Source organism: Heyndrickxia camelliae, from assembly GCF_002844575.1.
Lineage (GTDB): Bacteria > Bacillota > Bacilli > Bacillales > Bacillaceae_C > Margalitia > Margalitia camelliae.
In genome coordinates this window covers 115,343-173,013 of the sequence record NZ_PIQO01000005.1, presented here as the reverse complement: position 1 = coordinate 173,013, position 57,671 = coordinate 115,343, and the positions used below count along the sequence as shown (strand labels likewise).

Here is a 57,671-nt window from a genome sequence, read left to right as displayed (position 1 = left end):
TAATGGGTTAAAAGTACTTCCCACCTTAATTCGAGAAGGTTTAATACCTGAAAGAACAGGTTTTACGTTATCGCGAACAGTAATTATACGAGAAACCACTGCTTTATTTCCGGTATGATCCTTGACTGAATATGTAAGAGTGTATTTACCGGTTTTCTTTGTATTAACGGACCCAGACACTTTAATGTATTTTGTTAGTATCCCATCTACGCTATCTTTCGCAGTAACTCCAGATAAAGCATTGAATCTTGAGCCTATATTTATTGTTTTGCTGGTAGCTCCGGATATTTTAGGCTTCACAGTGTCTTTCTTAACCGTGATATATCGTTTGATCGTTGTTTTATTCTTCGCCTTGTCACTTACCGTATAGACCAGTTTATAAACCCCTGTTTTCTTGAGATTAACAGAACCAGAGACTTTGATGTATCTAGTGAGATTTCCATCTTTGTTGTCTTTTGCGGTTACACCCGATAACTTACTAAAAGAATGGCCTAAATAAACTATTTTACTACTGGCACCATAAATCGTAGGTTTGGTATGATCTGTAGATGCCTGTGTCATAACTGGCATCGACAAACTCCCCATTACTAAGCACGCTAATAATAATCCACTTCTAAGCTTTGATTTCATATACTCTCCCCTTAATTTGTATTTATTTTTAAATTATACCAAATATATCTATATAACGGACTACAAATAACAAAAAAATCACTCGACATTATCAGGAGGATAGTCCGATTTATAATCCAAAATACCTTAATGTTCTGAACTAATTAAATGAATGGCGAGCAAATTTTAGGAGAGTAATTACCGTTTACTATACCTACATCTTCTTGTAATTGGATTTGAAGTGGTTGGGGATTGAATCTCTAAGTTGGATTGAGATAACTTTACTAATCATACCAAGTATTTAAAACTTGATTTTACTGCTCATAATCAAAAGTGGCATCAGCTTTAAATAAAATGTGGATTAACTTTGTTGGATTCAATAAGTAGGGATTAAAATAAAAAAGGGTAAGGAGTTACCTCAAACTAATGGGTCTGGGTAGTATAATATACTCAGTTTCCTATTCATTTTCTATCGAACCTTAATAAATCTCAAACAGCCTTGTTGTTTCACTAAACTGCCGCAGTCGTATTATTAGGTTATCGAGAATGTTGAATATTTTTGGATGACCTTATTTATTTTGGTCAAATTATATAAGTAGCCAGGGTAGAACGTAATTGACTGTTGGGCTTCGACCCTACCTGTAGACACATGATTCAGGCTGGTTGGGACTCAGGTCTCGTAAACAAGTGAAGCTTTGATACTGCATGAAGGATTAGGGGTACTGGCAAATTCACAATTTTATGCAGGAGCATATAAAAAAACTCCTTCTAACTAATGAAAAATGCCTATTTAACAGAACAAACACCTTTGAAAATTTAATCTTTTTATTCCTAATAATTGAGTTATTAAAATTAAAGTGGGCACCTTTACTTGGTGCCCACAACCAGATATTAATATTGAAATTCTTCTTTTAATAACCCCAATACAACGGTATCATAATACTTTCCGTCTGCATAGGAATTGTTCCGCAATCGCCCTTCTATGACAAACCCGCATTTTTGATAAGAACGGATTGCACGCTCGTTTCCACTCCAAGTATCAAGCTGCACACGATTCAAATTCATGGTTTGAAATAAATAATGGATAAGCGTCTTCAGTGCATCTGATCCATATCCGTTGTTCCAATATTCTTTATTTCCAATTCCCATCCCAATCGTACAACGCCGTGAGACAATATTTATTTCACGATAAACAATAAAACCAATATGCTTTGAATTTTCCCCACGGGTGTAAATAGAAAATTCCCCTTTTTCACGTTTATCAAGTTTTTTAATTTCCTTTTCGTAAGCAGACTCAATCTGATCCAAGGAGACATGACTATAGTGAAATAAGTCAGCACCTGCTGCCATTTTTGCAAACTCTTCATCGTTTCGCCATTCGTATGATCTTTTATAATCTTCTAGCGACACAGGCCGTAGTTCAACTTTTACTCCAGTTATCAAAGGTGTGATCCCATCCTCTCAATTGTTTTTCATAAGTCTTATAGCCACAATCAATAAAATGATTTGTATGTGCCATACATATCACACCCTTCCTCTTATAGTCTGAAAATTAGTATATCATAAAAATAATGAAGATTAATAAGCTATTTTGATTTTTTAGAAAAAGATAATGATTCTTAATAACAACTGTTCAACTATACTGCCCTTTTCTTCAATACGAAAAGAGCATCCCCTTAAATACAATTCTGCACCATCTTTTTTTAAACAGTCTTAATCGTCTTATCATCACTTGTCATTCCAAGAAAATTAATAATTAGTATATAAAACGGATAGATTATCAAGCCACCTATCGCTGTAAAACCAATAACAGAATTAGGGGAATCTCCACCATAAGTTATTGGAAATAAGGAAGCGAATACATAAATAAATAGAACAAAATAGGGTACCCAAAGGATGACTGTCCAAAAGTTTGTCTTTCTTTCGCCCAACCACTTTTTTGTTAAGAAAACGAGTAGTATTGTACCTCCTACAATTTCAACAATTAAGGTTTCACCATAACATATTTACCGTACCAACTTCCCAATTTGTTAGTCTACTTATTCTATACACATTTAACACGAGTTCAAGAGGAACAAATACCATAATAGCCTATAGAATACTAAATACATTTAACTTCAAGAAATATTTCATAAATAAGCCCCTAATAATTTATTTCTTACTATATTTTTTGCCCCTTTAGTCCAAGAGGAAAATAGTCACCATTGGCATCTCAATATCTTTTTAGCATTTTAATAACAGTGTTATAAAACAACTATTCTTTAAAGATAAAACCAATAGAGTTGTCTTTTCCACCATACCATTTATCAGCTATTTCGGCTTTGGTTAAAGTAAATAAATCTTTTACAATATTCCAGTCCGTTTTATTTTCCGAGCCATTCTCAAAACTTAACAATGTTTCTTGTAAAGTATCGTTTTTTTGATAAAGTGCAGTCATTAATTACTGTATAAGAATCCTTCTTAATTTTTGTTGATCCAATTCTCCTATTTTCATGTTTATTCCTCAGTTCTTCAATATTCTTTCTTCAAAGGGCGGGATAGTTCCTTTTTTAGGAAAGTTATTCTTCCACTAACCTACCCCTTTAGCCGATAAAAAAGGACTGCCGCAGCACTCCTTCTTAATTCAAGCATCCCGTAAATTACATAAGGAAACACTCTTTATTCTTCTTTTATGAAGGTATTCACCAAAAGAAACATCCCACCTGATGATAGAATAAATCCGAATAATAAAACAGCCATTGACTTAATATAAACTTGCCAATTTTGTAATGATTCACTTTTAACCCTATACTGTTCTAATATCTGACTCGGATAATTGATATTAAAACTTTCCAACATAATCAAAAATCCAACTAAAAGAAATCCTATACCTATCCATAACGCTCTTTTATTTTTCAATATCGTGCCTCCTCCAATAATGTATATCTTTAAAATTATTCTAAATTTATATTTAGATTCCTATTTTAGATAACAATAACCCATTCAACAAACCGTTAGCTGCAAAACAAAATTATAAACGAACTGCTAAGGTAATCGTTGTTTTTGCCAACTAACGCATCCTACTTCAATAAAAAAGAGAAACCGTTATTCATAAATGGTCCATTAGGTTACATCCACAAAAACCATTATGAATACAATAAAACCAAACATTGATACCATTTTAAAGACTTCGTCGTGTTTAATATAGAAATATCCCCAAAGTGTTGAATCAATATTATAACTTGAACATGGTATGTTTTTAATGTTTGTCCAGAATAACCTTGAATTTGTTTATCCGCTCTATATAAGCCCCTACTCTTTTATAGGACAATATGATCTTTTTTTATTAGAAATATACTAAATTAATAGCAATATCTATTAATTTAAGTACAATACATTACAAATAACTGTCCCTTTAACACAAAAAGAAAGGCTGATTAACTTTTGTTGAAAAGGTTATTTATTATAAATTCTTTAAACATGAGATTAATAATTTTCCGTACCTTTCCATGTCTTTTATATAGTCAAAGTTTTCACATAAGCTATTATACATCCTAACAGCAACTGTGTTTAATTGAGGAATAACTGTACATGAACAGCCAGATGCCCCCAGTATTTGGTATGAACCTTCTGGTAAATGTGAACTCAATTCATTATAATCACAGGAAACCTCGTTATTTTTCACCCACCAAAAAAATCCAAATTTAGGTAAATGTTTAGGTAAAGTTTCAGGGCTTTGGATCGTAGTAACAAAATCAAAAATTTCTTTAGGGAGTATTTGTTTTCCGTCACATAATCCCTTGTTTAAATGCAGATTACCCCACATTGCCAATTCTCTAGCATTTACATATAAATTTCTTTCATTCCCGATATTTGAACCTAGTCTAAAAGTTGGATAGCTTTTAGGTGCATGTATATCACACACTAGCGTTTTTTTTCCTTCAGTAACCCATTCTGTATGTGTCCAATTTAAAGGATGAAACACTCTTTCTGTAAGCACTTCATTTACTGTCCTTCCAGTAACATTGAATAAAATTTTTGCTAATAAATCTGGCTTTTTCCCTTCAATATCTGTTCCTGCATTAAATACACGTTCCACTTTATTATTATTTTTCATTTTTAAACCCGTACATCGTGTTAATAAATGTCTAATAGTTGTTTCCCCAAGAATTTCTTTATCATATTCAAATAAATAATTGCTGATTTTATGATCAAGTTTTAAATAGCCTTCATACAATGCTATTGCTATTGCTAATCCAATATAAGTCACTCTTGTTGAGTAAACGTTAAACTGGGAAGCTATATCAATTTTTCTTGCTCCCTTTTCAAAATGATGCGTGCCTGAATACCATTCATGTACTATGCGGTTATCTTTCATAATTACCAAAGCAGAACCTGATGCATGCATTTCTCGTTTTATCTTTTCTGTATATAATGTGATATCTGTAAAAACACTTTTATTTAATGTTAAATTCATCTCCACACCCGCCTTTTTATTTCATAGCAAGTTTTAAATACGCTTCGCTAATCCCCCTTCCTAAACATTCTTCAAAATAATTCAAATTCCTTTATTCCACTAGCCTGCCTCTTTTGTAAAAAACTAAAATCATCGTAGCAATCTATCTTCTTAAAGTATTGAATCCTATAGTTTAAGTAAATCTTTCGTGTGGTAGCATACAAAAAAGACACCTTCCTACTAAAGAAAAGCGCCAGATTGTTGAAAAAAAATTATTTATGTCATGATTCACTGCTAGTTTGATAGTAAAGCAAAATATTTTTATGAAAGGGGATCTAGATAAAAGAAAGTTAATCAGATTCCTAAATAATGATTTCAAGTATGAAAATAGAAAGAACTGTTTGCCAAGGGTATCCAACCACTTAGGAGTGCACCACCGTCAGAATGGTTACCTGCAACAAGGTCACCTCTGTGTTGCGTAATGATTCTCTTTGAAATCGTCATTCCCAGCCCAGCTCCCCCAGTTAAACGATTTCTCGATGCTTCCCCACGATATAATGGTTCAAAAACTCGTTGAAGTTCATCTAAAGAAAAACCCCTACCTGTATCTTTAATGGTAAAGGTCACATTGTTGCCATTCTTATAGCATTCTACAAAAATCTCCCCATGGCAGGGAGTATGTCTGACCGCATTATCCAATAAATTGTTCATGGCACGCTCCAATAAGTGCGAATCCCCAAGGACTACACACTTCTCACCAAATCGGTGCATAATGATCGATACATGTTTCTGGTGAGCTAGTGGACTAACGCTGTCGATCGACCTCTGTAAAACAATGGAAAGGTCTACCGTATTTTCTTTGAATTCCATCTCCAATAATTCTGTCTTTGTAAATGTGAAAAGGTCCTCAACCAGTCGGTCCAATTGTGCAGATTTTTCCTTACAAACCTGCAGATACTTTGCTTTTTTTTCAGGTGAATCAGCAATACCTTGCTCTAAACCTTCCAAATAGCCCCGCAAAGCAAATAATGGTGTCCGTAAATCATGCGCAACTGCAGCAATCACAAATCTCCGTTCATCTTCCAATTCTACCTGTTTCTGATAAGATTTTTTCAAACTATCTACCATCACATGAAAACCTTTATGGACTTCAGCAATCTCTGAAATCTTTGAGGAAGGTAACTGGATATCCAAATCTCCTTCTGCAATCTGCCTAGCACTTGCGCTCATTTTCTCCAGAGGAATGAGAATATATCTTCGCATTGTATAGGCAACAATCAAAAAGGCCAATAGTAGACCACTAATTACTGCAATAATTTGAGTCATTTTTGAATTGGGTTGAATGCCGAGATTGAACGATTTTGTTTCAAGAAAATGCGCTCCCACATAAAATATCCATGGAAAAATCAGGATAATAAATAAGCAGAGAATGGTGAACTTACGAATACGAATGGTTTTCATTTTATTCTCCTTTGAAACGATAGCCTATACCCCATACGTTAACGATAAATTGAGGATCATTCGGATCAGCCTCAATTTTCTCCCTTAGTCGACTTAAATGGACACGAATTGTATGTTTGTCACCAATTCCTTCCCAAAATTTATTAAGTAATTGGTCGTAAGAAAATACATATTTAGGATGTTTTGCAAACAATTGCAGCAAATCATACTCTTTAGGTGTGAGTGAGATGGGCTGCCCATCCACAAAAACTTCTCGTGTCGACAAATCCAATGAGAGCCTTCCATAATTCAAGACCTTCCTATTCCATTCTTGCTGAGAACTGGAGCGCCGTAATACAGCCTTCACTCTTGCAACAATCTCACCCGGTGAAGCGGTTTTGACTATATAATCGTCTCCTCCAAGTGCTAAGCCGCGAATCTTATCTACATCATCACTTAAAGCACTCAAAAACAGAATCGGTACGCTGCTTTTCATACGAATCTGCCGACATAACTCAAAACCATTTTGTCCCGGCATCATTACATCAAGGACAATGCAATCAATGGTATTTTGTTCTAGGACGGCAAATGCCTGAGTAGTGTTATTAGCAGTTTTCACATAAAATCCTTCATTCTCTAAGAAATCCCTCAATAGTTCAACAATGCTTTTATCATCGTCAACAACTAAAATCGTCTGCTCTTCCTTCATGATTATCCCACCTTTCCTCAATGAACTCTCTCTATATATCAACCTAACAAATGAAAGTTGATTTTAGTTTATCATTTTTTTAATAAAGATAAAGTTTTCTAATGGATTGGGATTATTTTGTGATTGTTTTATACATTCATTTGAGACATTCAAAGGATATTCTTTCATTGTGGAACAATTAGCAGGCTTCACGCCATATTCAACTACTTTAAAGGAGGAATTACCAATGGATCACACTTTCTCATTCTTTCCGTTTGGCGCATTATTTTGCCTTACACTATTTTGTTTTGTAGCTGTCCGCATATTCTCCATACGCTATCGTTATAAAGATAACAGGCAAATGGACCTTCTTAAAGACCTAGTAATCAAGGGGGAACTGACCGAGACGGAATATCAGAGACTGATAAATCTGCTTACAAAATAAAGATACAAATGGTCTTAATTTATTTTCACGGAGGAAATATGTATGCATATCCAAATTGTGTTGTTTGATGGATTTGATTTATTAGACGCCATTGCACCTTATGAAGTGTTTACTGCTGCAGCGATGTACTTAAACGAGGAAGTAACCGTTAAACTTGTATCTGCTGAAGGCAAGCGTTTGGTAACAAGTGGTGTAAATCATTTAGAAGTTCAAGCAAGTGATAAACTTGATTTAAACCGTAAAGGAATCATTCTTATTCCGGGAGCATCGGGTTTTATTCATGATAATGGACCAGATTCGGTGCCTGTGAAATTACAACAAGCAACAGAAACAGAATTAAGTCATTTGTTAAAAGAAGCTATAATGAAGCCAGATATTTTGCTAACCACAGTTTGCGGTGGTTCTTGCATATTAGCTATGGGTGGTTTATTAGAAGGACGGCATGCCGTTACCCATCATATGGGAATGGAACTTTTAAGTGCCACAGGTGCTATTCCTGTTAACGCAAGAGTCGTTGACGATGGTAATCTCATCACTGGAGGGGGCGTGACATCGGGGATAGATGTCGCCCTTTACTTAGTTGAACGAGAGTTAGGTCCTCAAATTGCACATGCTGTTGAGCAATTATTTGAACACGAACGAAGGGGGACGATTTGGAAGGCTGAAGGAAATGTACCCAAAGAAAGTAAACATGAAAATCCAGTTGAAGCGACAATACAACCTTGCACTATTCAATCAAATGAAATATGGGGTTTTCTAGGAAAATGGGATACTACCATTTCCACCCCTATAGGAAAGCTTTCTGTATTAATAGATTTATCTACTAATGATGGACAAATAGTCGGAACCGCAAAGCAAGGAGAAGAGATTGTTCCTTTAGACAACCCTTCCCTTGAAGGGAAACAATTAAAATGGTCCATGACAATAACGAAGCCCATGCGTCTTACTTTAAAGTTTAGCGTTTCGATAGATGGAAACCAAATGGTTGGTGAAGCGAAGGCTGGTATGCTTCCCTCTTCAAAATTAATTGGACATCGTATTACTTAAAAGGAATTCTAGCAGGCATTATGCAATAGTTCCTTTTATGATTTCAGAAGGATGGATGAATTTTGGTTATTCATCTATCTTTCAATCTTATGGGCAGGGATTGCAATCGTGCTGTTTGTCCTGATTGGCGGCATGATTGAAACGATGTATAGAAATCTAAAAAGATTATTCTATGAAAGTACCTTAATAACAAACTAGTAGAAAATGTATCAATGTTAAATTGGTATAGCTGGGTTACCTTTCTTTTCATCATGACTGCTGTTTTTATTATGACTAAAGGAGGAAAAGCTAATGAAAAAATTCATTCGAATTGCTATTTTAATTATCCCAATCCTATGGGTATTTCATACTCTTTCAAAGAATTTTATGGTCGATCCTACTTTTGAAAAATTTATTTCTAGAAAGGATCTAATTCTGACAAATAAATCCCTATGGATAGTAATGATTCGTATTCATATTTTGCTGGCTATTATTGCACTTCTCACAGGTCCATTAGGTATGATAAAAAGAATACGCATAAAATCTATCAAGTTTCACCGCTGGAATGGCCGATTATATGCTCTGTCTATCATAATAAATTTCATTCCCGGTGTTTATGTCTCTTTCTTTGCAACAGGGGGATGGCCAAGTACAATCGGTTTTCTAATTTTAAATACATTATGGCTCGGCACAACTATCCTAGGATTTTGGTATATCAAGAGAGAAAAAGTAATCCTACACAGTCAATGGATCATTCGAAGTTTCTTTCTTTCCTTTGCGAATATGACTATATATATAATCGTAGCCATTACTCATAATGCAATGAACTTCCCCTCTGGAAATGCCTATACGATAGCAGTATGGTTATGTTGGATTATTAATCTTTTTATTGCAGAGATAACAATTAGACAAAACATTCTTATAGGAAGGAAATAATTGCAAAAGTTAAATCATATGTTAAACTACATCATTCTAGTCAAAGCTTGAATATTCATCCCCCATAGTGTTTTCTAACATCGACAAAAGGATCCTAAATTAATAATGAGACGGTCAACTAACGAAGCATTTTTATTTTCATATTTTATCTATATCTTGCCTTTTGGGCTAAAATAAGGACCACACCAACCTGTTTCGTGTGTTATTACAAAAGTCCAACGAAATTGTTTGTCCACAATGTACATATCTATATTGGTTTCATCAGTTAAATCATCGGTGTTAAACATCGCTGCATTTTCAAGAAGTAATGCGTAATCAGAATGTTGAAAGAAAACATAGCATTTATTTTTCCTTACATTGTTAAAAGCCTCTGCAGCTTTTTCACCTTCAATACAATCCTTCTTTTTATAACTGAAAAGATGCTACAGATAGCCACCAAAACCACCATTATCTAATAAATAGCTTATTTTTCCTTATCGCTTAGATGAATGGCGAAATTATTTTCCCATTCATTTCGTAAATACGTTCCCCACTTCGGTATTTCGATTACCTTAATGTTTTTATTTTTAAGTGTATCTACTATATCCATTTAGCTATTTACTAGCTTCATGTAAATTCCCTGAGTTATTAGGACACCTAAACTACAGAGTAACAATGACCATTTTCACTCTGTTAGTTGGTACGCTAATGCTTGCTATTTCGTCTGTCGTTAAAGTGAATAAAACTTTTACAAAATTCCATTCCAATTTATTTTCCGAATCAATATCAAAACTTAATATTGTTTCCTGTAAAGTCCTGTTTTTTGATAAAGTGCAGTCATTGAGGCTTGTATAGAACTCTTCCTATTTGTTGTTGATTCAATTCTCCTAGTTTCATATTTATCCCTCATTTCTTTAAAAGGTAGGAAAATGGTTCATCCACTACACTGCCCCTGTATAAATATTGACACCTCTAGGTGAGTAATTCTTTTATGTTTGCAAGAAATCCTTTTTGCACTAAATTGCCCCGTTTGTTCAATAAGAAAAGCCGCCAAATTGGCAGCTGGATTTTAAACTCTTTGCCCCCTTTAGATTAAGTGTATTTCATCACAAACTTATCATAATTTAAATTTTTTTATAAAGGAAATGCGGCCAGTTTGTAACATTAAATAAAAAAGCTACTATGATAGTAGCAATTATTACGTATTAATAAATGGTTGGAACCATTCCTCCATCCATACGGATTGGAGATCCCTTAAATGCGGATGCATATGGACTGCATAAGAATACAGCTAGTCTGCCTATTTCCAAAGGTTTAATAAATCGCTGAATTTCAGATTGAGGTAGATTTTTCATCATAAAATGTCTTTCTTTTTCTGAAAAAGACATTTTATCATTATTATAAATTCCCTCAATAATTTGTTGTACATTTTCCGAAAGCGTAGGTCCAGGCATAATCGTATTGATTGTAACTTCGCTTCCTTTTGTTAATTTAGATAAGCTTTTGGACAATGATAAAAGCATGGATTTTGTCATACAATACTGAGGCATCTGCCCAGAAGGCATTACTGCTTCTTCACTTGCAATAAAGATAATGCGGCCATCATTATTCCCCAACATTTTCGTTAAATAATATTTGGACAATCCATTAGCAGCTAATACATTAGTACGGAAGTATTTCTCCCATATTTCATCAGTAATATCTTCATACTGCATAATTTCATATATTCCTATGTTGTTCACTAATATATCAACCCTGGGGAATTTTTTAAATAATGCCTCTCTTTGTTGGGCATCAGTGATATCAGCTGTAGCATTCTGGGGAGAAGTTGCTGGGAAAGTTGATTTAATTTCCTTTACTGTTCGTTCTACCTCTCCATAATTACGTCCATTTATAAGGACGTTCACTCCTTCTTTGGCTAGTTCTATAGCAATTGCCTTACCTATTCCTCTAGTGGAACCTGTTACTAACGCTGTTTTATTGTTTAATCCCATTTCCATCCTATTACTTCTCCTTTACGTTTCATCAAATTAAACGGTTTCAGTTTATTGAATTTATATTTACATATTCAGCACGCCAATTTAACGGGGTAATACCTTCCCAACCACGAAAAGCTCGATAGAACGAGCTCTGATCTTTATACCCTACTAGAAAGGCCACTTCTTTAATATCTAAATAAAGATTGGACAAGTACTCTCTTGCCAGTTCATGGCGGGCTTCTTTCAACAACTGTTTGAAGCTAGTTTGTTCGTCATTCAGTCGGCGCTGTAAGGTACGTTCGCTCATTCGCAATTCACTTGCTACATTTTGTATTTCTACTCGATCTCCTGTTAAACTGCGTTTCAATATCCACTTAACTATCTCAGTCATAGAGTGACGACGTCGCTGTTCGTCCAACGTTTGGTTGAGTATGGGGGTTAATATGTCCAGTAATTCCGCATTGTAAGAAACAAATGGGCGATCCAAATCTTCTCTATGCAATGTCAATCTGTTGCATTTTTCACCAATTTGGATAGGACAACCAAAGTAATCTTCCATTCCTTGTACTGGATTCATGGTATGTTTAAACTCTACTAAACTCGCTTTTAAAGGCACACCCGTACCACGTCTCCCAAGCTCCAGTAAAAATGCAAGCGTAGTTCCAACAAGCAAAGGTGGACCTGGTTGATCAGTATCCGACCACTCCACTTCGATGATACAACTTCCGCCTTCCTCCACAATGCGAATATTTTCAGGAGGACACATTTCTTTATACCGAGCCATTCTATTTAGAGCATCCCGGTAGTCACGAGCATGGTAAGCTGCCAGTACAGATGGTGGATAATGAGATGGTTCAAATACTTTCGGAAGCTTAATTATCGCCGCTTCCATATTACCGACAAGATCAGAAAATGCTTGCCATATTGCGAAATATTGCTCAGTAGTAACAACAGATTCAGTGATTACCGTAAGTGGCAATTTCGCTTTCCTAGCTACAGCTTGAGCCGTAACTCCAAGTTGATACAGTCCTGCCCAAAATCCATCCGGTATTTTAATACGAGGATGTTCAGTCATATATTACACCTCTCATCTATTAACACATGAACGTTTTCAAAATAAACGCAGATAAATTTGCTAACGGAACAGTTATTTCATTTTACTTATATAATCCGCTTCTGTAACTAGCATAAAACGACAATACACTAGCAATAGACGTCAAATAATGAATGAGCTACTAGTATTCAGGCTAACCTTCATTAGAATCTCTTGAATTTGAGCCCTTTCATTATTATTTATTTAAAATTATTTAACAACTAATTTATTTTGTATCAAAGTCCATACAACTGCATTAGCTACTCTAACTTTAGCCCAATAAAAAAAGACTTTCCCCCTTCACTGATAAATTTTCACCATATATAAAATCAATATTTTTATTAAACAAGTCTGCCCCATGAAAATAAGTACTATTTTCATATACAATATTCACCGTTTCAAGTTGGTTAGATGATTAGAACTAGACACTCTGACTTCCCAGGCATATAGATGACCCACTCCTTATGGTTTAATTACAAGTATTTTATCATCCTTGTTCCATTATCCTGCCCTGTTAGCCGAATAAAAAAAGCCACCGAAATGGCGGCTGGATTTTAAACTGCACCCTTTAGTTCAATTAGAATAAAAATTACTTACTTTTTTCTTTATTATCAAAGGCATTTACAATAATGAATAATAATAAAACGGCAACAGTTTCTGTTTTCAATGGTATTGTAATGCTATTCATAGCTTCATCTACCATATGCAATGCTAACCAGGTAAATGTGCAATCTATTAACATTCGTGTAAAAAATGATTTGTATTTTCCCGATACATATTGGGATAACAATGTGATTAAAGTAATAGAAATTAAATCCACTACACCGCCATAAAGAAACAACAACAATATAAAATTTATAAGAGAGTATGGGGATGTACATCGTACTCCGAATAAATTAAAAAAGCCTACAAATCCAAAAAATATACTCCCAATAACGCTTTTTCAAATAAACCCAAATTTCGAAATCGATTTTTTTACGGTTCATTACTTAGTTACATTTCCTTTTTCATTAACTTAAAAATTAATAGCATATTAAGTCCCAACGTTATAATACACATACTTATACTTTTCTGCCCCATTTGTTCATGCATTCCTTATTCAGTAATGCACCAGTTTGTTGTAGAAGCAAAAAACTTAACCTTCATTTATCACACCATATCTTCTGTTGTCCCCCATCCAATTGCTTACATCGCGCCATTTAACTTTTTTAGATGCGATCCAAGTAACTTCATCATCGTGGCTAATTGGTTTCCAATCATAGGCATCTGCCCAATAGAAATTACCATCTTGTAATAAGAGGATAGCATCTAAGATAATTGAATCGTAATTTTCGGGACTTGGATTTAAATGAAAATGTGTTACTCCTTCGAATAACAATTCTATTGCGGATGGATTATTGAACTGTCTCTGAAAAAGCATTCGTATATTGGTATCAAGTCCTAATCCAACTCCCATAGACAGGTCTTTGTCAACAAAACTTTCAGTCCACATCAATAACTCTTTTAAACAGCTATCGTGAAAGTTACCAAACATTTTAAGTAGCTTATTAATATCTTCATTTCCTTTAATTTCAATCCATTCCATATTAGCACCTACTAAAAACTGATTATTTCTTAAGAATTAAATAAGTTTCAGAATCAAAACTCCTTTACTGTAATAAAAGTCGTCTTATTTTAGACAAATCCTTCTTCAACAAAGCTGCCACGTTAGTCGAAAAAGCCACCAAATAGGCAGCTGGCTCTTTAACTATTTACCTTTAATTTAAGTCTATTAATTCACATAAAATAATTTGAAAACCTACATTCAATGTAGAAATGTTGCTCCATTTTTTGTATAAGGAAATAAGAAACATGCTTATGAATTAATACCTGTGTTATCAAACTAATTATTTAAAGCCATATTTACTGATTCAATAGCGTGAATAAACGTTGTATCGAACAAAGGAGCATCTGAGTCTTCTGGTTTTACTAACAATCCAATTTCTGTACAGCCTAATACTATTCCTTCGGCTCCATTATCAATTAAATTCTTAATAACTTTTTTGTAATACTCCCTTGATGATTGTTGAATGTTTCCTAAACACAATTCTTCAAATATAACTTTATTTATTATTTCTCGTTCAGAATGATTTGGTATTAACACCCTTATACCGTTTGACTCTAATCGAGATTTATAAAACTCTTGCTCCATAGTATACTTAGTACCTAATAATCCTACCGTACTAATGTTTGATTTTTTAATTTGATTTGCTGTTGCTTCAGCTATATGTAAAATGGGGATGTCTATTTTTTCTTCAACATATTCAATTACTTTATGCATTGTATTTGTACAGATAACAATAAAGTCTGCTCCACCTTTTTCTAATGAAAGAGCAACATCACCTAAATGTTTACCAGCTTTTTCCCACTCGCCCTCAGCTTGATAGCGCTCAATCATTTCAAAATCAACACTATATAACAAGCATTTTGCTGAATGTAAACCACCCAATCTATTTTTTACTTCTTCATTAATAATTCGATAATACTCAGCTGAAGATTCCCAGCTCATTCCTCCAATTAATCCAATTGTCTGCATAAAAATCCCCCATAACTATATCTATTTCGATACATTATATATAAAGTTTATTTATATTATTAATTAGCTTTTTCAACTAAAATGCCTCTTTTGTTGAGGAAAAAATAGGATTTCCCTGCAACCACATTGTTCAATACACAAGCTCCAGTTACGTTAATAACAGACTTCCCCACCAGGCAATGTAAACACGTCAAATCCATCGTCCCCTCGTAATGCCCATCCCTCAAAATAAGAACTAGCGTGAAACAATTCAAGTGATAGATTATCTTCAAATTCCATCACAAATAATAACTCTCGATAATAAGAAATGTTTACTATTTTCTTAGAGAGGAGTAGTTCCTTCACATTGTTATAAGAGAATTGTTTTGGTGCAGAAATACAATCCGTTTCACCTAATAAAATTTCATCACCTTTACGAATTCTCCAATAAGAGACCCATTTTGAAAAATAATTCCCAAAGGAACTTTTTCTTCAGTGTTTACATTTATTACAGCTTGATTGATGAAATAACTATAATCAATTTTATTTAAATTCCCATCTGACCAACTCCTGAAAAAACATTTCTTAGTTTAATAATTCCACAATGAGATATGCAATTCCTTCATGAACTACACGCCCGTTTAGTCGAATAAAAAAAAGCGACCAAATTGGTAGCAGGATTTCTAACTCCTGCTACCGTTACTTTAATATAGGTTACGTTTTATTTAGTTAAATTGAAGAGTTTATCCTCGTTAGCTTCTATCAACTGATTTACTTCATATATAGCATAATAACCATCTTTAATAAATGGGTTACTCTTCTAGACTAGTTGCTTCTTCAATGGTATTACAAAGTAATATTTGTATAGCCTTGTCATTATCCTTAAAAGGCCCATAAATAAATAGTTTTGACTCTTTTTTTATCTTTTGCCAGCAAAATCGCTACAAATTTCCCCATAAACCCCTTTTAGTTTTTGATAATATTAAGAATATTAAATCCATTTTGTGTTACACCTAACTATAAGCAAGAAAATTCTTTAACTAATCTGTCTCTTTAGTGCAATGACAGCTTTGAACTTTAACTCTTACTTCTTTTGGTTAAATACAATCTTTCAAAACTTATCTTATCTTTTCTTTTGTTTTAGTAATACTGCCCAGTAGTGATAGACACCTTATCACTGTTCTTCTCTAATATGGCATGCTCCGTTATATGGAGTATCGACTCTCCTTCTACCAACTAACATTAATAGTAACGATCCTATTAATAAAACAGTGAAACTTTGAAGTACAAAGGTATAATTGGTACTGATACCTAATATCCTACTTGACATAGTTGGTCCAAAAGACATTCCTAAAAAATTTATAAGATTGTATATTCCCAACCCCATTGAAGTTTTGTCTTGCTCTACATGAAGTGGTATTTCTTGGTTTATAATCACAGTTAATGTGCTATAGCATGAATAAATCAAAAAAAGACCTAAAGTTGCAATTATAATGGAAGTCATGCCGAAAAATGAGAGGGTACAAAAACTAATTAATTGAATCACTATTGATATAAACATTAACTTTTCATTGCTCATAGAACTAGCTAATTTTCTTATCAGTAAGCTGAATAAAAATGAAATTATAGAACCCATACAAATGATAAAACCTATCCGTACAGATGATAAATGAAATGCTCTATTCATCAATGAAGGATATAAAAACAAAATAGCAACCATGGCAGCATTATTAATAAAGCTAATCAAGAGTAACTTATTAAAAGAAAAATATTTCAAAACTGAAGGATCAATAAATAAAACTTTTCTTTTCTTTTTACTATGCAAACCCAACAAAAAAAGAGAAATTATAGTTAGAAAAAGTAGAAGGCTATTTAGTTTTACACCTAAGATGAATGATGTAACAAATATGACTAAATAGAACAAACCTAGAATATCAAAAGGCTCGGTTATCCTCTCTTTGCTGGCATATCCGGAGGGAAGTAGAGTGTAAATACCAAAAACCGTTAGTAACGTCAGACTTGTTAATAAAAATAAAGAGTGCCATCCCCATGTTAAAGAAAGTATCCCACCAACTAAGAATCCTAAGCCAGAACCTAGTGATAGACACCCTCCTATCAAGGCAAGGGCGAAATTACGCATAGATACTGGAATAAATTGATTGGCTGTAATCATGGAAAGAGCAATAAATGAGCTACCACCTATTGCTTGGATAATACGAGCTGACAATACCAAAATATAACTATTGAAGAAATATCCTATTAAAGAACCTAAAGTAAACATTATGACTCCAAATAGCAATAGATTTTTAATTTGGAAATAAGAAGCTAGCTTGCTGTATGTTACCGATCCAAATGTTATGACCAAAGTGTATGAAATAACTATCCAACTTATAGCAGAACTTGTAACATTCAAGTCTTTAGCCATGTCTTCTAGTGTTACGTTAAATAATATTGAATTCATTACACCTGCCAATACGATTAAACATAATGTTGCTATAAGCTTATTCATCTTGTTTTTCATATAAATCACCTTATTTTTATAGTCATAAAACTTTAGAACTATTAGCGAGAAAAATAGGCTACTTTATAACGTAGCCAAAAATCCGGGTAAATATTGATTAAAAGTCTCCTTATTTAAAGAAACATATTTCGTTACCCCTTCTCTTTCGATATGCACCAGATTTGCTTCGGCTAAAATTTTCAAATGATAAGAACCATTTGATTTGCTTATTTCTAACCTCCTTCCAATATCCGAGCAACGTGGGCGATTTTCATGATGAGATAATATACGGATGATGTTAATTCTTTTTTCATCTGCTAACGCATTAAAAATTTTGATCCTTTGGTTATCACTCAATTGTTCTAAAGTCATAAAACTATTGTAAAAATAAACAAATATATTGTCAATACCTAAAATAATTTTATTATGAAGATAAATTTTCTGTGCTATTTCAAATAAAATATAATAAGAATGAATTGCTGTTACAATAAATCTCTCTATAAAAACATAGATTCCATCATTTTTAATTCCATTAACTATTCTTTTACGTTTCCAGTTATTTTATTTTAGATTTGTATTGATGCAGAGTGAAAATATTTTAAAAATACTTATTAAATCTAAACTTCCCCGTTAGTCGAATAAAAAAAGCCACCAAATTGGCAACTGGATTCTTGCACCTTTTAGTTGAACAAAATTTATATATTTTAATGTACAGTTATTAACTGCATTACAATAATGAATCAAAACCTTGAATATTTTAAAAAGATGAACAAATTACAATATAAGGCAAGAAATTATGTTAATATTTTGTCATATATTGAATAATTTCATGTGAGATTTTTACCAAAAAACTAAATTCGATGGAATATAAGGCATGGATAAATTAACTTTAAGGTTTGCTAGATTATCTTGCTATAAAATATAAGGAGGGGCGTTCCACAACAGGTTTATTTATGAAGCTGGTTGAAGAAGTTGGTGAGGTAGCTAAAGTGTTGAATAAAATAGAAGAATAGCGGAATTTCCTCATTAGAAAAAGAATTAGCAGACTTCATACATTATTCTGTTGCAATAGCAAGTATAAATAATACTGACTTATCTAAAGTGATTTTGGAAAAAGACATGATGGCTGCTATTAAATACAAACAATCCCCTAATTTAGAAGAGTTCCTAAAGAGGCAACTACTTAATACTATGTCCTAAACCTGTCCTGTTAGTAAAAGAAGAAAAACACCACCATTCAGCAGCTCAGTACTCTTTTTTGAAGGAGATGCAAAAAACAAGAATCAGTTTAAAATCCGGATTACTGGAAACAATATAAATTCATTAAACTAAAATATAATGACTACATATATTTATATAGAAAAACTAGGAGGTTAAAACAATGAAGATTAGGTTAGATTGGAATAGTAAAATGGCATTTTCGAGTATAACACCCTCCGGTCATGAAATAAAAATGGATGCTGCCGAAGAAGTTGGAGGATCAAATAATGGAGCGCGGCCAACTGAATTACTCCTTAACGCAGTAGCAGGCTGTACAGGAATTGATATTATCTCTATTTTGACAAAAATGCGATTGAACCCTACTAAATTTTACATGGATGTGGAAGGTCAGCGAGCAGACGATCACCCAAAAAAATTCACAGAAATTCACATTCACTATTCATTAGAAGGAGACCTTCCCGAAGAGAAGGTGGTTCGTGCCATTCAGCTTTCAGTAGATAAATATTGTTCAGTAGCCCATTCATTAAGTGCAACTATTCGTGTAAGTTACTCCATTAATGGCACAGAAACAAAATCCATTTAAATCGTTAGGAAAGAATATGCACTCCTGTATTTAGGAATGACAACGCCTATAATTAACGTTTGAGAAGTATTTTAAGCACAGCTTTTCATTATGGTTATCATTTATTTAAATAGCCTCCTGGTAGTTATGTTTGTGCCCTTTTTGCCGCCAAGCTAGGTCACTCTTATCTTACCAAGGGGCTTTTTTATACTCAAACCGCATATTTTTTCATTCCAGGAATAGCTGCCCGATAATTAAACAAGAAAAAGAGACGCAGTTGCGACCCTTTTCATCGTTATTCAAAGGGAATATGCTTATACATCCAAATTATTAATAATAGCTAATATTTGATGATCCGTCCATTTGCCATTAATCTTTAGATTTTCTTTCGCTATACCTTCTTTTTTAAACCCTACTTTTTCTAATACACGAATAGATGCTATATTGTCAGGCATAGCTCCCGCCTCAATTCTATGTAGCTTTAATTCTTTAAAAGCAAAGTCTACGACAAGTTGAAGAGCTTCTGTTGTATAGCCCTTTCCATTATACTCTTTATCTAAAGTAAATCCTGTATAACAGCTTTGTAGATCTCCCCTAGCAATTTGAGTTAATGAAATATCTCCGATAAGTTTATCATTTGCTTTCAAAAAAATTCCAAAAGCATATAATTGCCCTTCATCTGACTTTTTTAATGCCCGTTCAATGCGTACTTTTTGATGTTCTTCTGTATAAAAGTCTTCTGGGAGCAATGGGCTAACTTGTTGAAAAAATTCTCGATTTCTAATATGTAAGTTAGCTAATTCGCTGGCGTCCGAAGTTTTAAAAAATCGAAGATAAATTTGTTGACCTACTAGCTTCATAAAATCCCTCCAAAATCTTTTAATGCCATTTTATTCATCTAGCAAAAGTATGATGTATACTCCATTCAAGTAGAATTTGGTAGCACACAAAAGGTTATCTATTTTTACTAGCCCCCCACTATACTTCATAAAGGAAAGAGCGAGCATCTTTTGTTACATCAATGCACCTGTTAAATAATATTTGCATTTTTACCTACACAAAAATTTTTTACAGCAAATAATGTCAGTTCCATGAGTCTATTTTACTCTTTGAAACAATGGATGATTTTCCTCAAATTGAATTAGATCCCCTAGGTTTCCGTATAAATCCTTAAATACTGCAACAATACCATAGGGTTGTTCCTTTGGTTCTCTAATAAATTCTATCCCTTTTTCCAGCATATCATTATAGTCTCGCCAATAATCATTTGTTCCAAGGAATAGAAAAACTCGGCCCCCTGCTTGATTTCCAATAAAGGATTCACCTGGCTCTCGGATTAGTTTCCTATTTTTCTAGCAGTAAGGAGAGTCGGTACAACGAATAATACAAGGATAAATCTAACTTTCGATTTATACTCTTATGCAGATCGATGACGTATTTTAAATATGATCCACGCTATAAAACTCGATGGTAGGTAAGCAGACTTCCTTGCATATTGAAGGTTAACTGCTGCTCTTTAAAGACATGCCATCCACGATTTCTTCATTTGATTGTTGGGTCCTTATCCTCTTCTCATGCATCTCTTTTATATAATGGTATTGTAAAGGAATCATAGCAAGGAAAAATAAAACCAAAGCTGAAATAAAAGCTATCACAGCTAGATCCATTAACTTTTCCTCCTTAAAGAGTTATTAGTATGCATACGGTTGAAAATGCGATTGGATTCAATAATTCGGCAGATTTTATGCATTTATAGTTAAAGCCAAACTGTCCACCACAGAAGGACAATTTGCTGATTTGTCCATTTGTGGTGCCAGGCACCACATGGTATAATGGTTGTAAGCGCTGTAGTTTGTTGTGTTTATTTTTGCTTTTGTTGAGGAAGGTGTAGGTCAGCGTGGATCAGCAAACGGTGTTATCGATTATGGAGGTTATTCGTGATTTAGTTCCAAAATATACATCCATTGCCGTAACAAATAATCAGCAATATATTTATTATCAGCCTAGTAATCAAATTGATTTAAAAATTAAGCCTGGTGATCGGGTTCGTGAGGGAACGGCATCCCATAAAGCTTTATCCTTCCACCAAAAAGTTTCTGATTACATTGAGAAGGATGTCCTGGGGATACCATATTTCGGCATGTCTGTACCAATATTAGATGGTGAAAAGGTTAGGGGCTGTATAACCGCCATTTTGCCGAAGAAACCTCTCGAATTTCCAACTTCCTTTTTAACAATAAAAGCTAATGATCGTTGGTATCCTGTTTCCTTTAAAAACGTAATGTTCTTAGAGGCCTTGAGCCGAAAAACCAATGTTCACACAGAAATGATGGTCGGGGTGCATAAGCTAAACTTAACAGAGTTAGAGTTTTATCTCCCTAGTGATATGTTTATTAGATGTCACAGATCTTACATTATCAATATCCATTACATAGCCGAGATTCATCCTGAATCACATTCAACCTTTTTACTTTTAATGAAGGATGGAACAAGAATACCTGTTAGTCAAACGTACTCGAGTCAATTTCGTAAGATTCTTCATTTCTGATAGAAAAGCGAAAAAGCGCCTTGCTCATCGGCATACGGGTTTCATAGTCTTCGACTGAGATAAAGGAAACCGCATTGAGGTAGTTCGCGAGCTAATGTTGAATTAACGTAGGGAGGAGTCGGCCGATAGGCGTTGGAGCTAGACAGTGTCTATACTTGTTTATATTTTTTGTCTTCAAAGAACTTATATTTTCTTATTTCTTAAAAAAACAGTTTGTATCATTATATGCAAACTGTTTTTATTTTTCCCCATATCTGCCTTATGTTAAAAATATTCTGCTTTAAACAAAAATAAAGCCTTTTCATACCAAAACTAATGAATCCTTGTTCATTCATTGATAAAATTTTTAAAAAGCGAACAAAGGGTGACCGTAAATGGAAATAAATATTTCAAAATATATTAGAGATTCTCGTTTAGTTGACCGTGTGGTTACTGCTAGTGAGGCAGCTTCTTGGATAAAAGACGGAATGACATTAGGTTTAAGCGGATTTACACGAGCTGGTGACGCCAAGGCTGTTCCGACCGCCTTAATTGAACGAGCAAAAGCTGAACCACTACAGGTAAATATTTATACTGGCGCATCCTTGGGATCAGATATTGATAAATTAATGGCAGAGGCCGGTATGGTATATAAACGCATTCCCTTTCAAGCAGACAGTTCGATGCGTAAAAGTATCAATCAAGGCGAAACGCTTTTTGTTGATCAGCATTTATCCCATATGGCAGAATCTATTCGTGCTGATGTCCTTGGTCCTATTGATTTCGCCATTGTAGAAGCAATTGCTATTAGTACAGATGGGATGATTATTCCCACCACTTCTGTTGGCAATTCTTCTATCTTTGTCGAAAAAGCAAAGCAAGTTATTATCGAGATTAATACTGCCCAACCACAAGGTTTAGAAGGACTTCATGACATTTATGAAACAGGAAAGCAAGGAGAACGAAATCCAATTCCTTTATCAAAAGTCAGTGATAGAATTGGTACGTTAGGAATTCCTGTAGATACTGACAAGATTTTTGGAATCGTTTTCACTCATCAGATTGATTCTGCTTCCACCATTGTTCAACCCGATGAAGAAACCCAAACAATGGCTAACCATTTAATCTCATTTTTAAGAAAAGAGGTTGAAGCAGGCAGATTGACGAATAAACTCGCTCCGTTACAATCAGGAATTGGTTCTGTGGCAAACGCCGTATTGCATGGACTTATCGAATCAGAGTTTACAGATTTAGAGGTATATTCAGAGGTTTTACAGGATGCGGTCTTTGACTTGATTGATGCTGGTAAAGTAAGTTTTGCATCATGCTGTTCGATTACTTTATCTGATGACAAAATGAAACAGGTCTATTCAAATTTAGAAAAATATAGAGATAAGCTCCTGTTAAGACCGCAGGAGATTTCCAATCATCCTGAAATCATCCGTCGATTAGGATTAATATCCATCAACACTGCTTTGGAAGTAGATATCTATGGAAATATTAATTCCACACATGTTAGCGGCACTCATATGATGAACGGAATCGGCGGCTCAGGTGACTTTGCTCGGAATGCCCGACTAGCCATTTTTGTAACGAAATCGGTAGCGAAAAACGGAAACATTTCAAGCATCGTCCCTTTTGTTGCTCATGTAGATCATACTGAACATGATGTGGATGTAATTGTTACTGAACAAGGATATGTCGATTTAAGAGGATTGGCTCCTATGGAACGAGTTCCGCTTATTATCGAAAACTGCGCACACCCGTTATATCGAGATCAGCTTTGGGAGTATTATAATGAAGCAAAAACTAGGGGCGGACAAACTCCGCATGTCTTAGAAAAAGCATTCTCATGGCATATTCATTATAAAAAGAACGGAACCATGCTCGAAAAAGCACCAGAAATATTTTAATAGATAAAGCCTGCTATTCGTGGCAGGTTTTTTAAATTTGTGCTTGCAGACTCTTCTCTTTATCGATAAAAAATGGAGGGATTTTCTGATATTTGCGGAAAGTGAGATCCTAATCGAGGTCATTTGATAAGAACAACGGATTTCCTGTCCGCCAACTGTTTCATTCAAAGTTAAATCCTTAACAGACATAACTTCCAGCCCCACCACATTGTCCACAGATACACTGGCCCTGATGTTAGAGGAAGAACTATATAGGCGGACTGAAAAAAGCAGCAAGTGAATACAATTCCTGCAAAGCCCCAAATACCACTATATAATCCAGCCCTTTGGAACCAAAGGGAAAAGGTTCCCTTCCCATTCCATCCATATAGCGCTACCCCCAGCCAACCGAAAGCAACGGCAAAATACCCTGCTAAAAGCCCAAAGGAAAAATTAGCTTCCCAAACCTTTTTCAACATAACCTGACTGCTATTACTAATTTCTTTGCCTAGCATTGGCAGCAGTGTCAGTTCAGTAGAAAGGATTATGATCCACATACCTAATGAAATATAAAACATAGCCGCGCCAGTTTTTCCTGCCTTTTTTCCGAAAGAAGAACTGCTTCCGGCTAATCCCCCTAACCATAAGAACATACCTAACAGCATTAGAATATGATCAAACATCCATAGATCTGAATGTTTAAATTTATGATAGGCTTCCTCCCCAGCGAATGGGTCAACCAGAATAGGATGCAGAATGGTTCCAATCAATATGAAAACCCCACCGATGATAATCATGAACCCAAGTAATCGATTTCCAAGCATCTAACATCTTCCTTTTTCGCGTAAGATTTTATTATCAGCCTATCCGAAAGGGTCAATTCATATAATTAGAAAGACTTCGTTTTCCATATCCCTGCACGACCATTAAAAACACACCATAATATATTACACGCACAGTTAAAAATAGAAAGACAGGTGTTTATCCCATTGAAACCATCCCCGGTGTATGTTTCACCATATCTCAATTTACAAAAGTCAGCGATGTCCTTCGAAGAGGTCTTTCAGCATATTTTAGAATTCATGCAGTCAAATCCGAAAGGGAAATTCAAATTAATGGTGGGTACTGACTCACAGGTCCATAAATCCCATACTATTTTTATTTCAGGAATTGTCATACAGCAAGAAGGTAACGGGGTTTGGGCTTGCATCAAAAAGGTTCTGATCCCCAGAAAAATGACTCATTTGCACGAACGTATTTCCTATGAATTATCGCTAACAGAGGAAATTGTATCGTTATTTACTGAGGAACGGAAAAACAAACTAATCAATGTCGTCCTTCCCCATGTTTATGAAGGATCTGCCTTTTCCATGGAGGGCCATATCGATATTGGAGCTGGTAAACGTAACAAAACAAGCGAGTTTGTAAAGGAAATGGTAGCTAGAATGGAGTCCATGGGCGTAGAGCCAAAGATTAAGCCCAATGCCTTTGTAGCTTCTAGTTATGCAAATCGTTATACAAAATAGGTACTTTTTTATAAAGGCTGTCGCCAAGATTGTTGTCTTTTTCAATAATTGTATAACCCTTGAAATGGATAGAATTTGCGCTCTTTTCTACATTCCGTTTTCATTTAATGCAGAAAATTACGGTAAAAATCCTACTGCCGATTTTTACTCATATGTAAATAGCAACAGGTTAAAATCGGCTTTTGGATATTATACAAAGTTTAAGAAAAGAGCCTTTATAAAAATAAATACCTACATACATAAGTCTTTTCTTCAAGTCATAAAATTCTTTTAAAATAATTGAAAATTAAGCACCTTCCCATATTTCCACATTCCATTGACATTTCGCCTTTCGTTTTTAATAATGCTAGAGTAATAGATTACTTATGAGGAGTCTTTTTATATGCAAACTACAGCAAAAATCATTAGCCCTAATTTTGATCCGTGGGAAGCTTACATGGATGTAAAAGAACATGGGAAAATGACATTATCCAATATTGAGTTCACCACTACCACTCTTTGTAACATGCGTTGCGAACATTGTGCGGTCGGTTATACTTTGCAGCCAAAGGATCCTAATGCTTTGCCATTAGATCTACTCATACAGAGATTAGAGGAAATCCCTCATTTGCGAGCAATGAGCATTACCGGCGGAGAACCAATGTTTTCAAAGAAATCGATTGAAAATTATGTATTTCCTTTATTGCAATACGCACACGAAAGAGGTGTTCGTACGCAAATCAATTCCAACTTAACACTTGATACAGAACGATATTTAAAAATTGCTCCCTACTTAGATGTTTTACATATTTCACACAATTGGGGAACGCCTGATGAATTCATCGACATAGGTTTTGCAAATGCGCTGCGTAAACCAACTCGCGAAAACCGCAGAAAATTATTCGACCGTATGATAGAGAACAGCAGAATTTTAGCTGAAGAAGGCGTCATGGTCTCCGCTGAAACTATGTTGAATAAAAGAACACTTCCTTATTTGGAGCATATCCACCATCAAGTAGTTGAGGAAATGAAATGCGCAAGACATGAGATCCACCCAATGTACCCAAGTGATTTCGCTGAAAACCTTGAAGTTCTCACTTTAGCGGAAATACGGGCGGCCATTCATCATTTATTGGATATTCGGTCTGAGGATGTCTGGATGCTGTTTGGCACACTGCCATTTTATCCATGCAGTCCGAACGAGGAAGACCTAAAGCTCCTGCAAAGATTATATAAGAGTAAAAATGTGACCGTACGCAATGATCCGGATGGTCGTTCCCGATTAAACGTAAATATCTTTAGCGGGGATGTTATCGTCACTGATTTTGGCGATACCCCACCTCTTGGCAATATTCAGGATGATACACTTCCAAGCATGTTTGAAAAATGGATGGAACAACCAATTGCGAGGGCTTTGAACTGTCATTGTCCTTCTGTTCAATGTCTAGGTCCTAATATTCTAGTCAAAAACAAATACTATCCTGATACTGATTTCTCCACTAGGAAGTCAAGAATCTAAATAAGGCAGCCTTGTTGGCTGCCTATTCCTTTTAAAACTTTCTTATAATGAATGTGTCTGCAAGCAGTTCCCAATTCTGCGGAAACGGATAACCCAGCACCCAATAGCTCACACCTCTTAATCTATAGTTTTTGACGAGATTGAACTTTGCTTCTGCGCTTCTAGCATCCTCAAACCATACTTCATGTGTACGCCCCTGATTATCAGTGTATCGAAAATAAGGGGACTGCGCTTCTTCATCATAGTGGATTTCAGCATTATGCTGGACAGCACGCCTAATAGCCTCCTGCATATCAAATGTCTCCGCTTCCTGACCTTGGACATGCGGCAACAGCCAATCACGCGCATAAATTTGAAATCCCATAAAAATTTTATTTGGTGGAATTACAGAAACAGCATAATCAATAACACGTTTTATTTCATGAAGCGGTGAAATTGCCTGTGGCGGCCCCTTGCGATATCCCCATTCATACGTCATTAAGACCACAAAATCGAGGAGTCGCCCGTGAACAGGATAGTCATGCGCTTCCACTAGCAGCCCCTTTTGATTGGCACTCGTTTTTGGGGCTAAGGATGAAGATACTAAAAAGCCTTCACGATGGAGACGATCGACTGCTCTTTCTAAAAAATGATTATAATGTTCCCGATCGTCTGGTGAAACATTTTCAAAATCGATATTAAGACCCCGGTAACCTTTATTTTTCATCGTATTGATCACATTTGTTAGTAATGTTTCCACTAGGGTTGGATTGGATAATATCGTATGTGCAAGCTCAGTCCCCGCTTCTGTCGGAGAAAAATTGGTAATGCACATAATCGGGATAACCATGTTCGATTGTGCCGCCTGAATGGTTGGATTATCGTCAAGCGACTCAAGGGTACCATCCTCTTTCATTCTATACGCAAATGGACTTACAAAGGACAAATTATGGGCAACATCTCGAACTATTTGTCCTCCGGCTTGCCCATATATATTGGTAAATCCATTTACATCGATAACTGTTTTTGACCTTTGTGGGATTCTTAGTGTCATTCCTGGTTGAACTCCAGAGGGACTGGACATTCTATTGGTCTGCAAAATTGCTTGAACGGTAGTTCCATACCTCCCTGCAATGTCATTTATGTTTTCATGTTCCGCTACACGATGAAAGATTATTGGTATTGTTAACCTTTGTCCTTGAAAAATATTGGTTGGATTTGTTAAATGGTTAATTTGAGTAATTTCGTTGACGGTGATTCCAAATTTAGCCGCAATCGTTCCAATTGTATCGCCAGGTTGGACCCGATATTGAATATATGGATTCGGAATCAGAAGCGCTTGACCGATCACTAGATGATTTGGATTTTCCAGACCATTTACTCTGATGATGCGACCTGCACTAACACCATATTGCTGGGAAAGTCTCCATATTGAATCCCCGCTTTTTATCACATGGATTATCATATCCTATCCTCCTTCCCTTCCTCAAGACAACCTGTATCTTTAAAATTCGCCTTCAAAAGGTGTGAAAGGAATATTTAGTCGATTCTCCACAGTGCGGAGCCGTTGATTTATTCGTTGTAAACGACGTCTTAGCTGGTCTATTTCCCTATCTTGGAGATTATTTTCTCTTTCAAGCTGAGCAACTCTTCTTTGAAGCTGTTGCCATTGAGGTAATTGCAACAATTGAGATAATTGTTGTTGTCTTATGGAGTCCTCATAAGGATTAAATGTGGATGGATAATAATAATTGTCATAAGTATACATTAGGCATCTCTCCCATTAGTCTATTCCCTTATTAATTATGAATGGTTCATGCCTTATGCAACGGCGGTTGCCTAATAAATCAACAAAAAGTCATAAAAAAGGACCAAATCAGATGCGATTTGGTCCGCTAATGGGAGACGAGATTAAACTAAGTTTAATTTGCCTTTTTTAATTGTTTACTTCGAAGTTGGCCGCATGCCGCATCAATATCAGTTCCGTGTTCTTGGCGTACCACACAGTTGATTCCATTTTTCTTTAAAGTATCATAGAACGCCAATATCGATTCTTTTGAGCTGCGCTTATATTGGATATGTTCACTTACCGGATTATACGGAATTAGGTTGACATAGGTAAGATGACGTTTATCTTTTAATAATTTGGCAAGTTGTAATGCTTCTTCTTTATGATCATTTACATCATTTAATAAAATATACTCGAAGGTAATACGGCGATTTGTTTTTTCTAAATAGTAATCGATAGCCGGCATAAGTTTTTCCAATGGATATGCACGGTTTATCTTCATAATTTGCGTACGAAGTTCATTGTTTGGTGCATGTAAGGAAATCGCTAGGTTAACTTGTAAATCTAAGTCTGCAAATTCATAAATTTTTGGTGCAAGACCACTAGTTGAAACGGTAATGTGACGCGCACCAATCGCAAGACCCTTTGGATTATTGACGATTTTTAAGAAATTAACCAAGTTATCAAAGTTGTCAAATGGTTCACCAATTCCCATTACGACAATATGGCTTACTCTTTCACCATTTCCTGCCTCATCAAGGTGTTGCTGCACCTTCATAATTTGCTCAACAATTTCTCCACTTACAAGGTCGCGATTTTTTCTAAGAATACCGCTGGCACAGAAAGAGCACCCTATATTACAGCCGACTTGTGTTGTTACACATACAGACAAGCCATATTTTTGACGCATTAATACCGTTTCAATTAAATTTCCATCGTGTAATTGAGAAAGTAATTTTACCGTTCCATCTTTGGATTCTTGCTTTATTTGGATATTTAGGGTTTCAATATCGAAATTCTCTTCTAATAATTGAAGACAATCTTTATTAATATTGGTCATTTCTGAAAAACTAGTAACACGCTTTTGATATAACCATTCCCACACCTGTGTAGCGCGGAATTTCTTTTGCCCATGTTCTAATAACCATTCTGTTAACTGATCTATAGTTAATCCGTAAATGGATTGTTTTGTCATTTTAAAACCTCTTTTCGACAGCAGATTTGCAGTACTATATATTTTAACATGAATCTATGATGAATTTCTATTATCCTTCAAAAGTCTATTATAACAATATTTCATAGAAAATAAACACCCCAAATGATGATAAGTCTGGATGAAACGACCATTAAAAGTTGCATGAATGTAGGCACTTTTCATAAAATTGATTATAGTGTTATCTGTATTTATATATATTTTGTTTTTTCATTCATCCATTACTAAGAATGATCCATTATAAAAGAAAAGAGGTCATTACATGCGTATTATGCCTTTAGAAAAAAGAAAAGTTTCCAATAGCAGATTGGTTTTAGGTTGTATGGGATTGGGTGGTGCCTGGGACAACAGCACGATTTCCAATGAGGATATACTAAAAGGAGAAAAAGCCGTTGATGCAGCGTTATCAGCTGGGATTACTATGTTTGATCATGCCAACATTTACACACGTGGGAAAGCGGAAAAGGTGTTTGGCGAGATTTTAAAATCACATGGTGGTCTACGAGAAAAAATCATCCTTCAAAGTAAATGTGGTATTCGCTTTCAAGATGAAAATGGCCCAGGCAGATATGATTTTTCCAAGGAACATATCTTAAAATCTGTAGATGAAATATTGATGAGGCTAGGAGTTCAATACCTAGATGTGTTGTTATTGCATCGTCCAGACCCATTAATGGAGCCAGAAGAAGTAGCAGAAGCATTTGCTAAGCTCGAGCTTTCCGGAAAGGTACGCCATTTTGGAGTTTCCAATATGAATATGGGGCAAATTCAATTGTTGCAGGCATACTGTGATGTTCCTCTTATCGTTAACCAACTTGAAATGAGTTTACATAAGCTTGACTGGGTAGAGCAAGGAGTACTGGTGAATCAGCAGGCCGGACTAGGAACAAGGTTTGCGGAAGGCCTAATGGAATACAGTATGGTCAGTGATATCCAGATTCAGGCCTGGTCCCCATTAGCAAAAGGGATTTATACTGGAAATGAAAGCATAAGTTTGACCGAAGCAGATGTGAGAACAAAAGAATTAATAGAAAAAATGGCTCGTGAAAAAGAAACTTCTAGAGAAGCCATCATACTTGGATGGCTGATGCGTCATCCTGCTAAAATCCAACCTGTCATTGGTACGACGAGTCCTGAGCGAATTAAAAATTGTGCAGACGCTGTACGTCAATCAGAATTAATGACAAGAGAAGAATGGTATTCGTTATATGTTTCTTCTCGTGGGAATGTAATGCCTTAAGAGGTAAGCGTTTCACCTATAGTTTTGAGGCATAAGGAACAAATAGAAATAGCGTGTAAACTGATATCCGTTTTTACACGCTATTGCGGATTTTTTTCTAAAAACTATATATGTTGTTGGCCTAAAGCTCTTTCGTTCCTCTACACTTCTATATTAAAAGAATACTCCCCACTAATAGAAAAATTCACTGCCATAATCGGCAGCTCTAATAAAAAATCTTATTACCAAACCTCCTCTAAAGTTTTTCTGAAAAGCATATCAAGATTAGGTGTAAAGTCCGGTATATTAACATTTAGTGATTCTGTATATTTTCTAAGTCGTGAAATTTCCTCATCTAAAAAATGGTTTATGATCCCAATTTTCGGTTCAAAATCAAGTTCCTCTCCATTTATTTTTCTTATTAATAAGGTTTGAATTTGTTTTTTTAATTCTCCATCTGGTAATATATCCTCTAATAATTTCGGAAATTCTAAAGGTGGAAACTCATTATACTTTTCTATCCATCTAGCAGCTAAAACTGGTCTAAGTACATAAAAATATTTTTTTATTCTTACTTCTTCTCCCTGTAAGTATTCTCGAAAATTATTACTTGCCATATTTAAATAGTGATGTAAGCAGGAGTTTGGAGCAAAGATATCTTCACTAAGCTGTTTCATCTGGTCGATAGTTGAATATGCTTGATAATAAACGATACTAGATCGTAACCATTCCATTAATGGTGGGTTAGATTTTCTAAATAGCCTTAATGTTTTTGTAAGTTCCCACCCTGTTATATCTAACAAATCGTTTATAGGTAATTCAATAACATCTCGTTTCTTCCCAATTCCCATTTGATCAATTGTTAGATAATCTTCCTTTTTATGAACATATATAAAGCGAACATCATAATCGCTATCTTTTGAAGGAAATTGCCATGCCCTACTTCCTGATTCTACTGCATAAAGAATCTTCACATTAAAATCTACTTCTATTTTGAATAAGGATTCTAAAATGGTTTCTTTCAAAACTATTACCTCAATTCTCTTACTCTATTTTGATCTTATGTAGTTAGGTAAATTCAAACTATCCTCCTCCAATATAGCACAATAAAAAACTGGATATGACAATGATTCATGTTTTTTCGGGTAAATTTGAACCGTCCGTTTATATTCCAAAAGCTTCTTAGTGGTTCATTGTCAAACCAAGAAAGACGATGTTGTAACCAGATAAACGATATCGGCACATCCGGCCAAAAATGGTCATATATTTTACAAATCGTGGCCACTATCGAAATTGTGTTCTCACTCGCTACACCTATCTGTCAACCTTACCGCTGAACCGTTTGATTGCTTCCTCGGTCACCGGCTCGAAGAGGTTAACAAGGTTGCCGTCGGGATCACGGAACAACATAGCACGATTCCCCCACGGCATCGTGGTCGGTTCCTTTACCCAATCTGCAATAAATGACTTTAAACGTTCGTATTCGGCATCGACATTATGGACGCGGAATTCAATGATGACAGTGTGATTGCTGGCCGCTATTGCGGAACCAGCGCCGAACAGTGGCACCGTCTGCGAGTGGCCGATTGCCAGGGTGCACGATGTCGAAACAAGTTCGGCAAAGACAGGAGCGGGGCGTTCCGCCGAAACACCCAAGACTTTTTCATAGAAATTGACAAGACGATCCAAGTCATCTGTAATAATACGTACAGAAGCAAAATTCATGAGATACCATCCTTCCTATAATAAATTAATAAAATATCGTATCATATTATTTTTGGCCAGAACCAGCGATGCTATCGTAAGTTGCCAAAGGTTACAAAGGGCACATTTTCCCATTTAAAAGTAACCCGATTTGCGAGTTAACCGACGTTCCTCCCATGTTTAAAACTGTAAAGGCTCGATTTAATTCATAATTATTCCATTTTTGGTTTAACGACCATCTGGCTACTGTGCAATTGGTCCATAGTGATATGAATTCCTTTGCAATACATACTTCGCATTTGTCTCCCACTCCTTTACATTTACTTACTCCGATTATAAAAAAACACTACTGACAACAGTATGTCAGTAGTGTTGTAACATTTTTTTGGCTTCCTCACGAATCCGATTTCGTAATGATTCAGGCTCCAATACAATCACTCCCGCTCCCCAGCCAAGCACCCATTGTAGCAATTCGTCTAGTTGACGAACGCGTAAGACCACATCCAATCCATCTCGATGCTCTTCCATATCCTCCATATAATGATAGTTCGACTCTCTCACTTTATCTACGATGTCATGGTTAAATCGAAGGCGAACTCGTAAATTCCTATCATCCAAAGGAGTATATTCCCTTAAGTTAAAATGCGCCGGCAGTTCGAAACGTTCTTCCAGATCAATAAGTTCCGTCATTCGGGACAAGCGAAAGTGGCGAATGTCTTGGCGCAGATCACATCGAGCTACGAGCATCCACGATCCTTGAATGAGCACCAAACCATAGGGAGCAACGGTACGAACACTATGGTGATTTCCCTCGGAATCTGCAAGTCTTTTTGCATAATGAAAGTTTATCTTTCGCTCGTCTAGTATCGCTCGACGGATCTTTTCTAAATATTTCTTTTCTTTTGACGACGTATCCTGTTCATCGGAAATGAGCAAACGCATAGCCTTCAGTACATGTGAAGTTTCATTGCGAACGCTCGATGGAAGAATGGCCTCGATTTTGCCACGAGCAGCTTGAGCCCTGATACGATAATCATCATCAAATTGTTGTTCGATAAAGTCTATTCCAATCAAAAGGCTCACGGCTTCTGGTACCGTGAAACCGATAGGGGGAAGGAAATAGCCTTCCATTAAGGAATATCCAGTCCCAGGGGCTCCGATGATTGGCACGCCAGCTTCACTTAGTGCCTGAATGTCGCGGTAGATGGTTCGCACGCTAGTTTCAAATAGGGTTGCCAAATCTTCGGCACGTACCACTTTTTTACGTTGCAACTGCAGCACGATGGCTAACAATCGGTCTGTTTTGTTCATTTTTACCCTCCTTGAATGTTTTACAAAATAATATACTACATCTTAATGGAGAAGATAATTTAGTGACTATGGAGTGGAGTTGTTGGACCTATATCTAAATTAACTGTGAACCACTTGAACTCTCCCATATTATTTGTATAGTCATTCAATAAATAATTCGAAAGAGCAAAGGTCTTCTTCCCCTTAAATATGGTGATATTATCTTCTTGAAACATTTCGAATGTATTTAAAGAGAGAGTATTAATGTCTTCAATAATGTCGATTTCATCATTCCAACAATGAATTTCAATTGTATCCGATTTTTCTAATATTAGCGGACTCCAATAATCGTATTTTTCATTTACAGGTTTTGGAAAAGTCGAATTATCTTGTGTATAAATCGGTATGTTAAAAGCTAAATTATTTTGCACAAAAGTAGCCTCCAAACATTTTTCCTTATAATTCTGTACTACATATGTTACTAATCTGCCATTATAGTTATGTAACATCAGCTTAATATTTAACTGGAATCGCTAATGTTCCCCATTCTCTTTCTTGTTCAAGAGGTAAATTTCATAGGTTCCGTTTATCATTTCTTCCATTGACCAACCCTTATAATCAACATCTTCAAAAGGAATATCCTCATACATCTCTTTAAATGTATCGTATTTCCTAAGTTCCATTACTTGAAATTTTAAGGTTTCATCTTGTTCAGGAACCTTAATAAATTCAATCGTATCACCAACTTTGATTTTTCTTGTCTTCTCATCATTCAGCCGAACCTCCACCTGCTTTTACCCCTCTTTAAAAGCTTTAAAATATCCACTGTATAACCCCATTTGACGTAGCAATCTACTTCCCCTTCATTTTTCTATACACAATGATATCTTCTTATTGTTCTAACTTTCTACGTTCCTGTTAGCATATTAAAAGTTTTCAATAAAAAATGCGATAATCCTGTTGGATTATCGCACCTTTCGGTTTAAGTATTTTTTAAAAGATTTCTTTTACACTAAGTTGATTCTTTTCGGTTTGATGTACTTAGTAAAGATGAAACGCACAAGTGGACCCATAATAAGGATTTGTAAAGGTAATGCCATAATAAGATTTTTTCCAAACACAGACAAATAATCAACCAAGATAAAGTTGCCATTATATCCACTGTGCAAAATCATCGTTGCTAGTCCAAAAGCTGACATAAATAAAGCCATTCCTATTACCATGAAGGTTGATATCGTTAATATAGTATATATTTTATTTTTAGTATTTGCGGTAAATTTCAAAGCCAACTTTTTTGCGTTTGGACCAACCAGGAATAGGTCAAGGATTAGTGCAATAATAAAAGCAATAAAAAATTCTAATATTCCTTCATAGAAATTCACTTTACCAATCATTCCGTTCAGGTAAAGGTTATACACCGTCATAACTAATACCATCCCAAAGCACATAATAAAGCCAAAATACACACTTTCTTTCTTAGTTGTCGGCAAATTGAATCATTCCCTTCTTTTAATACTTAAATATTATAGATAAATTCAAAACATTTTCGTAAGTGGACAATTTGTGAACAAAAATCTTTGATTTTTTCTCCATTTCAAAATCATCCCGGTTATTCTTATTCAATAAACCCCTCCCGTTCGTCCAATAAGAAAATGCCGCCGAAATTGTCAGTTGGATCTTATGCATTGCCCCCTTACTGACAATCTTTTTACTCCTCCATAAACTAAGTTTTCCATGTAAAAGGACGCCTTCTTATTAAAGAAAAGCGCCCGTTAGTGGAATACTACTCAATTTCAAACTTAAAGAAAAAAAATGACAAACGCTCCAATCAAAGAGAGGGATGTTTATTGATGATTTTTAAATCATAAAGTTGAATTAATCATCTTTAGTGCATCGTAAGTTATAGTAATTTTTAAGTGTTCCTCTTTTATTTTATGCTTTCTTATATTAACTTCAGGAATTGTGTATATAAAACGGTTTTCTATCATTTCCCAAAGCATTTTTCTTGAAACGTTTAATTTCGCTTTAAGTAACTTGTCTAGGCGAAGATTTAATCTATATTGAGACTCAATGTTAATGAATATTTCTTCCGACAGGTTTTTATAAAAATCAATGGTTTCGCCATCTGCAATATAATCAATGTTAAAAATTACTTCCGCTTGATTACTCCTAATTATTTCCATATCAAACGCATATTTCCATGCTGTTTCCCTATCATTTCTTGACATTTTGTCAAATAAGCTTTTATCTATATCTATCGGGTTAATGCGAGAAAAAATAGTTACGTTCCATGTAGAATCACATTGACTACATTTATAAATTAACCATACATCTATTTTTTGTTTATTTGCATTCATTCTAAAAAGTTCACTACAATAAAATTCCTTTTTTTTCCCGCATTTATTACAGTTCCTTAGAATCAATGGTGTGCTCTTCGGCTTTATAGACCAATTAATTATATTTTTTGCATTCATAGAGTATTTTGATTTAAAACTCATCACTTTCACCTCGAGAATATTATTTAACTATTCCGAAAATTATTTATGTGAAAGTGTTATCTTATCATTGGTCTCACCCCTTTGATAAATTTACTTATAAGCTAATGAAAAATTCATTGGACTATACCTCACTTTCATTTAAGAATAACTTCACTCTACCAATATTATCCTATAATGTAAAATACATTTCTTCAGAATCTGGTCAGGTACTATGTGCAACATTGATCTTCAACTAAATTGCCACTATAGTTTTAAAAAAATCCTGCAAAAGCAGGATTTTAATCATCGAACCTAGTTTTAAATAATCAATTACTTTATAAAACTATAAATATACATTTTTAAATTTCATTTATAAAAGATAATAGCTCTAACTACTTCCAGAAAATAATCTCTCCAGCTTTTAGTTTGCATCTCCATTATTAACCCCCCCAAGCCGGCTTTAAAGATAATATTGCATCAATATACTGTTATAGAGGAAAAGGTTTCTCTCCGTAAATGGATCTTTCTTTCTTGCCATTACACTTCCTCCTTTTTATATAAATATACAGTACGAAATTTCAATTTCACATTAAATTAAATATGACTTTTGGTATTTTTAATTAAAATTTTAATGTAATAATAAGTAATTGATTAAAAATGAAAATAGATGCAATTGATAAGAAATTTTAAGGAGTTAAGTAAGGATAGGTGGATTATGAAAAGTTGGGATATCCAATAATAGTAGCAACAATTAAAGACGGTGATTATCGAGCGTTTAAAAATTTATTGAATGCCTTCCAATTTTAGAGTTTTGTTACCGAGTAGCTGGAAAAGCTTGTTATTTACTTAAATTGGAATTTGTAACCTTTGCAAAAGCAGAAGAATTTATTGATGCTGTATATCTATATGCAGCTACTGTTACACATATTATCTTCTCTCAGGACACAACAAAATTAAGAATTGATTCCCCTTGAATTGTTTTCACTTTATAAAAATGTGAAGACGCTTTTTAGAGGAAGAAATGAGGAAAAAATCTTGTTGCTCCTCTGTCGTATTTAATGGTTCGAAATCACTTATAGGTACAAAATTGTAGAAGTTATTTCCATGGGTCTATGGTGATATAAAATAATAATGTAATAAAAGCGAGGAATGTGAGTTCCACCCCCTTTTTAGCATATACAGGGATGGAAAAGAGGACAACTACCATATCCTCTTCATTATATTAATCCAGGAACTGTTATGAAGATCCTGAAGAATTTTATATAAAAAAGGATGTTTATCTATATAGATACATTAAACATGACTAATTTACCCTATAAATATGCGTAGACTTGTCCTAACATTCTTCATCCCCACTAAAAATATATGAAAAACAAAGAAAAACGTGAAAGGTTAAGTTACACCCTGTTCGTGTAGAACTGAAATAAAGCTCGATTAAAAACAACTTATAAACCAGTATTTTCCGGTGAATAAGAAGTATCTATTCTGAAAAAAATGCTCATTTTCTACCTTAGATCTTAAACAATAGCCCCTTTATGTCCATATCTTACAACCTTATATTTATGAGGAATGCTGCCCCGATAGTTCAATAGGAAAAGCCGCCGAAATGGCAGCTGATTCTTTAACCTATATCAGTAGGGCGACGTGCAATAACAACGTACTCTCGTCCCGGACGGTCAGGGGCTTCTCTTACCTCTTCCACTAACAGTCCTACTTCTCTAAGGGATTTGGTAATTTCCTCAAGATTCCTAAACCGCAACGTAGAGTCCGATGTAATAATAGCGCCATCATTATTAAAAACATAGGTCCATCGGAAAGATACCAAGGAGTCTCGAACATCTATAACCTCTACCCATCCCTCGACGAAACCACATTTGGGGACATCAACCCTTTGGTATGTGCTTTCCTTGTTCCATTCTAGCCACGCCTGTGACTCAGGCTTTCGTGATTCAAACACTAATCTTCCACCTGGAAGTAATACCCTCCGAATTGCTAACAGCGTCTGTTTCCACTCTTCATCTGTCAGAAAAACCTGAGAAACGTTAGCGGTCATTGTAACAAGATCAACTTTCAATGATGGAAGATCAAGAGCAGTACCTTGAATCCAATTAACATGATCAGACCAATGTTTTGTTTTCGCCACCTTTAATGACGCTTCAGCAGGGTCTAGTCCAATAACCTCTTTGCCTTTAGCTGCTAAACGACAAGCAAGAGTTCCTGTTCCACAACCAATATCAAGTATAGAATTTGCTCTGAACTCATCAACCATAATCTCGTAAGCATCTAAATCAGAACGGTCAGGGTCAAATGAGTCATAGATATGAGCCAATCTTGGGTTTTCAAATATTTCATCAGCCATCAACCTTCCCCCTATTCAATCAATTATTCGACATTAACTCTCTATTTCCTCTCCTTCAAGTAACTGCGCCTTTAACAACAATTTCGTTATGAAGCTAGCCTGTCCGTAGGCTTAATTAGAAAAAGCCACCAAAATGGCAGCTGGATCTTTAACTCTTGCCCCTTTTAGTTGAAGAAGGCATTGTATCAATTGGTAAGAAATCTTAAATCTGTTCGATAAATATCTTTTTCATCCATTAAATATAAAATTTTACCATTTTCATTTACAGGTTTATAAGTGATTACCTTTTGTCTCGTAAGGAATATGAGTAAAGCTTATCATTAAAAAGATTTCTTTTATTAAAAAAATTCTTAATAAGTTCACTTTCATTAACCGATATACTATTCTTTAAATCTTTCGTTCTCAATACAAACTCTTTTACTCCTATAAATTCTGATTCGGCAATTAAGTAAAATTGGGTTCCTTTTTTGTATCCCCTGAATTGCCTTTTTAGTGTATATAACTTCATTGAATACCTCTAAGCATTTTTTTGTCTATTTATCCAATTTTCTCTTGTTAATTTCATATTGATGGAGTCAATCCATTTCCCTTCAAACTCTAGATCGTTTTCATCAATTCCATATATTACAAAGCCAACCTTTTCATAAACATGCTTGGCTCTTGGGTTGAAGTCAAAAACACTTAAAGTAAGTTGATTAAGTGTAGTATTTTTAAATATATAATCAATTACAAGTGTAGTTGCCTCTGTTCCTAATCCCCGGTCCCGTCCCCTTGGACCAATAAGTATCCTAAAATTCATACTATGACTTTTTTCATCGTATAAATTGATCACTACCTCTCCCACTAGGATGGTCTGCGATTTGTCAACAATAGCAAGATCCAAGCGATCCGTTTGTTCATTTCTTGTAGTATACCATTTAAGAACGGATTCCCTATCGAAATCGGAACTGCTTCCTGTCAGTTTTAATACTTCGGGATCCCTTAAGCATTCCTCTATAAAAGGAAAGTCTTCATCTCTAAAAGGTCTAAGAACAACTTTCTCTCCTTCTATTAGTGGTTTAATACTTAAATCCACCATTTCGCTCACACTCCATTGGTTCAAATTAATATTTGCCCCACATTAGTCTGTTTTTTACAGCCGCCAGTTAAATTAATCACTTAATCCTACTTAAATTAAACTTTCCTTGCTACAACAATACCAAGTATGTTTCTCTTTACGTAAACACTTCAACTGTAAATCCTCCTGGCGCTTTAACATAGAACGTATAGGCATGTGCTTGTTGTGGAGGCTTTACTTCATATCCGTCTTCTTTTAAACGTTGATTGATCTTGTCAACTTGATCTTCATTCTCCTGTGGAAAACCAATATGAAAAGTCCCTGGATATTGAACATTTTTTCCTTTCATCAAGGTCAATACGAAACCTTCGTCATCAAACATAACTGCAAATCCATTCCCTCGACTTCCAACACATTTCATATCGAAATACTTTTCTAAAAAATCACGTGATGCTGAAACATCCGTAACGGTTAGATTTAGATGATTGAGTTTCATGGCGTACACCCTTTCCTTTTTAGTCCTGTACTATCTTATTACTATCATACAAGTGTAAAAACACTAAAAACAGGATTTATATTCTAAAGATTATAATTTTTTCTGCTGGGTTTAGTATCATGCGAAATACCTTTTTACGCATTCTCCATAGATTTCAGGTGTTTTTTTATCTACTTTTATCAATATCCCCAACACATATTGCCCGTTACCAATTCGATTGCTGGCAGTTTACAAGTAAAGTCTGGAACATTAAAAACGTAAAATTTTTATTTATTTGGTTTAGTGACTTCTAATACGTCTACTAAGTGAATAAACAATCAAAATAATCACATGCAAGGCAAACAATACAAAGAAAACATTACTGAATGTGGCACCCATTACTAGCTGATTAAAAGGATTCCATGAACTATTTCCTTCTACATCCACAGCCTTCCCGTATATCCCAATAGCGATAGAACCTGCAATAAAATTCTGCATCATTAATAAACCCATACCTATACCTGAATGTTCACTAGGTAATGTTAAAGATATCGATTTTGACATGACAATCATCATAAATGATTGACCGACATTCCCTATTATTAGAAATATCGCAATCAGTACGGCATTTGAATTGATAAATGTTGAAAGTAAGAAGAAGCAAACAATTAATAAACTGGAAGCAATAAAGAATAACGTTGATGTACCCTTTGAATCTGAAATCTTTCCACCTTGCCTATTTAATAAAGCAGTTACTGCTGCAGCTGGTACCATTGCTAAACCAATCATATTAACTGGGAGATTTTGAACATCTGCTAAAAACAAAGGAGTTAAAAAGAATAGTGAATAACCAATTCCTGTTACGAAGAACGCCAATAGTAAATACGAAATATATACTTTGTTTTTAAATAACTGAGGTTGAATAAAAGGAGACTTTGCTATATTAATTCGATATATAAATAAAACGAGCGCAACGATTCCTCCAATAAACCATAGTACATTGTTTGTTACACCTAGTAGGATTTGGGTTGTGGTTAGAGCTAACAGCCCGCCTCCTAACCAATCAATACTCGTATTCGTTCCTTCCTCATCACCTAAATACTTAAAATATAATGGCAATGTCAACAGAAGTAGTAGGGGGATGCAAAACAGCCATCGCCAGTCTACAACACTAACAACTAACGAAGAAACAATGGGCCCAAGTGCACTGCCAAGAGCAGTACCAATAAACACTGTCCCCATTGCAGTACCCCTTTTTTCAAGAGGAAAATATCGGATTGGGATTAAAGTAGCTGTAGCAGGAATTGTAGCTGCACCAGCGGCTTGTATACATCTTGCTACTAGCAAGAGCCAATAAGAGGTAGAAAAGAAGCCTAATAATGATGCAATTGCAAAGAGTAATAAACCAAAGACTAATAAATTTTTCAGCTTATATCGATCTGCAAGTTTTCCGTAAATTGCCGTACCAATCCCATATAAAAGTGTGTATGAGGAAGTAACCCAACTTACCTGTGAATTAGTAAGCTGAAATTCTTTGCTTATTTGTGGCAGAACAAAATTAAAAAGCAATATACTCATTGATGAGAGGGTTATAGTTAACATCATGATAATCAATAATTTTTCATTCCCTTGTTTTTGTAACACTTGATTCATTCTTCCCTTCTCCTTTTCATAAAATGATTGTCTGTACTGACTGACATTTTAGGTTAAAGTACACACTAGGGGGTTAATCCCCTAGTAAATAATACAACACTATCATTTAGAAGCTTGTCAAACTCCTCTTCCATAAAGGCGGAATCTCCGTTCATTCTTCCATGAGCAAAACCGAAGTTCATGTATAGAAACGTTATAGCCATTTTTTCCGCATCAATCGGGATAATTTTTTTTCGATTCTTCATCTCTTCAAAATAATTTGTTAAAAACTCCTTCAAAAGCTCAGGATGTCTGTGAGAATATTGGTGCAATCCAGGCACATTTTCCCCTATCTTCATAAGCATTTTAAGGAGCTTTCTGTTTTGATGCATAATTCGATGATAATTTTTGCTAATTAACTCTAAATCCTCTTTCAAACTCCAGACAAGCTTACTTTCAAAAATAGAACGCATTTCCTCACCATAATGATATCGATCGATGGCTTTTTCCAATAAATTTTGCTTACTTTGAAAATGTCGAAAAAGCGTTTTTTCACTAAAACCGGCTTCCCTTGCAATTTCCTCTGTTGTAACTCCGTTATAGCCATTTTTAGAAAAAAGATCGATTGCTACTGTTATAATTTTTTCACTGGTCTCTTGTTTGCGATTTGAAGCCATAAATAATTATTTAACCCCCTAATTGAACGTCAGCACTGACCGACATTAATATATTCCTTTTACTTTTTTTTGTCAACCGATAAATAACTAAATTTTTGCACTAAGCTTCTTTTCTATTATCAATAATACTTGCCCCTTCCATCATCTCAATGCAAACAAATCGTTTTTGAAATGAACATGCCATATTGAACTATCCTGCCCTCATAAGAAAAGAGCATCCCTATTAAAGGAATGCTCCCGTTTGTTAATTTCAAAATTCACATACTCATTTCGATTTAATTTAAATAATCGTTTTAACCTTCCATGTCTAACATTCCCAACAACTTTTTGTAGTTAGATAATGTTTCTTTATCCTCCACTGGAAAACCAGATTTAAAAAATATAATATCTCCTGAACCATGGTTAATTTGATTATTCGCTTCCAGGATTCTCCTCAAGTTTTTTGCGGTACCAACACTCCCAGATATAATTTCCACTTCTTCGGGAAATATTTTCTTAATACTATCTTCAAAATATGGAAAATGAGTACATCCTAGGACAACCGTACCGTATTGCATTAAATTAAACGAAGATAGCTGTTCCTTTAAATATGGGACAACTATCTCTTCTCTAAATTCAAATTTCTCGGCAAATTCTACAAGACCAGGAAGCGGTAAACTTTCCACAATATCATGTTGGTCTATACTATTTACAAGATTATGGAATTTTTTCTCTTTAAGAGTTAAATTGGTTGCCAATACAAGTACTTTTTTTCGCTTTCCCTCACAGCTTTGGACAGCTGGTTTTACGGCTGGTTCAATACCTAAAATAGGAAAATCATACTTTTGTCGAAGATCATCTACTGCAATACTTGTTGCAGTATTACAAGCAATGACTAAGGCCTTCACTCCTTGTTCGGCTAAAAAATCAACTGCATTAAAAATATATTCCCTTACTTCCTCCTTAGACTTTTCACCATATGGATTATGTAAGGTATCTGCATAAAAAATGTAATCTTCATTTGGTAGATACCTCAAAGCTTGATGAAGTACTGTTATTCCACCTATACCAGAATCAAAAAAACCAATTCTCATTACTTTCACTCTCTCTACAATTAATTCTGTTCTATATTATCATTCTTGACCTTCCAAGTTCCATTTTTTCAAAAATGAACATCTGGGGCTTTATAAGGATTAGAAGTAGATTTATATTAGTTACCATTGAAAAATGACGAGAAATTATTTATCTCGTCATTTCTTATCATATTTTTACAAGTGTTCTTCCTCTTGCTTGCCCTTTAAGTAGTGTAGGTAAGACTTCGGGAAGTTGACGAAGTGTTATTTCTTGTTGAATAAATTGTTCTAGGTTTACCGGTTTAAAAATTGTTGCTAATCTATTCCATACTTTCAATCGTACATCCATTGGGCAATACACAGAATCAATTCCTAGTAGATTTACCCCCCTTAGAATAAAAGGGAAGACTGTGGTCGAAAGTTTTGTTCCCGCTGTTAGACCGCTAACCGCAACGGAACCGCCGTATTGAATTTGACTTAATAGAGATGCAAGTGGATCGCCACCAACCGGATCTACGGCAGCAGCCCATTTTTGATTACCCAACGCTTTGATTTTCCCATCAAATACTTCTTTTCTTGTAACAATTGAGGCTGCTCCAAGATTCTCTAAATACTCCCATTCGGTTTCTTTACCTGTGCTAGCTTCCACTTGATACCCAAGAGTTGAGAGAATAGAGACAGCAAAGCTACCTACACCACCAGTAGCTCCTGTGACAAGCACCTTTCCTTTTTCGGGTGAAACACCATTTTCTTCTAATCGTTGGACCGACAATGCCGCTGTAAAACCGGCGGTTCCCATAATCATGGCTTCCTTTAAAGTAAGACCGTTTGGAAGGGGAACAACCCACTTGGCTGGAATACGAGCATACTCACTGTAACCCCCAAAATGGGAAACACCAATCTCATAGCTCGTCGCAATAACTTCGTCACCTTCTTGAAATCGAGGATCTTCTGATGATACAACGACCCCTGCTAAATCAATTCCGGGTACAAAGGGATAATTCTTGACGATGTTACCATTAGGTATTGTAGCGAGACTATCTTTATAATTGATACCAGAATATTGAACGTCAATCAATACTTCTCCCTCTGGTAAATCTTGAATCGTTAGACTTTGAAGTTTTACAGAAAATTGGTCTTCATATTTATTCACAACTAGTGCATCAAAGGGTTTTATCATTGCTACTACTCCTTCCCATTAAGAATAAGTGATATAAAAACGATTCAAGCAAATTTGTTAATAGCATTGTGTTGCCGAATTATTGTTAGCTGAAAAAATTTCACTACATAAACGCATCATTTCTTTAAATTTATGTTAGTATAGCGCCTATTTTCCAGCACTTGAGATTTTAATATATAAATCATAACTCTAAAAATGAATACCGTAAAATATGTATAATAGATAATTACTATCTGATATTTTGATAGCTGAAAGAGAAACGGGTCTGGTTAATACTTTTAACTTCTTTTTTCAGTTAAAACTCATCTTATCTGATAGTCAACACAATAAAAAAGGGATTAGATACCTCTAAATAAAAACAGGTTTGTTTAAGTACAATATTCACTGTTTCCACTTTAATTAAATTCTTATTTAAAACAAGGTCCCTTAACTCCCTTAATCACTTATCATATTGATAAATTGTTTTAAAGAAGTAGGCATATACTTGTCCTTTCGATAAATGAATACTGTTTTGACTTTTCCATATCGATTCGGAATTGAATGTTGTCTGAGGATTCCGTCTTGTACATGCTTTGAAATTACACTTTGTGGAAGCATACTTATACCAAGACCAGCTGCTACACAACCGATAATCGCGTCCAAAGTACCAAATTCCATAATTTTATTAGGAATTACCTTCTCTTGATGTAACCATTGTTCAAGTTTTTCTCGATAAGAACATCCCGCATGAAATACAAGCAGCGTCCTTGTTTGAATATCTTTAAAAGAAGAAATAGGGGGATGTATGGTATCTGTAATAACTACCAATTCCTCTTCAATTAGTTCCTTTTCATTCAGCTCGGGGTGTTCAATAGGTCCTGCCACAAATGCCCCATCAAGTTCATACTGCAAGACTCCTTGAATATTATGTTCTGTTGAGCCCGTTTTTAGCGTTAAATCAACATCCGGAAAGTCCTTATGATACTTTGCAAGCAGGTCTGGCAAACGAACCGCTGCAGTGGTTTCCATCGACCCAATAATTAACGGACCATTTGGTGTTTCATCGTCGCTGATCACACTTTTTGTTTCTTCTATAAGATCAAATATTTTTTCTGTGTATGTTAATAACATGCTGCCCTTAGCCGTTAAAGCAGTTCCACGATTATGCCTATAAAATAAGGTAGTTTGAAGATCCGATTCCAACTGTTGAATTTTCATCGTAATGTTAGATTGTGCATATTGAAGTTCTCTTGCTGCCTTTGAAATACTCCCTAACTTTGCCACGGTCTGGAAAATTTTTAATGTATGCAAATCCAAAATAAAATCTCTCCCTATTTTTAGCTATCATTTAAAGTGATACCCAATATCATTTTTATGTATTATACCATATAGCAAAAAAGCTATATGATTTAAATATCCTACATTTTAACTGGAGGTTAATCTTTGAAAAAAGAGACATTCTAAAAAGAATATTCAATTTGAAGGGAGATATATACAATGCCATTATTACGCTTTGATTTAGTAGAGGGTAGAAGTGAAGAAACGTTAAAAAAATTATTAGATTCGGCTCATCGTGCGATGGTGGAAGCATTCCAAGTACCTGAAAGTGACCGCTATCAAATAGTTCATCAACACCCGCCGCATGAACTCATTATAAAGGATACAGGATTAGGATTTGAAAGAAGCAAAGACCTTGTAATTATTAGTATTGTTAGTAAAAAAAGAACTGTGAAACAGAAAGAAACTTTATACTCACTTCTAGCCCAATACCTTAAATCTGAATGCGGGATTTCACCACAAGATTTGATGGTTTCTATAACGGAAAACAGCGATGCTGATTGGAGTTTTGGACTAGGAGAGGCACAATTTCTAACAGGTTCATTGTAAGTTATAAAGGTAAGCTTTATATTTGGAGGTTTTTATTTGAAAAAGCAATCCTATCATTTTCTAATCGGGGGAATATTGTCTTTAATTATTGCCACGGGGATTGGGAGATTTGCTTATACTCCCATTCTGCCACTAATGCAAAAGGATCTTTCTTTTTCCGATACTGTTGCTGGTTATATTGCCTCAAGTAATTACGCAGGATATTTGCTTGGAGCAGTTTTAGCAAGTGCAATTCCCCTTAAAAAGCATAGAACGGTTATCTTAAGAATATGTCTTGTCATTAGTATCTTAACCACTGCCGTAATGGGTCTAACATACTCGCATTTGCTATGGTATGTACTGCGATTTCTATCGGGGGTTTCCAGTGCTTTTATGCTGATCCTAGCCTCTGGCATCGTGTTAGATAAACTTGCCTTTTTAAATAGAACAAATTGGTCCGGTTTATTTTATGGGGGCGTAGGCTTGGGAATCTGCTTATCCAGTATGTTTATCCCGAGATTAAATCGTTTATTTCATTGGGAAGGAACTTGGACAGGACTAGCGGTTGTTAGTGCTATCCTAGCTTTCTTCGTATGGATCTGGCTTGATGACCACTCAAACACTGCAGGGAACAAAACTAAACTAGATATTCCTGCAAAAGTGCCGCCTACTAATTGGCTTCTATGGTTGATTATTGCATATGGATTAGAGGGATTAGGTTACATTGTTACAGGAACATTTATCGTATCTATCGCTTCCTCAACTTTTCATAAAGGTGCGACCTTAGTTTGGATGATAGTTGGATTGGCTGCAATTCCATCCTGTCTCATCTGGTCAATACTAGCGCAGAATTGGGGATACATCAAATCCTTGGTTTTTGCAATGGTGTTGCAATCTTTTGGAATGGCGATGCCTGCCTTTTGGATTTCGAAATCAAGTTTTATCATAAGTGCTTTATTATTTGGAGCTACATTTATGGGAATCACAACGCTCGCTACCACACTGGGACGACTAATCAATCCAGCTAATAGTAATAGAACAATCGGTATTTTGACAGCTATTTATGCTATCGGACAGTTAATTGGACCAGTCCTTGCTGGAGTCATTTCATCATTTACTCATAATTTTAATAATGCTTTAATAGGAGCATCTAGTGTCGTCTTAATTGGGGCCGGGATGCTTTTAAATGGAATTCCATTTGAGAAGAAAGCCCGAGAAACAGTAAGTAAGAAAAATTACGAGGTGTGATTATGTTAAACAATAAAATGACAGAGCTTTTGAATGTCAAGTACCCGATAATACAGGCTCCTATGGCCGGTGGCGTAACTACCTCTACATTAGTGGCAGAGGTTTCAAATTCTGGGGGTTTAGGAATGATTGGAGCTGGATACTTATCACCAGTTCAAACGCGGGAACAAATCAAGGAAGTAAAGCAACTAACATCACATCCTTTTGGTATTAACCTATTTGTTCCTAATGAATTTATGGTTACAGAGAAGCAAATTAAATCAGCGAACCAGTTCTTAAACCCCATTCGTCAACAATTAAATTTGGAACAAAAGGATAGCATGGATATCCCTAATTATAATGATGTTTATGAAACATTTAAAGAACAGATTAAGATTGTAATGGAAGAGAATGTCCCTATTTGTTCCTTTACATTTGGCATTCCTTCAAATGAAATAATTGCTGATTTAAAAGAATGTAACATTATTCTAATGGGGACTGCTACATCCGTTAGAGAAGCAGTTAAAAATGAAAAAGCAGGCATGGATATTGTTGTTGTTCAAGGTAGTGAAGCTGGCGGACATCGTGGGAGCTTTATCGATGGCGATCAAGAGAGTTTGATTGGCTTAATGTCACTAATCCCTCAAGTTGTTGACACTGTAAACATTCCAGTTGTTGCTGCTGGAGGAATCATGGATGGAAGAGGGTTAATGGCTTCAATTTGCTTAGGAGCAAAGGGCGTACAAATGGGTACAGCTTTCTTGACTTGCGTTGAAAGTGGTGCACATGAAGTACACAAAGATGCTATTCTTAATGCTAACGAAGAGGAGACTGTTTTAACTCGATCATTTTCTGGTAAATGGGCGAGAGGAATAAAAAATAAATTTATTTTAGAAATGCAAAAACAAGAAACTCTTTTACCAGATTATCCTGTGCAAAATACACTAACCCAGGATATTAGAAAGGCTTCTAGTGCACAAAACACTCAAGACTTCATGTCACTTTGGTCCGGCCAGAGTCCAAGATTAGCCACAAGTCAAACAGTTAATTCGTTAATAAAGAAACTTATTAGAGAAGCTAAAAAAATAAATTCAAATATGTATATGGAATAGGCTGTATGGAAAAAGATAAAAAAACTACCTACTTAAACATTTTAAATTCGTTGGAGAAATCACAATTTATTGTGTGGTCTTTAGCGCAACAAAAAAGGAAGCAAGTAAGTCGTTGCTTCCTTTTTATATCGCTATCAAGTATATATGGTATTAGCAATATAGTTGATTTATCTTCCTCCCCCAAGTATCTGTTATGGCTTCTTTTTTAGCAGATATTTGGACCTCTCAATCGAGATTCCCAGGCATTGAGAAAGTTCCAATGTACTCAGAGACACGTATACCGTTTAATTTAATTTTACAAGTTCTTAATTTGGCTCTTTCTTCATCCGTTAAAGGAAGTTTGGGAGAAGGAATCGGCATTGGTATATCACCCTTCCAAAGCGCTTTTCAAGCTCCTTAAATCACTCTCTACTAATCCAGCATCCTCAGAAAACTTCTCATCTGACATGTCAGGCAGCTGAAAAAGTGTGAAAATCACTTCACTTCCAGAACTATTTGGAATGACACGCATGGGATTCAGGATTACTTGGTCTGGGGCAGGACTAACATAGTGATCCAATACTCCGAACTTATTCCTTTCCACGAACCTAATTTTCACAGGACCCTCTGGCGTTTCCACAATCCACTCCCCCTCTGTACTAGATTTGCTTATACCTAGGCTGAATGCACCTGCCCATTTCGGTAAGTTTTCGGGATTAAAAATATAATCATAAACCTCATTAGGTTTTCGTTTAATGGAAACACTCACCGTTTTGGAATTAGATACTGATACCATAAAAACTCCCCTTTCTATTGAATAAATCCATATATAATTTCCATATTTATGTTTAAATATCCTCTCATTTTTTAATCAATTATAATACCTTGCTTTTTGAACTAATCTGCCATTAATGCTCCAATCTAATTTTAAACAAAAATAGGTATGGCATGTGATGTTATACCAATTGTGGATAGAAAACAGACTTTCAAAATGGATAGGTTAATCTCATGATTACAGAAACCATAGCAAAATCTACAGCATAAAACTTATTAGGAATTACATAAAAGTTTATTTTTTTGAGACTCTAACTAAAAAGGATTAGTTAGCCCTATAACAGAAAAGGATGTAATATTATGTCAGTAAAGGTTCAAAAGATATTAAATATTGCTATGATCTTGATTTCATTTTCAACAATACCTTTTATGGGGTTACAAAATATAAAGCGATTTTTACCTATTTCAATCCTGATAGGGATTATAGAAGGAATTCATGCACTGATTGGAAAAAAACGTAGATGGTGGATTTTTTATAATAAACCAAATTCATACTTTTTTAATGAATTTCCTTTTAATATTGGGGTATTTTTGATTATCTCACTTTGGTATATGAAGTGGTCATATGGAAAGTTTATGAAGTTTCTTTTACTTAATGCCATAGGTAATGCCTTATTTGCGTATCCTTTCGCCAAATTTGCGCGGAAAATTAAGTACTTCACATTAGTTCGTATTAATCATTTACAATTTTTCTTTTATTTCTTTTCTAAGGTATTTTTGTTTTATGGACTCCAATACCTTTTTGAAAAGTACAAAAAAACTAATTAAAAGAGGAAATTCGTTGATTTATCCTGTTCCTTAGTTGAACAACATATAGAGCTGGCACCGTAGCTCCATTTTTAACCCAAATATCTGCCCTATTTAGGGATGCATATTCTTACCTTTGACCAAGTCCTCGAAATAATAGATAGAAGCCTAATAAGTATGAATTCTATTGTAATTAATAAAAAGAAACCGCTAGTTCAATTGGAAAGTTTCCATTAATCTCCGTACAGTTATATTTCCCACACTCTTTTTAGATTTATGGTGTTACAATGGAAATGGTCGGGAGTTTATCGCTCTCGGCATTTCATTTATACTCTTTATTAACTTGGTGAATAAACGATTTTCTTATGTTGATACTAATAAAAACTAACTGTTAATAAAGGTGAGTATAAATGAGACATGAGACAAAAAAGATTTTGAAATGGTTCATCATCATTAATATTGTAAACGTAATTATTGCTGCCATAATTGGCCAAATCCAAACTGAGTATTTGATAAAAAAAATTAACAGAAATACAGATAAAAATAATCAATAGTTCTTAGTTGCATCTTCTGTATTTCATATAAAAGTTAAAACACGGGTATATGAAGGAAAGGTTTTAGTCGGAGCGCCACTTCTATTCACAACATTCCTTACTAGCTTAAATCTAAGAAGATGGATAGCGGATTTTTTTGCTCTGTAATAAAATACTACTTTATTTTGTTCGTTCTTTTCCTTTCTTTGTCTACACAGTAGTAAAAATAGGGTACACCAATTCAATTAAGATTTTAGAAATGCTAATCTAATCTGAGAAAAAGGCTGTATCCGCAGCTGCCTATGTTCCATCCCGCTCTTCCCAAACTTTGTATTGATTAGGATTACACTGTAAAAAACCGGCAAAATGCCTGCCGGTTTTTTACTCATTTTATTTTGTTTGTGAAATGATATTAACAAGATGGGTTAGAGCCTCATGGATTGGGGTAACTGGACGACCAAGTATTTTCTCAAAGTCATTGCTTTCAACTTCTAGTGAACCGTTCCGAATGCTTTCTTGAATTCCGACTACAACGGGAATTACAAATTCAGGTAAACCTAGGCCTTTCATGACCTCAGCATATTTTTCGTCACTAACCTGTTGTATTGGTATTTCTTTACCTAATACATTACCAACAGCGGCTGCTAATTCTTCTTGAGTTAAAAGAGGACCAGAAAGCTCATATACTGTATTTTCATGACCATTTCCAACAAGAACTGCTGCGGCAGCATCTGCATAATCTTGTTGCAATGCCCAGCCTACTTTACCTTTTCCAGCAGAAGTTACCCATGGAGCTCCTGCCATAGCACCTTGAATGCTTCCAATTTCGTTTTCCAAATACCAATTATTACGTAAGAAGGAATATGGGATGCCCGTCTTAATGATAGCTGCTTCTGTTGCAACATGAGGAGGAGCCATTAAATTTTTACTTTCAGTGGCATTCGCTAAACTTGTATAAGCAATAAATTTTACCCCTGCATGCTCTGCCGCTTGCACAGCATTAATATGTTGGTGGATTCTTGTTTCATTGTCACCATCAGCAGAAATAATTAATAATCGATCAATTCCTTTAAATGCATTATCTAGTGTTTCCGGAAGGTCAAAATCGCCATGACGCACTTCCACTCCACGAGAATGAAGTCCTTGGGCTTTCTCTGGATTTCGAACACTTACTGCCAGATCACTTGCAGGTATCGATTTCAATAATGATTCTACAACCTTTGAACCTAATTTTCCTGTAGCTCCTGTAACTAATATCTTCATCTTATATTCCTCCAATTCACTTTCGGATGTAACAACATTGATTACATGTATTCATTTTAGTTACCTGTATCTGTTTTGTCAACAGGTTGGTTTCTATTTATTAATCTGTACTTAATTTGGTATAATAAACTTGTAATCAAATTAATTACATGATCAGCAAATACATTTCAATAATGGAATTGTTAGTAGGGATGGTGACTAAACATGTCCATCAGCAGCCGATTCGCTGTCGGAATTCATATTTTAGCTCTTATTAAATTAAATAAAGAAGGAGTAACCTCCTCTGAATTTTTGGCTTCAAGTGTTAACACGAATCCTGCCGTGATAAGAAAACTAATGGGTATGCTTAAAAAAGCTGGATTGATAGAGGTACATCCAGGCATTGCAGGTGCTAAGCTTGCAAAGGAATTATCTGAAATTACACTGTTTGATGTGTATAAGGCAGTGAATGTTGTACAGGAAAAAGAATTATTTAGTATACATGATAATCCTAATCCAGATTGTCCCATAGGTCGGAACATCCAAAATACAATTGAACCCTTATTTTCAGCAGCCCAGTTTGCAATGGAGAAAGTTTTAAGAAGCCTTACTTTAGAAGATGTTGTGAAGGATATTGCTATTAAAGAAAATATCTTGTTATAAAGACATTCCTGTGGAATGTCTTTTCACTTTCTTATTCCCCCCTCAGTTCACTACGAATATCTCTCGAATACTCCCTTACTCGGAGGATTTCATTACTATTGAAATATTGCTTTAATGTAATGAATATGAGTTAAGATATTTTTGGCCACATCCACAATGAACTTTCATTACCTAATTGCCAAACATGAAGGTCACCTAAGAAAGATGGATTGGACAGGTATTTCTTTTGAGTGGTTATAAAGGACAATTAGACTGGTATTTAGGCTGAAGGTGTCCTTTTGAGGTGGTGTAAAGGACATTTGGGCTGGTATTTGGGCTGAAAGTGTCCTTTTGAGGGGATATAAAAGACATTTGCTCTGTTTTTTTGGCTGAAAGTGTCCTTTTGAGGCCGTATAAAGGACATTTGCTCTCGTATTTTGGCGGAAGCTGTTCTTTTGAGGCAGTATAAAGGACAATGGCACTCGTATTTACGCGGAAGCTGTCCTTTTGATGTAGTATAAAAGACATTTGCTCTGTTTTTTACGCGGAAGCTGTCCTTTTGAGGGGGCATAAAGAACATTTGCTCCCGTATTTACGCGGAAGGTGTTCTTTTGATGCCGTATAAAAGACATTTGCTCTGTTTTTTACGCGGAAGCTGTCCTTTTAAGCCGGTATAAAGGACATTTGCTCTCATATTTACACGGAAGCTGTCCTTTTGAGCCGGTATAAAGGACATTTGCTCTCATATTTACGCTAAAGGTGTCCTTTTGAAACCGTATAAAAGACATTTGCTCTCATTTTTACGCGGAAGCTGTCCTTTTGAGCCGGTATAAAGGACATTTGCTCTCGTATTTTGGCGGAAGCTGTCCTTTTGACACGGTATAAAGGACATTTGCACTGATTTTTTGGCTGAAAGTGTCCTTTTGAGGGGGCATAAAGGACATTTGCTCTCATATTTACGCGGGAGCTGTCCTTTTGACACGGTATAAAGGACATTTGCACTGATTTTTTGGCTGAAAGTGTCCTTTTGAGGGGGCATAAAGGACATTTGCTCTCATATTTACGCGGGAGCTGTCCTTTTGACACGGTATAAAGGACATTTGCACTGATTTTTTGGCTGAAAGTGTCCTTTTGAGGGGGCATAAAGGACATTTGCTCTCATATTTACGCGGGAGCTGTCCTTTTGACACGGTATAAAGGACATTTGCACTGATTTTTTGGCTGAAAGTGTCCTTTTGAGGGGGCATAAAGGACATTTGCTCTCATATTTACGCGGGAGCTGTCCTTTTGACACGGTATAAAGGACATTTGCACTGATTTTTTGGCTGAAAGTGTCCTTTTGAGGGGGCATAAAGGACATTTGCTCTCATATTTACGCGGGAGCTGTCCTTTTGACACGGTATAAAGGACATTTGCACTGATTTTTTGGCTGAAAGTGTCCTTTTGAGGGGGCATAAAGGACATTTGCTCTCATATTTACGCGGGAGCTGTCCTTTTGACACGGTATAAAGGACATTTGCACTGATTTTTTGGCTGAAAGTGTCCTTTTGAGGGGGCATAAAGGACATTTGCTCTCATATTTACGCGGAAGGTGACCTTTTGAAGATTTGTATCTTCAGCCACATCTGCTTTAACTTTTACACCCATTCGTTTAAGTGTCGTATTTCACAATATTACAATTAAAATAGAAAAACCAGTGCAAATTCGCTTAGGTCATAAATTTCAATTCAGAACAAAGCCCAATAAAGTGTGGGATGGCATTGTAGACTCTGAAGTACTTGTAGTAGATCAGCCTAATAAACTATCTTACACTTGGATAACTGCTGGAGAAAACACTACTGTCACATGGACCTTAAGAGAAATAGATGGAATCACTCATTTGCATCTTGAGCAAAGCGGATTGAAATGGAGGGGCATACATACCATGGTGCCAAACAAGGGTGGGCTTTAATGGGTGGTAAACTTGAAAAGGTGCTAACAGAACTGTAACTCAAACTTTTTTTATAAAATTAGGAGGAAAATCGAAATGTCTATATTTTCCGTGATTCTTCAAAGTTTGTTGGTTTTATACTATGCCTTTTCAGGGTGCGCTAAGATAATAGGCACCAGCCTACTTATCATCGGTTATTGAATTGGTGGGTCAGTCGCATGGGCAGGTTGTCTTACTTGGAATTACAATGATATTTGCATGCCTTGCACATATTAGGGTCAAAGATTCATTTGGAAAAACGGCACCAGCCCTTATGTTTGCTATATTGAATATCATTTTAGTATTACTAAATACTGATCATCTGTAACATCTTTCATAAGAGCAATGATTCAACTTAATGTGATAAAAGAGTATCCCTTTTAGAATCATTGCATTTGCTAGATAACGGATTGTTTCGACCCGTTATTATAGTTTTATATTATATACTTCTATTTCTTGTATATGTGCTCTTTAACTAGTGAGTATCCTTAGTAATTGATTTGATTTAGCAAGGATGACAGGAAAAACAGAATGGTAAAAACCGTTTTAAATAAGAAGTAAGCCGAATTATACCATGGTATATCGGCTTTTTTTATTACTTTATAAGAAATGTACTCAATCCAAACTGCCCTGTTACTCTTATTATAATCCCTGCTCTTTTTAAGATTCCTTTTTTCACATACCTTATCAGGGCATTACTGATTCAATGCGGGATCGCTTCATAATATATAATGCTTTTTCAAAAGATGAATGACAGGCTTTAGGTAATTTCAATTTCCTCCTCGTCAAAAGCTTTAGGAATACATGTGGTCATTTTAGGTTCTTTAATGGTATTCTGCCACTTTACCTAGAAAAAAATTTAAAGTCTCCTAAGTGTTTAATTGGGTACGCTACTATCGTTAAAGCAAACAAGCAGCGAAGGAAAACCTTTTAAAGTAGTTGTCATTGACTAAATTCGGCCACTTGTATTTATACAGTCAACTCAATAAGATTTCCTTCTGGATCCTCAATAACACTTTCAAAATACCCATCTCCAGTGACTCTAGGACCGCTAATTAGGCGATAGCCATCATTCGTTAATTTGGCAGTCAATTGATTAACGGACTCCCTGCTCCCTAAAGAAAAGGCAATATGAGCCCAGCCTATCATATCATCCTGTTTTTGCTTATCAATACCTAATTTACGCATAATCTCTAATCGTGCTCCAGAATCAAAGGTGACAAAATATGATTCAAATTTCTTTTCTGCATTATGATATTTATTATTTGACTTTCCATTAAAATACGTTTCATAGAACTGTCTCATGACTTCCAAATCATGGACCCAAATAGCTACATGTTCAATTTTCATTTCAATTTCACCCCATGGTGTACTAAATATTTTTGAATCTTATCATTCAATTTATTGTTTTATATATAGAAGACTATCAACAAATAAATCAGCTTAATAGCTCATTAAACTTGACACGTTCTTCCCAGAAAGAACCATGACTGCTGTAATGAAACGGAACAAGCTCTTAATTCTTATTTTTTCAAACTATTGCACCCATTTGTCCAATATTCAAATGTCATTGATATAAATACTACATATTTGATAGGTGTATATCAAAGAAAAAAATAGCAGAAGCGTATTCAACACCAAGGACTTTGTTTGCTTGTGTCTATTGTTCTTTGTATATCTATACAGTAGCCAGTACCAAATAAGCAACAAAACTAGAGGTGTTCCGAGAAATACCCAGGGGGGAGCAAATGTCGCAGGACAAGGAATCAAAGTTGATAGAAATAAACTATATACGGTGAAAATACCAGCAAGGAATAAACTGATAAACGTCCAATTTTTAGACGGACGAAACAACTGTACCTTATCGGGATCTTTTTTTATACTGAAAAAACGCCATGTGTAATCACTTAGCCACAACACACTAAAAACAAAGGGCATAATTAATACATATGCATTAATCCCATCCCATCCACAAATCCTGTGCCAAATATCGTAAAAAAGGAAATGAAAGAGAGGATAATAAGGGCGATGAAATAACCGATATGAAGTAATGCCTTCACAATAATCCCCTTCCTGACTCATAAATTAGTTGTAAAAAATCGGAATAAAATTAATTTGTATTCCGATAATCATCCAAACTAATATATTTACGAATAAAAGGTACAATGGTTTCAGAATATTCCCCCCATAAAATTAACCTGCCTCTTTTTATTCCAATCTTGCGGCTTCATTTGCCAACAAAAAAAGGGCAACGAAAATCCATTGCCTTCATCATCATAAAACCTTTTTTCCATTTACTACTCCTAACATAACACTATTTCTCAAATAGTACTGCTTGATTAAGACACCTGTTACTTTAATAGTAAGCATTAAAACTATTTTACACCTTATGATGTTTCATTCTTTGTTGGTTTATCATTGCAGGAATAAATAAATATAATGCATAAGCAAAAGACATCCACGCTGTAAATGCAATAACCTGTGTATCATCTAATTTTGGAAAAATCAAATTGTAGTTCGATAAAGAA

At 35.2% G+C, this 57,671-nt stretch carries 55 protein-coding genes and 2 pseudogenes (2 of these 57 running past the window's edge); 15 read left to right on the top strand and 42 right to left on the bottom strand.

Going from position 1 to position 57,671, the window contains the following annotated elements; all coding sequences use genetic code 11:
* From CWO92_RS09465 to CWO92_RS09430, 7 genes are all read right to left on the bottom strand, one after another.
* Positions 1-630, bottom strand: partial view of an immunoglobulin-like domain-containing protein gene (locus CWO92_RS09465; protein WP_101353957.1) — the 5' end (the start) only. It extends 1,431 nt beyond the left edge of the window; 630 of the gene's 2,061 nt are visible here — the first part of the coding sequence; the start codon lies at positions 628-630; the stop codon falls past the left edge of the window.
* An 870-nt stretch (positions 631-1,500) separates the two neighbouring features.
* Positions 1,501-2,052 (bottom strand): GNAT family N-acetyltransferase, encoded by a 552-nt coding sequence (locus CWO92_RS09460; protein WP_101353956.1) that lies wholly within the window; start codon positions 2,050-2,052, stop codon positions 1,501-1,503.
* An 811-nt stretch (positions 2,053-2,863) separates the two neighbouring features.
* Positions 2,864-3,046, bottom strand: a complete 183-nt coding sequence (locus CWO92_RS09450; RefSeq protein ID WP_101353955.1) for a hypothetical protein — start codon at positions 3,044-3,046, stop codon at positions 2,864-2,866.
* A gap of 221 nt (positions 3,047-3,267) precedes the next feature.
* Entirely contained in the window at positions 3,268-3,507 is a 240-nt protein-coding gene (locus tag CWO92_RS09445; RefSeq protein WP_101353954.1) for a hypothetical protein, read from the bottom strand.
* Between the two features lie 544 nt (positions 3,508-4,051).
* On the bottom strand, positions 4,052-5,065 hold the full coding sequence (locus tag CWO92_RS09440) for a serine hydrolase domain-containing protein (protein ID WP_101353953.1): 1,014 nt from the start codon (positions 5,063-5,065) through the stop codon (positions 4,052-4,054).
* 354 nt (positions 5,066-5,419) lie between these two features.
* Positions 5,420-6,505 (bottom strand): sensor histidine kinase, encoded by a 1,086-nt coding sequence (locus CWO92_RS09435; RefSeq protein ID WP_101353952.1) that lies wholly within the window; start codon positions 6,503-6,505, stop codon positions 5,420-5,422.
* Position 6,506: 1 nt separating this feature from the next.
* On the bottom strand, positions 6,507-7,193 hold the full coding sequence (locus CWO92_RS09430; RefSeq protein ID WP_101353951.1) for a response regulator transcription factor: 687 nt from the start codon (positions 7,191-7,193) through the stop codon (positions 6,507-6,509).
* A gap of 226 nt (positions 7,194-7,419) precedes the next feature.
* Between CWO92_RS09430 and CWO92_RS09425 the strand changes: the two genes are divergently transcribed.
* The 3 genes from CWO92_RS09425 to CWO92_RS09415 all read left to right on the top strand — a co-directional run bounded on the left by CWO92_RS09425 (position 7,420) and on the right by CWO92_RS09415 (position 9,579).
* Positions 7,420-7,617: a hypothetical protein gene (locus CWO92_RS09425; RefSeq protein ID WP_101353950.1), complete on the top strand. Its 198-nt coding sequence runs from the start codon at positions 7,420-7,422 to the stop codon at positions 7,615-7,617.
* A gap of 42 nt (positions 7,618-7,659) precedes the next feature.
* Positions 7,660-8,664, top strand: a complete 1,005-nt coding sequence (locus CWO92_RS09420; protein ID WP_101353949.1) for a DJ-1/PfpI family protein — start codon at positions 7,660-7,662, stop codon at positions 8,662-8,664.
* Between the two features lie 291 nt (positions 8,665-8,955).
* Positions 8,956-9,579 carry a DUF2306 domain-containing protein gene (locus CWO92_RS09415; protein ID WP_101353948.1) on the top strand — a complete coding sequence of 208 codons (624 nt, stop codon included), beginning with the start codon at positions 8,956-8,958 and terminating at the stop codon, positions 9,577-9,579.
* 149 nt (positions 9,580-9,728) lie between these two features.
* Here the strand turns inward: CWO92_RS09415 and CWO92_RS09410 are convergent.
* The 9 genes and pseudogenes from CWO92_RS09410 to CWO92_RS09370 all read right to left on the bottom strand — a co-directional run bounded on the left by CWO92_RS09410 (position 9,729) and on the right by CWO92_RS09370 (position 18,056).
* A pseudogene (locus CWO92_RS09410) lies at positions 9,729-10,168 on the bottom strand (DUF4275 family protein).
* 595 nt (positions 10,169-10,763) lie between these two features.
* Positions 10,764-11,558: an SDR family NAD(P)-dependent oxidoreductase gene (locus CWO92_RS09405; protein ID WP_101353947.1), complete on the bottom strand. Its 795-nt coding sequence runs from the start codon at positions 11,556-11,558 to the stop codon at positions 10,764-10,766.
* A 40-nt stretch (positions 11,559-11,598) separates the two neighbouring features.
* Entirely contained in the window at positions 11,599-12,612 is a 1,014-nt protein-coding gene (locus CWO92_RS09400; RefSeq protein WP_101353946.1) for a helix-turn-helix domain-containing protein, read from the bottom strand.
* Positions 12,613-13,219: 607 nt separating this feature from the next.
* Positions 13,220-13,555 carry a YrvL family regulatory protein gene (locus tag CWO92_RS09395; RefSeq protein ID WP_235851589.1) on the bottom strand — a complete coding sequence of 112 codons (336 nt, stop codon included), beginning with the start codon at positions 13,553-13,555 and terminating at the stop codon, positions 13,220-13,222.
* Between the two features lie 210 nt (positions 13,556-13,765).
* Positions 13,766-14,215: a hypothetical protein gene (locus CWO92_RS09390; RefSeq protein WP_101353944.1), complete on the bottom strand. Its 450-nt coding sequence runs from the start codon at positions 14,213-14,215 to the stop codon at positions 13,766-13,768.
* A 297-nt stretch (positions 14,216-14,512) separates the two neighbouring features.
* Complete coding sequence (locus tag CWO92_RS09385; protein ID WP_101353943.1) at positions 14,513-15,205, bottom strand: aspartate/glutamate racemase family protein; 693 nt, start codon at positions 15,203-15,205, stop codon at positions 14,513-14,515.
* A 153-nt stretch (positions 15,206-15,358) separates the two neighbouring features.
* On the bottom strand, positions 15,359-15,487 hold the full coding sequence (locus CWO92_RS26290; RefSeq protein ID WP_268877586.1) for a hypothetical protein: 129 nt from the start codon (positions 15,485-15,487) through the stop codon (positions 15,359-15,361).
* Between the two features lie 871 nt (positions 15,488-16,358).
* Positions 16,359-17,705: an MFS transporter gene (locus tag CWO92_RS09375; protein ID WP_101353941.1), complete on the bottom strand. Its 1,347-nt coding sequence runs from the start codon at positions 17,703-17,705 to the stop codon at positions 16,359-16,361.
* Between the two features lie 63 nt (positions 17,706-17,768).
* Entirely contained in the window at positions 17,769-18,056 is a 288-nt protein-coding gene (locus CWO92_RS09370) for an ArsR/SmtB family transcription factor (protein WP_101353940.1), read from the bottom strand.
* A 1,009-nt stretch (positions 18,057-19,065) separates the two neighbouring features.
* Here CWO92_RS09370 and CWO92_RS09360 point away from each other — a divergent pair.
* Positions 19,066-19,488 carry an OsmC family protein gene (locus tag CWO92_RS09360; RefSeq protein WP_101353939.1) on the top strand — a complete coding sequence of 141 codons (423 nt, stop codon included), beginning with the start codon at positions 19,066-19,068 and terminating at the stop codon, positions 19,486-19,488.
* A gap of 293 nt (positions 19,489-19,781) precedes the next feature.
* Here CWO92_RS09360 and CWO92_RS09355 read toward each other — a convergent pair whose 3' ends face one another.
* The 3 genes and pseudogenes from CWO92_RS09355 to CWO92_RS25005 all read right to left on the bottom strand — a co-directional run bounded on the left by CWO92_RS09355 (position 19,782) and on the right by CWO92_RS25005 (position 21,134).
* A complete protein-coding gene (locus tag CWO92_RS09355; RefSeq protein ID WP_101353938.1) occupies positions 19,782-20,327 on the bottom strand; it encodes a GNAT family N-acetyltransferase in 546 nt (181 codons plus the stop codon).
* A gap of 237 nt (positions 20,328-20,564) precedes the next feature.
* Positions 20,565-20,789: pseudogene (locus tag CWO92_RS09350) on the bottom strand (VOC family protein); the annotation flags it as partial.
* Between the two features lie 180 nt (positions 20,790-20,969).
* Positions 20,970-21,134, bottom strand: a complete 165-nt coding sequence (locus CWO92_RS25005) for a DUF3949 domain-containing protein (RefSeq protein WP_106426829.1) — start codon at positions 21,132-21,134, stop codon at positions 20,970-20,972.
* A 230-nt stretch (positions 21,135-21,364) separates the two neighbouring features.
* Here CWO92_RS25005 and CWO92_RS09345 point away from each other — a divergent pair, with 230 nt between their 5' ends.
* The gene (locus tag CWO92_RS09345; RefSeq protein ID WP_101353937.1) at positions 21,365-22,015 is read left to right on the top strand and encodes a LytTR family DNA-binding domain-containing protein; all 651 of its coding nucleotides are present in this window, start codon (positions 21,365-21,367) and stop codon (positions 22,013-22,015) included.
* Positions 22,016-22,389: 374 nt separating this feature from the next.
* Positions 22,390-23,907: a succinyl-CoA:acetate CoA-transferase ScpC gene (scpC, locus tag CWO92_RS09340; RefSeq protein WP_101353936.1), complete on the top strand. Its 1,518-nt coding sequence runs from the start codon at positions 22,390-22,392 to the stop codon at positions 23,905-23,907.
* A gap of 170 nt (positions 23,908-24,077) precedes the next feature.
* On the opposite strand, the gene CWO92_RS26010 is transcribed toward scpC, so the two are convergent.
* Positions 24,078-24,710: a hypothetical protein gene (locus CWO92_RS26010; RefSeq protein WP_233269706.1), complete on the bottom strand. Its 633-nt coding sequence runs from the start codon at positions 24,708-24,710 to the stop codon at positions 24,078-24,080.
* A 219-nt stretch (positions 24,711-24,929) separates the two neighbouring features.
* Between CWO92_RS26010 and CWO92_RS09330 the strand changes: the two genes are divergently transcribed.
* Together CWO92_RS09330 and yfkAB are read left to right on the top strand one after the other, a co-directional pair.
* Positions 24,930-25,412, top strand: a complete 483-nt coding sequence (locus CWO92_RS09330) for a ribonuclease H-like YkuK family protein (RefSeq protein ID WP_101354026.1) — start codon at positions 24,930-24,932, stop codon at positions 25,410-25,412.
* A gap of 382 nt (positions 25,413-25,794) precedes the next feature.
* Entirely contained in the window at positions 25,795-26,910 is a 1,116-nt protein-coding gene (gene yfkAB / locus CWO92_RS09325; protein WP_101353935.1) for a radical SAM/CxCxxxxC motif protein YfkAB, read from the top strand.
* A gap of 31 nt (positions 26,911-26,941) precedes the next feature.
* On the opposite strand, the gene CWO92_RS09320 is transcribed toward yfkAB, so the two are convergent.
* The 3 genes from CWO92_RS09320 to rlmN form a co-directional block, all read right to left on the bottom strand.
* Positions 26,942-28,354 (bottom strand): LysM peptidoglycan-binding domain-containing protein, encoded by a 1,413-nt coding sequence (locus CWO92_RS09320; protein WP_101353934.1) that lies wholly within the window; start codon positions 28,352-28,354, stop codon positions 26,942-26,944.
* Between the two features lie 39 nt (positions 28,355-28,393).
* Positions 28,394-28,657 (bottom strand): hypothetical protein, encoded by a 264-nt coding sequence (locus CWO92_RS09315; RefSeq protein WP_101353933.1) that lies wholly within the window; start codon positions 28,655-28,657, stop codon positions 28,394-28,396.
* Between the two features lie 154 nt (positions 28,658-28,811).
* Positions 28,812-29,873: a dual-specificity RNA methyltransferase RlmN gene (rlmN, locus tag CWO92_RS09310; protein ID WP_101353932.1), complete on the bottom strand. Its 1,062-nt coding sequence runs from the start codon at positions 29,871-29,873 to the stop codon at positions 28,812-28,814.
* Positions 29,874-30,153: 280 nt separating this feature from the next.
* On the opposite strand from rlmN, the gene CWO92_RS09305 reads away from it, so the two are divergent.
* A complete protein-coding gene (locus CWO92_RS09305) occupies positions 30,154-31,131 on the top strand; it encodes an aldo/keto reductase (protein WP_101353931.1) in 978 nt (325 codons plus the stop codon).
* 221 nt (positions 31,132-31,352) lie between these two features.
* Here the strand turns inward: CWO92_RS09305 and CWO92_RS09300 are convergent, their stop codons facing one another.
* The 15 genes from CWO92_RS09300 to CWO92_RS09225 form a co-directional block, all read right to left on the bottom strand.
* Entirely contained in the window at positions 31,353-32,135 is a 783-nt protein-coding gene (locus CWO92_RS09300) for a nucleotidyltransferase domain-containing protein (RefSeq protein ID WP_101353930.1), read from the bottom strand.
* A 289-nt stretch (positions 32,136-32,424) separates the two neighbouring features.
* Entirely contained in the window at positions 32,425-32,835 is a 411-nt protein-coding gene (locus tag CWO92_RS09295) for a VOC family protein (RefSeq protein ID WP_101353929.1), read from the bottom strand.
* Positions 32,836-33,177: 342 nt separating this feature from the next.
* Positions 33,178-34,125 (bottom strand): helix-turn-helix transcriptional regulator, encoded by a 948-nt coding sequence (locus CWO92_RS09290; protein WP_101353928.1) that lies wholly within the window; start codon positions 34,123-34,125, stop codon positions 33,178-33,180.
* A 59-nt stretch (positions 34,126-34,184) separates the two neighbouring features.
* Positions 34,185-34,535: a hypothetical protein gene (locus tag CWO92_RS09285; protein ID WP_101353927.1), complete on the bottom strand. Its 351-nt coding sequence runs from the start codon at positions 34,533-34,535 to the stop codon at positions 34,185-34,187.
* A gap of 102 nt (positions 34,536-34,637) precedes the next feature.
* On the bottom strand, positions 34,638-34,892 hold the full coding sequence (locus tag CWO92_RS09280; RefSeq protein WP_233269705.1) for an ASCH domain-containing protein: 255 nt from the start codon (positions 34,890-34,892) through the stop codon (positions 34,638-34,640).
* A 219-nt stretch (positions 34,893-35,111) separates the two neighbouring features.
* Complete coding sequence (locus tag CWO92_RS09275; protein ID WP_101353926.1) at positions 35,112-35,594, bottom strand: DUF2798 domain-containing protein; 483 nt, start codon at positions 35,592-35,594, stop codon at positions 35,112-35,114.
* Positions 35,595-35,966: 372 nt separating this feature from the next.
* Entirely contained in the window at positions 35,967-36,602 is a 636-nt protein-coding gene (locus CWO92_RS09270; protein WP_101353925.1) for a DUF1062 domain-containing protein, read from the bottom strand.
* Between the two features lie 1,600 nt (positions 36,603-38,202).
* Positions 38,203-38,940 (bottom strand): class I SAM-dependent methyltransferase, encoded by a 738-nt coding sequence (locus CWO92_RS09265; RefSeq protein WP_101353924.1) that lies wholly within the window; start codon positions 38,938-38,940, stop codon positions 38,203-38,205.
* Positions 38,941-39,457: 517 nt separating this feature from the next.
* Positions 39,458-40,018, bottom strand: coding sequence for a GNAT family N-acetyltransferase (locus CWO92_RS09255; protein WP_101353922.1), 561 nt, complete (start codon positions 40,016-40,018; stop codon positions 39,458-39,460).
* Between the two features lie 136 nt (positions 40,019-40,154).
* Complete coding sequence (locus CWO92_RS09250) at positions 40,155-40,493, bottom strand: VOC family protein (RefSeq protein ID WP_101353921.1); 339 nt, start codon at positions 40,491-40,493, stop codon at positions 40,155-40,157.
* Between the two features lie 279 nt (positions 40,494-40,772).
* Positions 40,773-42,125 carry an MFS transporter gene (locus CWO92_RS09245; RefSeq protein ID WP_101353920.1) on the bottom strand — a complete coding sequence of 451 codons (1,353 nt, stop codon included), beginning with the start codon at positions 42,123-42,125 and terminating at the stop codon, positions 40,773-40,775.
* A gap of 65 nt (positions 42,126-42,190) precedes the next feature.
* Positions 42,191-42,781, bottom strand: coding sequence for a TetR/AcrR family transcriptional regulator (locus tag CWO92_RS09240; protein ID WP_101353919.1), 591 nt, complete (start codon positions 42,779-42,781; stop codon positions 42,191-42,193).
* 293 nt (positions 42,782-43,074) lie between these two features.
* The gene (gene murI / locus CWO92_RS09235) at positions 43,075-43,854 is read right to left on the bottom strand and encodes a glutamate racemase (protein ID WP_101353918.1); all 780 of its coding nucleotides are present in this window, start codon (positions 43,852-43,854) and stop codon (positions 43,075-43,077) included.
* Positions 43,855-44,020: 166 nt separating this feature from the next.
* The gene (locus CWO92_RS09230; RefSeq protein ID WP_101353917.1) at positions 44,021-45,013 is read right to left on the bottom strand and encodes an NADPH:quinone oxidoreductase family protein; all 993 of its coding nucleotides are present in this window, start codon (positions 45,011-45,013) and stop codon (positions 44,021-44,023) included.
* 435 nt (positions 45,014-45,448) lie between these two features.
* Positions 45,449-46,309 (bottom strand): LysR family transcriptional regulator, encoded by an 861-nt coding sequence (locus CWO92_RS09225; protein ID WP_101353916.1) that lies wholly within the window; start codon positions 46,307-46,309, stop codon positions 45,449-45,451.
* 180 nt (positions 46,310-46,489) lie between these two features.
* On the opposite strand from CWO92_RS09225, the gene CWO92_RS09220 reads away from it, so the two are divergent.
* The 3 genes from CWO92_RS09220 to CWO92_RS09210 are packed head-to-tail and all read left to right on the top strand — an operon-like array spanning position 46,490 to position 49,197.
* A complete protein-coding gene (locus CWO92_RS09220) occupies positions 46,490-46,879 on the top strand; it encodes a tautomerase family protein (RefSeq protein WP_101353915.1) in 390 nt (129 codons plus the stop codon).
* Positions 46,880-46,915: 36 nt separating this feature from the next.
* Positions 46,916-48,106 (top strand): YbfB/YjiJ family MFS transporter, encoded by a 1,191-nt coding sequence (locus CWO92_RS09215; protein ID WP_101353914.1) that lies wholly within the window; start codon positions 46,916-46,918, stop codon positions 48,104-48,106.
* A 2-nt stretch (positions 48,107-48,108) separates the two neighbouring features.
* Positions 48,109-49,197 (top strand): NAD(P)H-dependent flavin oxidoreductase, encoded by a 1,089-nt coding sequence (locus tag CWO92_RS09210; protein ID WP_101353913.1) that lies wholly within the window; start codon positions 48,109-48,111, stop codon positions 49,195-49,197.
* Between the two features lie 367 nt (positions 49,198-49,564).
* On the opposite strand, the gene CWO92_RS09205 is transcribed toward CWO92_RS09210, so the two are convergent.
* Positions 49,565-49,972: an SRPBCC family protein gene (locus CWO92_RS09205; RefSeq protein ID WP_101353912.1), complete on the bottom strand. Its 408-nt coding sequence runs from the start codon at positions 49,970-49,972 to the stop codon at positions 49,565-49,567.
* 1,195 nt (positions 49,973-51,167) lie between these two features.
* Here CWO92_RS09205 and CWO92_RS25340 point away from each other — a divergent pair.
* Positions 51,168-51,311, top strand: coding sequence for a hypothetical protein (locus CWO92_RS25340; RefSeq protein ID WP_158175303.1), 144 nt, complete (start codon positions 51,168-51,170; stop codon positions 51,309-51,311).
* Positions 51,312-51,680: 369 nt separating this feature from the next.
* Here the strand turns inward: CWO92_RS25340 and CWO92_RS09195 are convergent, their stop codons facing one another.
* Complete coding sequence (locus tag CWO92_RS09195) at positions 51,681-52,553, bottom strand: SDR family oxidoreductase (protein WP_101353910.1); 873 nt, start codon at positions 52,551-52,553, stop codon at positions 51,681-51,683.
* Positions 52,554-52,757: 204 nt separating this feature from the next.
* On the opposite strand from CWO92_RS09195, the gene CWO92_RS09190 reads away from it, so the two are divergent.
* Positions 52,758-53,195, top strand: coding sequence for an Rrf2 family transcriptional regulator (locus CWO92_RS09190; RefSeq protein WP_101353909.1), 438 nt, complete (start codon positions 52,758-52,760; stop codon positions 53,193-53,195).
* 1,675 nt (positions 53,196-54,870) lie between these two features.
* Positions 54,871-55,125, top strand: coding sequence for an SRPBCC family protein (locus CWO92_RS09180; RefSeq protein ID WP_233270014.1), 255 nt, complete (start codon positions 54,871-54,873; stop codon positions 55,123-55,125).
* A 987-nt stretch (positions 55,126-56,112) separates the two neighbouring features.
* On the opposite strand, the gene CWO92_RS09170 is transcribed toward CWO92_RS09180, so the two are convergent.
* Positions 56,113-56,493, bottom strand: a complete 381-nt coding sequence (locus tag CWO92_RS09170; protein ID WP_101353907.1) for a VOC family protein — start codon at positions 56,491-56,493, stop codon at positions 56,113-56,115.
* Between the two features lie 1,030 nt (positions 56,494-57,523).
* Positions 57,524-57,671: the final stretch of a DUF5367 family protein gene (locus CWO92_RS09160; RefSeq protein WP_101353906.1), read on the bottom strand. Its footprint extends 260 nt past the window's final position; 148 of the gene's 408 nt are visible here — the last part of the coding sequence; its start codon lies off the right edge, out of view; the stop codon is at positions 57,524-57,526.

Coding starts and splice junctions, on each gene's coding strand:
- CWO92_RS09400 (WP_101353946.1), bottom strand. CDS start 12,612: ATGACTGAACATCCTCGTATTAAAATACCGGATGGATTTTGGGCAGGA.
- CWO92_RS09355 (WP_101353938.1), bottom strand. CDS start 20,327: ATGAAGCTAGTAGGTCAACAAATTTATCTTCGATTTTTTAAAACTTCG.
- CWO92_RS09230 (WP_101353917.1), bottom strand. CDS start 45,013: ATGATAAAACCCTTTGATGCACTAGTTGTGAATAAATATGAAGACCAA.
- CWO92_RS09320 (WP_101353934.1), bottom strand. CDS start 28,354: ATGATAATCCATGTGATAAAAAGCGGGGATTCAATATGGAGACTTTCC.
- CWO92_RS09375 (WP_101353941.1), bottom strand. CDS start 17,705: ATGAAAAACAAGATGAATAAGCTTATAGCAACATTATGTTTAATCGTA.
- CWO92_RS09425 (WP_101353950.1), top strand. CDS start 7,420: ATGGATCACACTTTCTCATTCTTTCCGTTTGGCGCATTATTTTGCCTT.
- CWO92_RS25005 (WP_106426829.1), bottom strand. CDS start 21,134: ATGGATCTAGCTGTGATAGCTTTTATTTCAGCTTTGGTTTTATTTTTC.
- CWO92_RS09220 (WP_101353915.1), top strand. CDS start 46,490: ATGCCATTATTACGCTTTGATTTAGTAGAGGGTAGAAGTGAAGAAACG.
- CWO92_RS09195 (WP_101353910.1), bottom strand. CDS start 52,553: ATGAAGATATTAGTTACAGGAGCTACAGGAAAATTAGGTTCAAAGGTT.
- yfkAB (WP_101353935.1), top strand. CDS start 25,795: ATGCAAACTACAGCAAAAATCATTAGCCCTAATTTTGATCCGTGGGAA.
- CWO92_RS09390 (WP_101353944.1), bottom strand. CDS start 14,215: ATGGAATGGATTGAAATTAAAGGAAATGAAGATATTAATAAGCTACTT.
- CWO92_RS09370 (WP_101353940.1), bottom strand. CDS start 18,056: ATGACTTTAGAACAATTGAGTGATAACCAAAGGATCAAAATTTTTAAT.
- CWO92_RS09415 (WP_101353948.1), top strand. CDS start 8,956: ATGAAAAAATTCATTCGAATTGCTATTTTAATTATCCCAATCCTATGG.
- CWO92_RS09210 (WP_101353913.1), top strand. CDS start 48,109: ATGTTAAACAATAAAATGACAGAGCTTTTGAATGTCAAGTACCCGATA.
- CWO92_RS09170 (WP_101353907.1), bottom strand. CDS start 56,493: ATGAAAATTGAACATGTAGCTATTTGGGTCCATGATTTGGAAGTCATG.
- CWO92_RS09240 (WP_101353919.1), bottom strand. CDS start 42,781: ATGGCTTCAAATCGCAAACAAGAGACCAGTGAAAAAATTATAACAGTA.
- CWO92_RS09405 (WP_101353947.1), bottom strand. CDS start 11,558: ATGGAAATGGGATTAAACAATAAAACAGCGTTAGTAACAGGTTCCACT.
- CWO92_RS09190 (WP_101353909.1), top strand. CDS start 52,758: ATGTCCATCAGCAGCCGATTCGCTGTCGGAATTCATATTTTAGCTCTT.
- CWO92_RS09420 (WP_101353949.1), top strand. CDS start 7,660: ATGCATATCCAAATTGTGTTGTTTGATGGATTTGATTTATTAGACGCC.
- CWO92_RS09290 (WP_101353928.1), bottom strand. CDS start 34,125: ATGAACAAAACAGACCGATTGTTAGCCATCGTGCTGCAGTTGCAACGT.
- CWO92_RS09450 (WP_101353955.1), bottom strand. CDS start 3,046: ATGACTGCACTTTATCAAAAAAACGATACTTTACAAGAAACATTGTTA.
- rlmN (WP_101353932.1), bottom strand. CDS start 29,873: ATGACAAAACAATCCATTTACGGATTAACTATAGATCAGTTAACAGAA.
- CWO92_RS09205 (WP_101353912.1), bottom strand. CDS start 49,972: ATGGTATCAGTATCTAATTCCAAAACGGTGAGTGTTTCCATTAAACGA.
- CWO92_RS09295 (WP_101353929.1), bottom strand. CDS start 32,835: ATGAATTTTGCTTCTGTACGTATTATTACAGATGACTTGGATCGTCTT.
- CWO92_RS09255 (WP_101353922.1), bottom strand. CDS start 40,018: ATGGTGGATTTAAGTATTAAACCACTAATAGAAGGAGAGAAAGTTGTT.
- scpC (WP_101353936.1), top strand. CDS start 22,390: ATGGAAATAAATATTTCAAAATATATTAGAGATTCTCGTTTAGTTGAC.
- CWO92_RS09360 (WP_101353939.1), top strand. CDS start 19,066: ATGAAGATTAGGTTAGATTGGAATAGTAAAATGGCATTTTCGAGTATA.
- CWO92_RS09305 (WP_101353931.1), top strand. CDS start 30,154: ATGCGTATTATGCCTTTAGAAAAAAGAAAAGTTTCCAATAGCAGATTG.
- CWO92_RS09270 (WP_101353925.1), bottom strand. CDS start 36,602: ATGAGTTTTAAATCAAAATACTCTATGAATGCAAAAAATATAATTAAT.
- CWO92_RS09435 (WP_101353952.1), bottom strand. CDS start 6,505: ATGAAAACCATTCGTATTCGTAAGTTCACCATTCTCTGCTTATTTATT.
- murI (WP_101353918.1), bottom strand. CDS start 43,854: ATGAGAATTGGTTTTTTTGATTCTGGTATAGGTGGAATAACAGTACTT.
- CWO92_RS09430 (WP_101353951.1), bottom strand. CDS start 7,193: ATGAAGGAAGAGCAGACGATTTTAGTTGTTGACGATGATAAAAGCATT.
- CWO92_RS09440 (WP_101353953.1), bottom strand. CDS start 5,065: ATGAATTTAACATTAAATAAAAGTGTTTTTACAGATATCACATTATAT.
- CWO92_RS26010 (WP_233269706.1), bottom strand. CDS start 24,710: ATGCTTGGAAATCGATTACTTGGGTTCATGATTATCATCGGTGGGGTT.
- CWO92_RS25340 (WP_158175303.1), top strand. CDS start 51,168: ATGAGACATGAGACAAAAAAGATTTTGAAATGGTTCATCATCATTAAT.
- CWO92_RS09385 (WP_101353943.1), bottom strand. CDS start 15,205: ATGCAGACAATTGGATTAATTGGAGGAATGAGCTGGGAATCTTCAGCT.
- CWO92_RS09330 (WP_101354026.1), top strand. CDS start 24,930: ATGTCCTTCGAAGAGGTCTTTCAGCATATTTTAGAATTCATGCAGTCA.
- CWO92_RS09250 (WP_101353921.1), bottom strand. CDS start 40,493: ATGAAACTCAATCATCTAAATCTAACCGTTACGGATGTTTCAGCATCA.
- CWO92_RS09265 (WP_101353924.1), bottom strand. CDS start 38,940: ATGGCTGATGAAATATTTGAAAACCCAAGATTGGCTCATATCTATGAC.
- CWO92_RS09315 (WP_101353933.1), bottom strand. CDS start 28,657: ATGTATACTTATGACAATTATTATTATCCATCCACATTTAATCCTTAT.
- CWO92_RS09245 (WP_101353920.1), bottom strand. CDS start 42,125: ATGAATCAAGTGTTACAAAAACAAGGGAATGAAAAATTATTGATTATC.